The 57,671-nt window shown below is 72.4% G+C and carries 45 protein-coding genes and 2 pseudogenes (2 of these 47 running past the window's edge); 24 read left to right on the plus strand and 23 right to left on the minus strand.

The window, feature by feature from the left end; genetic code table 11:
* Positions 1-1,175, minus strand: partial view of an enoyl-CoA hydratase-related protein gene (locus ACZ6KO_RS21655; protein ID WP_469305725.1) — the 5' portion only. It extends 652 nt beyond the left edge of the window; the window shows 1,175 of its 1,827 coding nt (coding positions 1-1,175); its start codon is at positions 1,173-1,175; its stop codon lies beyond the left edge, outside the window.
* Positions 1,176-1,379: 204 nt separating this feature from the next.
* A complete protein-coding gene (locus tag ACZ6KO_RS21660) occupies positions 1,380-1,844 on the minus strand; it encodes an Lrp/AsnC family transcriptional regulator (RefSeq protein WP_401455039.1) in 465 nt (154 codons plus the stop codon).
* A gap of 127 nt (positions 1,845-1,971) precedes the next feature.
* Between ACZ6KO_RS21660 and ACZ6KO_RS21665 the strand changes: the two genes are divergently transcribed.
* From ACZ6KO_RS21665 to ACZ6KO_RS21680, 4 genes and pseudogenes are all read left to right on the plus strand, one after another.
* On the plus strand, positions 1,972-2,922 hold the full coding sequence (locus tag ACZ6KO_RS21665; RefSeq protein ID WP_469305617.1) for an EamA family transporter: 951 nt from the start codon (positions 1,972-1,974) through the stop codon (positions 2,920-2,922).
* A gap of 57 nt (positions 2,923-2,979) precedes the next feature.
* Entirely contained in the window at positions 2,980-4,149 is a 1,170-nt protein-coding gene (locus ACZ6KO_RS21670) for an amino acid aminotransferase (RefSeq protein ID WP_469305618.1), read from the plus strand.
* A 66-nt stretch (positions 4,150-4,215) separates the two neighbouring features.
* Positions 4,216-4,620 (plus strand): annotated as a pseudogene (locus ACZ6KO_RS21675) (transposase); the annotation flags it as partial.
* 331 nt (positions 4,621-4,951) lie between these two features.
* Positions 4,952-5,526 (plus strand): annotated as a pseudogene (locus tag ACZ6KO_RS21680) (transposase); the annotation flags it as partial.
* A 1,202-nt stretch (positions 5,527-6,728) separates the two neighbouring features.
* On the opposite strand, the gene ACZ6KO_RS21685 reads toward ACZ6KO_RS21680, so the two are convergent.
* Positions 6,729-12,938: an RHS repeat-associated core domain-containing protein gene (locus tag ACZ6KO_RS21685; protein WP_469305619.1), complete on the minus strand. Its 6,210-nt coding sequence runs from the start codon at positions 12,936-12,938 to the stop codon at positions 6,729-6,731.
* A 606-nt stretch (positions 12,939-13,544) separates the two neighbouring features.
* On the opposite strand from ACZ6KO_RS21685, the gene ACZ6KO_RS21690 reads away from it, so the two are divergent.
* Positions 13,545-17,453 (plus strand): FG-GAP-like repeat-containing protein, encoded by a 3,909-nt coding sequence (locus tag ACZ6KO_RS21690; RefSeq protein WP_469305620.1) that lies wholly within the window; start codon positions 13,545-13,547, stop codon positions 17,451-17,453.
* A 261-nt stretch (positions 17,454-17,714) separates the two neighbouring features.
* Complete coding sequence (locus tag ACZ6KO_RS21695) at positions 17,715-20,555, plus strand: CHAT domain-containing protein (RefSeq protein ID WP_469305621.1); 2,841 nt, start codon at positions 17,715-17,717, stop codon at positions 20,553-20,555.
* Between the two features lie 41 nt (positions 20,556-20,596).
* Here ACZ6KO_RS21695 and ACZ6KO_RS21700 read toward each other — a convergent pair whose 3' ends face one another.
* From ACZ6KO_RS21700 to ACZ6KO_RS21730, 7 genes are all read right to left on the minus strand, one after another.
* Complete coding sequence (locus ACZ6KO_RS21700) at positions 20,597-22,114, minus strand: hypothetical protein (protein WP_469305726.1); 1,518 nt, start codon at positions 22,112-22,114, stop codon at positions 20,597-20,599.
* Positions 22,115-22,315: 201 nt separating this feature from the next.
* Positions 22,316-22,510, minus strand: coding sequence for a hypothetical protein (locus ACZ6KO_RS21705; protein ID WP_469305622.1), 195 nt, complete (start codon positions 22,508-22,510; stop codon positions 22,316-22,318).
* Positions 22,511-22,619: 109 nt separating this feature from the next.
* A complete protein-coding gene (locus ACZ6KO_RS21710) occupies positions 22,620-23,279 on the minus strand; it encodes an ABC transporter ATP-binding protein (protein ID WP_469305623.1) in 660 nt (219 codons plus the stop codon).
* Entirely contained in the window at positions 23,272-24,177 is a 906-nt protein-coding gene (locus tag ACZ6KO_RS21715) for an oligopeptide/dipeptide ABC transporter ATP-binding protein (RefSeq protein ID WP_469305727.1), read from the minus strand. The genes ACZ6KO_RS21710 and ACZ6KO_RS21715 overlap by 8 nt, the downstream gene beginning before the upstream one ends.
* A 44-nt stretch (positions 24,178-24,221) precedes the next feature.
* Positions 24,222-25,190 (minus strand): ABC transporter permease, encoded by a 969-nt coding sequence (locus ACZ6KO_RS21720; protein ID WP_469305624.1) that lies wholly within the window; start codon positions 25,188-25,190, stop codon positions 24,222-24,224.
* Positions 25,183-26,148, minus strand: coding sequence for an ABC transporter permease (locus tag ACZ6KO_RS21725; protein WP_469305625.1), 966 nt, complete (start codon positions 26,146-26,148; stop codon positions 25,183-25,185). The genes ACZ6KO_RS21720 and ACZ6KO_RS21725 overlap by 8 nt, the downstream gene beginning before the upstream one ends.
* Before the next feature lie 53 nt (positions 26,149-26,201).
* Positions 26,202-27,803, minus strand: a complete 1,602-nt coding sequence (locus ACZ6KO_RS21730) for an ABC transporter substrate-binding protein (protein ID WP_469305626.1) — start codon at positions 27,801-27,803, stop codon at positions 26,202-26,204.
* Between the two features lie 213 nt (positions 27,804-28,016).
* Here ACZ6KO_RS21730 and ACZ6KO_RS21735 point away from each other — a divergent pair, with 213 nt between their 5' ends.
* On the plus strand, positions 28,017-29,027 hold the full coding sequence (locus tag ACZ6KO_RS21735; RefSeq protein ID WP_469305627.1) for a fibronectin type III domain-containing protein: 1,011 nt from the start codon (positions 28,017-28,019) through the stop codon (positions 29,025-29,027).
* A gap of 159 nt (positions 29,028-29,186) precedes the next feature.
* Positions 29,187-31,208: an ATP-binding protein gene (locus ACZ6KO_RS21740; protein ID WP_469305628.1), complete on the plus strand. Its 2,022-nt coding sequence runs from the start codon at positions 29,187-29,189 to the stop codon at positions 31,206-31,208.
* A 284-nt stretch (positions 31,209-31,492) separates the two neighbouring features.
* On the opposite strand, the gene ACZ6KO_RS21745 is transcribed toward ACZ6KO_RS21740, so the two are convergent.
* A complete protein-coding gene (locus tag ACZ6KO_RS21745) occupies positions 31,493-31,684 on the minus strand; it encodes a DUF5999 family protein (RefSeq protein WP_401455596.1) in 192 nt (63 codons plus the stop codon).
* 156 nt (positions 31,685-31,840) lie between these two features.
* Here ACZ6KO_RS21745 and ACZ6KO_RS21750 point away from each other — a divergent pair, with 156 nt between their 5' ends.
* Positions 31,841-32,275, plus strand: coding sequence for an SRPBCC family protein (locus ACZ6KO_RS21750; protein ID WP_469305629.1), 435 nt, complete (start codon positions 31,841-31,843; stop codon positions 32,273-32,275).
* 4 nt (positions 32,276-32,279) lie between these two features.
* On the opposite strand, the gene ACZ6KO_RS21755 is transcribed toward ACZ6KO_RS21750, so the two are convergent.
* Positions 32,280-33,512: an acyl-CoA dehydrogenase family protein gene (locus tag ACZ6KO_RS21755; protein WP_469305630.1), complete on the minus strand. Its 1,233-nt coding sequence runs from the start codon at positions 33,510-33,512 to the stop codon at positions 32,280-32,282.
* A 189-nt stretch (positions 33,513-33,701) separates the two neighbouring features.
* Between ACZ6KO_RS21755 and ACZ6KO_RS21760 the strand changes: the two genes are divergently transcribed.
* Complete coding sequence (locus tag ACZ6KO_RS21760) at positions 33,702-34,346, plus strand: TetR/AcrR family transcriptional regulator (RefSeq protein WP_469305728.1); 645 nt, start codon at positions 33,702-33,704, stop codon at positions 34,344-34,346.
* 46 nt (positions 34,347-34,392) lie between these two features.
* Here the strand turns inward: ACZ6KO_RS21760 and def are convergent, their stop codons facing one another.
* Complete coding sequence (def, locus tag ACZ6KO_RS21765; RefSeq protein WP_469305631.1) at positions 34,393-34,935, minus strand: peptide deformylase; 543 nt, start codon at positions 34,933-34,935, stop codon at positions 34,393-34,395.
* Between the two features lie 114 nt (positions 34,936-35,049).
* On the opposite strand from def, the gene ACZ6KO_RS21770 reads away from it, so the two are divergent.
* The 6 genes from ACZ6KO_RS21770 (at position 35,050) to ACZ6KO_RS21795 (ending at position 40,330) form a co-directional block, all read left to right on the plus strand.
* Positions 35,050-36,291, plus strand: a complete 1,242-nt coding sequence (locus ACZ6KO_RS21770) for a MurT ligase domain-containing protein (protein ID WP_469305632.1) — start codon at positions 35,050-35,052, stop codon at positions 36,289-36,291.
* A gap of 17 nt (positions 36,292-36,308) precedes the next feature.
* Positions 36,309-37,037, plus strand: coding sequence for a type 1 glutamine amidotransferase (locus ACZ6KO_RS21775; RefSeq protein ID WP_469305633.1), 729 nt, complete (start codon positions 36,309-36,311; stop codon positions 37,035-37,037).
* A 205-nt stretch (positions 37,038-37,242) separates the two neighbouring features.
* A complete protein-coding gene (locus ACZ6KO_RS21780) occupies positions 37,243-38,268 on the plus strand; it encodes a 6-phosphofructokinase (protein WP_469305634.1) in 1,026 nt (341 codons plus the stop codon).
* 91 nt (positions 38,269-38,359) lie between these two features.
* A complete protein-coding gene (locus ACZ6KO_RS21785) occupies positions 38,360-39,316 on the plus strand; it encodes a cytochrome c oxidase assembly protein (protein WP_469305635.1) in 957 nt (318 codons plus the stop codon).
* Between the two features lie 32 nt (positions 39,317-39,348).
* Positions 39,349-39,507 carry a hypothetical protein gene (locus ACZ6KO_RS21790; protein WP_469305636.1) on the plus strand — a complete coding sequence of 53 codons (159 nt, stop codon included), beginning with the start codon at positions 39,349-39,351 and terminating at the stop codon, positions 39,505-39,507.
* Between the two features lie 112 nt (positions 39,508-39,619).
* Positions 39,620-40,330, plus strand: coding sequence for a lysophospholipid acyltransferase family protein (locus ACZ6KO_RS21795; RefSeq protein ID WP_469305637.1), 711 nt, complete (start codon positions 39,620-39,622; stop codon positions 40,328-40,330).
* A 70-nt stretch (positions 40,331-40,400) separates the two neighbouring features.
* On the opposite strand, the gene ACZ6KO_RS21800 is transcribed toward ACZ6KO_RS21795, so the two are convergent.
* From ACZ6KO_RS21800 to ACZ6KO_RS21835, 8 genes are all read right to left on the minus strand, one after another.
* A complete protein-coding gene (locus ACZ6KO_RS21800; RefSeq protein ID WP_469305638.1) occupies positions 40,401-42,074 on the minus strand; it encodes an alpha/beta hydrolase in 1,674 nt (557 codons plus the stop codon).
* Between the two features lie 238 nt (positions 42,075-42,312).
* Positions 42,313-43,101 (minus strand): urease accessory protein UreD, encoded by a 789-nt coding sequence (locus ACZ6KO_RS21805; RefSeq protein WP_469305639.1) that lies wholly within the window; start codon positions 43,099-43,101, stop codon positions 42,313-42,315.
* A complete protein-coding gene (gene ureG, locus ACZ6KO_RS21810) occupies positions 43,098-43,793 on the minus strand; it encodes an urease accessory protein UreG (RefSeq protein ID WP_469305640.1) in 696 nt (231 codons plus the stop codon). Before ureG ends, ACZ6KO_RS21805 begins: the two co-directional genes overlap by 4 nt.
* A gap of 85 nt (positions 43,794-43,878) precedes the next feature.
* Entirely contained in the window at positions 43,879-44,553 is a 675-nt protein-coding gene (locus tag ACZ6KO_RS21815) for an urease accessory protein UreF (protein ID WP_469305641.1), read from the minus strand.
* Between the two features lie 37 nt (positions 44,554-44,590).
* Positions 44,591-46,312: an urease subunit alpha gene (locus ACZ6KO_RS21820; protein ID WP_469305642.1), complete on the minus strand. Its 1,722-nt coding sequence runs from the start codon at positions 46,310-46,312 to the stop codon at positions 44,591-44,593.
* Positions 46,305-46,616 carry an urease subunit beta gene (locus ACZ6KO_RS21825; RefSeq protein ID WP_469305643.1) on the minus strand — a complete coding sequence of 104 codons (312 nt, stop codon included), beginning with the start codon at positions 46,614-46,616 and terminating at the stop codon, positions 46,305-46,307. Before ACZ6KO_RS21825 ends, ACZ6KO_RS21820 begins: the two co-directional genes overlap by 8 nt.
* 12 nt (positions 46,617-46,628) lie before the next feature.
* Positions 46,629-46,931 (minus strand): urease subunit gamma, encoded by a 303-nt coding sequence (locus ACZ6KO_RS21830; protein WP_401455566.1) that lies wholly within the window; start codon positions 46,929-46,931, stop codon positions 46,629-46,631.
* Positions 46,932-47,231: 300 nt separating this feature from the next.
* Positions 47,232-47,672 carry an ATP-binding protein gene (locus ACZ6KO_RS21835; RefSeq protein ID WP_469305644.1) on the minus strand — a complete coding sequence of 147 codons (441 nt, stop codon included), beginning with the start codon at positions 47,670-47,672 and terminating at the stop codon, positions 47,232-47,234.
* 197 nt (positions 47,673-47,869) lie between these two features.
* Here ACZ6KO_RS21835 and ACZ6KO_RS21840 point away from each other — a divergent pair, with 197 nt between their 5' ends.
* Both ACZ6KO_RS21840 and ACZ6KO_RS21845 read left to right on the plus strand, forming a co-directional pair.
* Positions 47,870-48,745: a helix-turn-helix domain-containing protein gene (locus tag ACZ6KO_RS21840; protein WP_469305645.1), complete on the plus strand. Its 876-nt coding sequence runs from the start codon at positions 47,870-47,872 to the stop codon at positions 48,743-48,745.
* 12 nt (positions 48,746-48,757) lie between these two features.
* Positions 48,758-48,991 carry a DUF397 domain-containing protein gene (locus ACZ6KO_RS21845; protein ID WP_469305646.1) on the plus strand — a complete coding sequence of 78 codons (234 nt, stop codon included), beginning with the start codon at positions 48,758-48,760 and terminating at the stop codon, positions 48,989-48,991.
* Between the two features lie 8 nt (positions 48,992-48,999).
* On the opposite strand, the gene ACZ6KO_RS21850 is transcribed toward ACZ6KO_RS21845, so the two are convergent.
* Positions 49,000-50,166, minus strand: coding sequence for an 8-amino-7-oxononanoate synthase (locus ACZ6KO_RS21850; RefSeq protein WP_469305647.1), 1,167 nt, complete (start codon positions 50,164-50,166; stop codon positions 49,000-49,002).
* A 157-nt stretch (positions 50,167-50,323) separates the two neighbouring features.
* Between ACZ6KO_RS21850 and bioB the strand changes: the two genes are divergently transcribed.
* From bioB to ACZ6KO_RS21875, 5 genes are all read left to right on the plus strand, one after another.
* Positions 50,324-51,604: a biotin synthase BioB gene (gene bioB / locus ACZ6KO_RS21855; RefSeq protein WP_469305648.1), complete on the plus strand. Its 1,281-nt coding sequence runs from the start codon at positions 50,324-50,326 to the stop codon at positions 51,602-51,604.
* A complete protein-coding gene (locus ACZ6KO_RS21860; RefSeq protein ID WP_469305649.1) occupies positions 51,597-52,973 on the plus strand; it encodes an adenosylmethionine--8-amino-7-oxononanoate transaminase in 1,377 nt (458 codons plus the stop codon). Before bioB ends, ACZ6KO_RS21860 begins: the two co-directional genes overlap by 8 nt.
* A 1-nt stretch (position 52,974) precedes the next feature.
* Complete coding sequence (bioD, locus tag ACZ6KO_RS21865) at positions 52,975-53,691, plus strand: dethiobiotin synthase (protein WP_469305650.1); 717 nt, start codon at positions 52,975-52,977, stop codon at positions 53,689-53,691.
* A gap of 87 nt (positions 53,692-53,778) precedes the next feature.
* Positions 53,779-54,795 (plus strand): SUKH-4 family immunity protein, encoded by a 1,017-nt coding sequence (locus tag ACZ6KO_RS21870; RefSeq protein ID WP_469305651.1) that lies wholly within the window; start codon positions 53,779-53,781, stop codon positions 54,793-54,795.
* A 56-nt stretch (positions 54,796-54,851) separates the two neighbouring features.
* Positions 54,852-55,526, plus strand: a complete 675-nt coding sequence (locus tag ACZ6KO_RS21875; RefSeq protein WP_469305652.1) for a class I SAM-dependent methyltransferase — start codon at positions 54,852-54,854, stop codon at positions 55,524-55,526.
* Between the two features lie 188 nt (positions 55,527-55,714).
* On the opposite strand, the gene ACZ6KO_RS21880 is transcribed toward ACZ6KO_RS21875, so the two are convergent.
* Complete coding sequence (locus tag ACZ6KO_RS21880; RefSeq protein WP_469305653.1) at positions 55,715-56,158, minus strand: GNAT family N-acetyltransferase; 444 nt, start codon at positions 56,156-56,158, stop codon at positions 55,715-55,717.
* A gap of 238 nt (positions 56,159-56,396) precedes the next feature.
* Between ACZ6KO_RS21880 and ACZ6KO_RS21885 the strand changes: the two genes are divergently transcribed.
* Positions 56,397-57,671, plus strand: partial view of a hemolysin family protein gene (locus ACZ6KO_RS21885; RefSeq protein WP_469305654.1) — the 5' portion only. 66 nt of this gene lie beyond the right edge of the window; only the first 1,275 of its 1,341 coding nucleotides appear in the window; the start codon lies at positions 56,397-56,399; the stop codon falls past the right edge of the window.

A 57,671-nucleotide genomic window follows, 5' to 3' on the forward strand; every position in this document is an offset into this window, starting at 1 on the left:
TCGATGGCCTCGATGTTGGCCCAGGACTCGGCGGCGGGGTCGGCGGCGGCCTCGATGACGCCCAGGTGGATGCCGTTGGAGAAGAAGTCCCGCTGCCCGCCCAGCACCAGCACCGAGGTGGGGCGGGTGCAGGCGTACCGGTAGGCGTCCAGCAGGCGCCGGCACTGCGTGGTGCTCATCGCGCCGCCGGGGAAGGAGAACGTGAGGAAGCCGCAGCTCGCCTCCTCCCGGTAGCGGATGTCGGACCAGGCGGCGTCGGGCCGGCAGGGGTGGTACGGCTGGTCCGGCTCGTCCGGGAACAGCGGCGCGGGGACCTCCACAAGGGGCGGGAGCCGGTCGCCGAGGGCCTGGACGGCGGGCAGTTTGAAGGTGCGCGGCTGCCCGGGCAGGCGCCGGGGGCGCAGCTCGGGGATCCAGACGGCGCCGTCCGCCGTGGCCCGGCACACCGCCCCGGCGCGGGTGGCCAGCAGTTCCCCCGGGCGTCCGCGCAGGGTGTGTTCGGGGTGCCCGCCGTGCAGGTAGTACTCACGACCGAGGAGGACGTCCAGCACTCCGGGCTGCGAGTCGGCGGCGCGCAGCGCCCGTACCACCGCGGCGGTGGGGTCGGCGGTCCAGTCGATCCGCCGGACGCTCTGGTCGAGGTAGGGGCGGGTGCGGGGCGGCACCCCGCCGACGGGTGCGGCGGCGGCCGGGCCGTCCTGGGGGCGCGGCCGGTAGCTGCCCGTGGCGAAGCGCTCCACGGCGAGCAGGAGGGCGGCGAGGGCGGCGTCGGCGATCTCGTTGCGGTAGAGGTCGCTCTTGGAGACGGGCGGCAGGGGGCACGGGACGGTCGCCCACACGTCGCCGGCGTCCATCTCCTCGTCGGCCTGCAGGACGGTCACGCCCCACCGGTCGGCGCCTTGGTGGATCGCCCAGTCGAGCGAGGAGGGGCCGCGGTCGCCGACGGGGCCGGGGTGGACGATGAGGCAGGTGTGCGCCGACCACACCTCGCGGGGGATCGCCGTCTTCAGCATCGGCGCCACGATCAGCTGCGGGGCGTGGCGGTCCACGGCCTCGGGCAGGGACCGGCCCGGCAGCGCGAGTTCCACGGCCACGGTGTGGCCGCGGTCGCGCAGTTCGGCGTGGACGCGCTGGGTGAGGCTGTTGAACGCACCGGCCACGAGCAGGATGTGCACGGCGGCGGCCTCCCGGCGGACGACACAGCGGCCCGGACGGCGCCGCGGGCCGGACGGCCCGGCCGCTGCGATCGTCGGGTGCGGCGGGCCGGAGGGCCGGGAGACAGGCTGCGAGGTCACCCGAAGGGCGGTCGGCTACCCTCCACCCGGCCGCCGCGCGCCGCCGCGTACCGGTCCGCCGCGCGCGCCCCGCGGACGGGCGCGTCAGCCGGTGGCGGGCCGCGGGTAGACGCGGGACTGCTTGACGCTGCCGAAGGCGAAGCTCGACTCGATCGAGGCGATACCGGGGATGGCGTGGATCCGGTGGCGCACCAGGGCCTCGTACGCCTCCAGGCTCTCGATGACGACGCGCAGGAGGTAGTCGCTGCTGCCGGCCATCAGGTAGCAGTCCTGGATGTGCTCGATGACCTGGACCTGCTCCTCGAAGACGCGGACCGCCTCCGCGGTGTGGCGTTCCAGCCGTATCCGGACGAAGACGGTGATCGGCAGCCCGAAGGCCACCTGGTCGACCGTGGCCGTGTAGCCGCGGATCAGACCGGACTCCTCCAGCCGCCGGACCCGGCGCAGACAGGGCGACGGGGACAGCCGGACCCGGTCGGCGAGGTCCTGGTTGGACAGCCGTCCGTCGGCCTGCAATTCCCGGACGATCTGCAGATCGACTGCGTCCACTGGCTCTCCTTGGCAGATTCTGCCCCCAAGCTATGCCGGAGAGGCAGAACTGGCAATCGGCTGCCCCGGCAAAAGCCCTACGGTTGCCTTCTGGCCGAATCCGGCCCCTGAGGCTGGAGGAGCCCCCTTGCCCCGCTCGGCGACCACGCCCGCGCCCATACCGGCGCCCACCCGCGCCCCGGCCGCGCCCCGCTCCGGCCTCTCCCCCCAGACCCGGGGCATGGCGGCCCTCCTCGTCACCGTCACCATCTGGGCCGCCTTCGCGCTCAGCGCCCGCGCCCTGAGCGCCTCCTCCCTCCTGCCCGCCGACGCGGCCCTGCTGCGCTTCGGCGTCCCGCTCCTGGTCCTGGCGCCCGCGCTGTGGCGGCGCCGACGGCGGATCGCCGCGGTCCGCCCGGCCGCCGCACTCAAGATCGCCTGCGGTGCGGGGGTGCCGTTCTTCCTGGCCGCGATGTACGGCGGCTCCCTGACCTCGGCGGCGTTCGTCGGCTCGATCGTCCCCGGGATGGTGCCGCTGTTCGTCTCCGCGCTGATGGTGGCGGCCGGCCGCGGGCTGCCGAAGGGGACGCAGGCCGCCGGCCTGGCGCTGATCACGGCCGGTGTGGCCGCCCTGGTCTGGCGCTATGTCGTTCCGGTGGACACGGACGTCCTGGCCGGCGCGGGGCTGCTGCTCCTCGCCAGCGGGCTCTGGGCCCTGTACACGGTGGGCCTCAAGGAGGTGGACCTCGATCCCGTCGGGTCGATCGGCCTGCTGTGCCTGCCCTCGTTCGCGGCCATCGCCCTCCTGGTCCTGACGGGAGTACTCCCCACCGGCCTGGCATCCGCCGCGCCCACCGACATCGCCCTGTTCCTGGTGGTGCAGGGCCTCGGCGTGGGCCTGTGCGCGGGCCTGCTGTACGCCTACGCCATCCGCCGGCTGGGCGCGGAGCGCAGCTCCGTCGTCGGCAGCCTCAGTCCCGTCCTGGTCGTCGTCCTCGCCGTCCCGCTGCTGAACGAGTCACCGACGCTGGCCGTACTCGTCGGCGTCCCCCTCATCACGGCGGGCGTGGTCCTGGCCAACCGCCGCCCCCGAACCTGACCCCGCACCCTCGCCTTCACCGCACCCGAGCCCGAACCCGACCCGAGGTCCCCGCAGATGCTTGAGCTCCTCCTCCCGCCGCCCGTCGACCCGCTGTGGGACCTGGCCGAGGCGTACGGCGCCGACGCCCGCCCCGAGCGGCTGAACCTGGTCCTCGGCGTGTACCGCGACGACCGGGGCGGCACTCCGGTGATGGCGGCCGTGCGCGAGGCCGAGATACGCCTGGCGGAACGTTCCGCCTCGAAGGAGTACCGCGGACTGTCCGGGAACGCCGCCTTCAACCGCGCGATGCTGTCGATGGTCCTGGACTCCGGCCCCGCCGCCGAGCGGGCGGTGGCGGTCCAGACGGTCGCGGGCAGCGGAGCCCTGCGCCTGCTGGCCGACCTGATCTGCCGGACCCGCCCGGGCACCACCGTGTGGATCAGCGATCCGGCGTACGTCAACCACCGGCCGATCCTGGAGGCCGCGGGCCTGACCGTGCGGACGTACGCCTGTACGGACGGCCCGGCCATGCTCCGTGACCTGACCCGGGCCGACCGCGACGACGTCGTCCTGCTCCAGGGCTGCTGCCACAACCCCACCGGCGTGGACCCCTCCGCGGACGACTGGGAGGCCCTGGCCGACCTCGCCGCCCGGACGGGCTGGGTGCCCTTCGTGGACCTCGCCTACCACGGGCTCGGCGACGGCCTGGCGGCCGACCTGGCGCCCACCCGGATGCTCGCGGAGCGCGTACCCGAGATGCTGATCGCGATCAGCTGCTCGAAGAACTTCGGCCTCTACAGCGACCGCACGGGCTGCGCGATCGTGGTCGGCACGTCCCGCCAGGCCCTGCGCCACGCCGAGACGGCCCTCCAGAACGCCGCCCGCACCCTCTACTCGATGCCCCCGGAACACGGCGCGGCGGTCGTCACGACCATCCTGGAGGACGAGGCCCTGCGCACCCTGTGGCAGGCGGAGCTGGACACCATGCGAGCCCGCATCGCATCCAACCGCACCACCCTGGCCACGCACCTGACCGCCCTGGGCCACGAGGCCGAGGCGCGGACCCTCGCCCGCCAGAAGGGCATGTTCTCGATGCTCCCCCTGACCCCGGAACAGATGCTCCGCCTGCGCGCCGAGTGCGCCATCTACGGCACCACGGCCGGCCGCATCAACATCGCGGGCCTCCCGACGGACCGCGTCGAATGCGTCGCGCGGGGCATGGCGCATGTCCTGAACACCCCGTAGCGCGGGTCACACCAGGGCCTCGTGCACGAAGCACCACCGCCAGTGATCCCCCCGTTACTGGAACTCCTGAAGGCCCACCCTCTTTCGAAGGTCCTGACGTCGATGCCGGGAGTCGGCGTCAGGACCGGAGCCCGCATCTTGATCGAGGTCCGTGACGGCAGCACCTTCCCGACCGCCGCCCACCTCGCGGCCTACGCCGGACTCGCGCCCTCGACCCGCAATTCCGGGTCCTCGATCCGCGGCGAACAACCCTCCCGCAGGGGAAATAGACGGCTCCAACGGGCTCTCTTCCTCTCCGCGTTCGCCGCCCTGAGCGACCCGGCATCGCGGACCTACTAGGACAAGAAAATCGCCCAAGGGAAGCATCACACGCAAGCCCTGCTCTGCCTCGCCCGACGACGAGCCGACGTCCTCTTCGCCATGCTCCGCGACGGGACTTTCCACGAACCTCAGACATCCGGAGCGAGGTGAAGGCAACCAATCCCGTCTGCGGGCAGAACCCGCTACATCTTGTGGACCTCCACGGAGAACCCGTCTGCCAGGACGGAGTTCAGGTGGTCCGCATGCGCACCCAGCCATTGGCGAGCGCCAGAGAACTGTGCTGTCAGTTCGACGAGCACGTAATCCTCGGAACCATCCGTCGACCCACCACAGACACAACAACGCAGGCGCTGACTCACCACGCCCGTCCACTCCGGTCCATCCCCGCCCGCTGGTATCGCCTCATCAACATCCACGGGACACATCGTTCCAGACGCCCTGAAACAGCACCCATCCACCTTGACCCAAGGGATAGGGCCCCCGCGGCCGGCGGACGCTGATCCGCACCGATTCCGGCGGCGGCACCCACGAGTTCGTCGCCTGGCTGGCCCAGCGCGGCCGGTGGCTGTCGTACTCGGCCGGCATGACCATCACCGACGCCGTCCACCAGGCCGTACTCAAGGTCCCGGCCTCGGCCTGGACGCCGGCCGTCGAGCCCGGCGGCGGCATCCGAGACGGCGCCTGGGTGGCAGAGATCGACGGCGACTGCCTGAAGGGCTGACCGGAAGGGATGCGGCTGATCGTGCGGAAGGAACAGCCGTACCCCGGCGCCCAGTTGCGGATCACCGACGCCGACGGGCTGCGACTCACCTGCTTTGCCACCAACACAGCAGGCGCTGCGATCGCCGCCGTCGAACTGCGGCACCGCCAGCGGGCACGGGCCGAGGACCGCATCCGGACCGCCCGCGCCACCGGCCTGCGCAACCTGCCCCTGCACGACACCGCCCAGAACCAGATCTGGCTGGAGATCGTCCAGATCGCCCTCGACCTACTGGCCTGGATGCCGATGCTCGCCTGACCGGCCCCGCCCGCCGCTGGGAACCCCGCCGGAACCGTGGAACCCGGCGCCCACCCGACGCGACAGCCGGGGCTTCAAGATGCCCGCAAAAAGTCCAACGAACCGAAGCGGACCGCCGGAGAATCTGACAACCCATCACGAAAGATCGAAGTTGGGGGGCAGGGGCGGGCCTGGGCATGCCCCTGCGCGCCTATAGCGCGACAGGGGAAAGCAGGGCGCAACGGGCCCAATGAGGGGTCACCACTGTCGAGGCATGCGTCAGCAGTCCGCCATCGCGGACAAATGGAAAGAGCGCCGCAGAACGAGCGGTTAATTGACCCTGGGAGATACGTCTTCACCTCGGAACGCAGCGCCGGGCCCCGGAACGGGCACCGACGGAACTACACGAGACCAAGAGGCACCGGCCACCACTGCAACGGAATAACTCATTGCGCTCCGCACCACGCTCGCCTCCCCACCTCAAACATTTTCACAGGATGTGCAGAACGAACATCGCGGAGCTGGCGCCCGAGATCGGTGAGCACTCACGACATCGCGAGTTCAATCTCAATAACACAGTCTCACTGGCTTCACCACCGTTGCCGTCGACGAGCTCGAGAACTTGGTCTGCAACCGGCTCAAACAACTGAGATGCCGACCCGACGCCCTCGACAAATTCTCGCCGGAGCCGGTCTCATCCTCCCACCACCCGCGCCTTTGAGAGGCCGAAATCAGTAACGTCAGCGTAGAAAGCGAGAGGTCTCGACAGAGTTGACTCCGCCGAGACCTCTCAGAATCGAATCAGCCCGCAAAAATAACTTGCGACGCGACTCGACGTCCTCGAATTACACTTTCTCGACCTCTACGTCAATGCCAGATTCTTCGAGCATTTTAGAGAGGGATGAAATTTCAACCACGGTACCTCGCTTACCGGGGTCGCGAAGCTCGGAAGCGCATTTTTTCGCCGAAGGGATATCGAGACCATAAAAGTCTCTGACGAACTTAAGCAAATTCACATTGGAGGAAGATGGGCGGGCTCGGATTGCCCATTCTCCGTGCTGCTCAAGGATAAGCCCCCTAATCCACTCGGGAGTCACATCATCACCTCGCTCGGACTGCGCAAACCCGCAGACTGCACAGGTGTAGTCAGCACCCCACTCCAGCCTACCTGTCACGATTGACTGCCCACCAGTGCAGCGCATCGATGAGCCGCACTTAGGGCACGGGCGCCAAAACTCTACGTCCACGCCGCGTACGATCATCAGTTCCTCCAGCCGCGCATCGTTTCGTACCGTTCGAGAGTGTAGTAGAACTTTTGGGAGAGGCCGGATCCGTCTCGAGGGTGATGGTCCTCAAAAATACCGCGGCTCCACCAGCGTTGATGTATCTCTTCGTGAACTATCGTGTTCCGCAGCTCTGCTCGGTTACGGAACGATTTCGGGCCCACCTGCATCCCGGTTCTGTATTGAGATACACCGTATGTGGTAAATGGGCTCCACTGGCGCGTCCCGGTCAGTCGAAGGTCTGGGAAATCCTCCTTTACTATAGCGTCAAGTGCACGGTTGCGATTCTGTGCGGTCGATCCGGTGATATGACTTAGGTCGGCCGTCCAGGACGAGGTACCATCTGACCGCTTTCCGGCCGTCGGACTGGCATTTGCGCCTCCCTTGCCTCCTCCGCTGACCGGGCCTGTCGCCCCGTTGCTTCTTCCGTGACCCCAGAGTTCGGCTGCGAGACCTGGGATTTTGAAGGCAGCGGTATCGGTGTTAATGCCGTGTTCCAGGAGCCAGTCGTCGAAGTCGCCGCCGTAGTCGCATCCGGGGGCTCCGGCGCCGCCGTTCCAGCAGTCGTCGTCGCCGAACACTGCTCCGAAGAGTGATGCGGTGTGGACGCCGCTGCTTATTGCTCCGTAGAACGCTTCTGCGACCCATGTGGAGTTGCTTGTGTCCGGCTTTGGCTTCGGCTTTGGCTTCGGTGTCGGCTTGCCCGGGTATTTGACGCCTCCGCCGCTGGCGCCTTCGCTGTGGCAGAAAAGTCGGCAGCCGCTGCTGAGCGTGCCTCGTTTGGCGCTGTACCGGGTTGCGGTGTCTACGACCTTTTCGGGGGCGGATTCGAAGCCGGGGTCGTCGTTGCCGCCTTCGAAATACCTGAGACCGTCGGGGTCGGAGTACGTGAGGGGGTTGTTGGCTGAGTAGGTGTAGCCGTGGAGTTGCTGGGAGTCGTTGAGGTCCATGATCGGGTCGACTGAGATGAATCGGCCGATCAGGGGGTCGTATTCGCGGGCTCCGATGTGGGTGAGGCCGCTGTCGTTGTCCTTGGTGCCTCCGACAAAGGTCTTCTCGCCGGTCCACGTGATTGGTTGGGTGCCGCGGGCTTCGCCGAACAGGCCCGTCTTGCGGCGGGTGACGGTCTGGGCGGTGTCGGCGGTGATCTGGGTGGTGCCGGTGCTGTGGTGGTCGGCGAGGGTGAAGGTGAGCTTGCCGTTCGTGCGGACCGCGACGTCGCCGTAGTAGCGGGTGCCGGTGACCCTGCCCGTCTTGTCGAGCTTGAGTTCGTTCCCGCCCGGCAGGTAGAGGGTGGTGCTGTCCTTCTCCTTACGCAGGAGCCGGCTACCCGATGTGTCGTAGACGAACGTGTTCGTCGTCGTGCCCTGGATCAGGGACTTCAGACGGCCCTCCACGTCCCAGTCGAGGTATTGGGTTTCGCCGGTGCCGCTCTTGCGGGTCTTGGTGTTGCCCGCCGCGTCGTAGGTGAACGTTTCCTCGTGCGGGTCGATGCCCGTCTGGGTGACCTTGGGCAGGTCGTGCTTGCCCGGGGTCGGGGGCGCGTAGGTGCGGACGATGTCCGCGGTCGGGCCGGAGGCGGACTGGTGCTTGGTTTCGGTCTTGCGGTTCCCGATGGCGTCGTAGGTGTACGTGGTCCAGTACGGGTCCTCACCACCGATGACGGACGCTGACGGCGTGGCCGCGCACGTCTCGCCCTTGTTGGTCCAGGCCTCCGTGATCCGGCGCAGGGCGTCGAGGTTGACGCACTGGGTGTCGGTCGTGCGGGCCGCGTCCTGGCCGTACGCGGTGGCGATCGCGGTCAGGTTGCCGACCGGGTCGTTGGTGTACTTGGTGTCCTCGAGCCGCTGCGGGGCGACATCGCGGTCGGTGACGGCACGGGTGAGGGTACCGGTGTGCTCGTCGTACTCCATCGTCCGGTACAGGCGCTGGCCGGACGCGCCGAGTTCCTGACGGACGGTACGGCCGTAGTGGTCGTAGGCCATCGCCGAGACGAGTCGGCTGTTGCCGGCGCCCATGCTGTTGAGCAGACCGGAGACCTGCTTGTAGGTGCTGCCGACCGTTTCGGCGGGGAGACCACCCATGGCCGGCTGCTTGGTCGTCAGGGGCTGGCCGGCGATGTTGTAGGTGTTCGTCCACTTGTAGGTGCCGGCCAGGGCGCCGGTGTCCGGGGTGGACGGGATGGTGACCTGGGTGTCGAGCGGCTGGTAGAGGTCGTTGTAGGCAAGGACCTCCGTGGTGTACGCCGCGCCGTCGACGTAGCGCGTCGACTTGGCCGGCTGGCCCTTGGCCACGGTGTCGTAGACGGTCGCGGTCAGGGTCGTGGCGCCCTGCTTGGTGGCGACAGGGCGACCAAGGTCGTCGTAGTCCGTGTGCAGGGTGATGCCGCGCACGTCGGTGACGTCCGTGACGCGGTCGCCCGCGTCGTAGGTGGTCTTGAGTACGCCCTTGTCCGGGTCGTTCGCCTCGGTCTTGCGGCCGCGGACGTCGTAGGCGTACGTCCACTTGGCGTTGACCGGGTCGGTGACCTGAGACAGTCGGCCGAGCCTGTCGTAGGTGTAGAAGGTCGACTGTGAGGCGGTGCGGGCCGGGTCGGTGTACTGCCTGGCCTCGACCGTGCGCCCGAGGGCGTCGACGACCGTGGTCGTCACGGTGCCGCCCTGGGGCGGGACGACCGTGGTGGTGTCACCGGTGTAGCTGGTCGTGGTGCGCTTGGTCTCGACGCCCTTGTTCTTGGCGATCACCGCGGTGGGCCGGCCCGCGCCGTCGAAGAGGGTGTCGGTGGAGGCCGGGTAGTTGAGCTCCTGCCCCATGACCAGGTCGGGCGAGGGCGCGCCGTCGGCGTAGTAGGTGCCCGACGAGCGCCAGGCCAGGCCGCGGCTGTCGTAGAAGGTCTCCGTGATCAGACGGCCGGCCAGGTCGGGCGACTGGGTCTGCGTCTGGCGCTGGCGCAGCAGTCCGTCCTGGATGGAGTGGACGACCGCGTACTTGCGGTCGTGGGTCAGCGTCTTGGACGTGACGACGTTGGGGCCGCTGTTGCGGACGGTGTACTCGAAGGCGCGGCTGGGGAGCTCCGGGTAGGTCTCGGCCGCCCAGTTCGGGACCCAGACCTTCGTGGTCCGGCCCAGCGCGTCGTACGCCGTGGTGGTGACCTTGCCGTTGGGGTCGGTGACCTTGGTGGCCTGGCCGCGCAGCGGGTCGATCTGGCTGGTGACGGTGTGGCCCATCGGGTTCTTCGCCGTCATCGCCGTCGCGGCTTCGCCGGTGGCCGGCGTGTACGCGGTGGTGGTCACCTTTCCGTAGGCGTCGGCGGCCACCAGGGCCCGGCCGTACATGTCGTAGCAGAGCTGGTTGCCCGCCGCGCCGCAGGTGGACGGGATGCTGGAGGCGGTGTCGTAGCCGTCGCCCTTGCCGTTGATCTTCTCGGTCTTCGTCACCAACCCCGTGCCGGATACGGTGCCGAGCGCGCCGTTGTCGAAGTAGGTACGGGTGTCGTCGATGACCTCGGCCGGACCGCTGCCGGGGGTTTCGCACGGCAGGGCGAGGGTCTCGACGCGGCTGGTCCGGTTCAGGATCCACGTGGCGGTGTTGCGCGCGTAGGTGGTCCTGGTGCAGGACTCGTCGCCGGTCTTCGCGGTGTCGCCGGTGGCCGACTGCCAGTCGACCATGCCGTAGTCGTCGAAGTGACGGCTGGCCTCGGTCGTGCGGGTGCCACCGGTGACGGTGGTACGGGTCGACTCCTTCTCGACGTTCGTCTTGTAGGAGACGAGGTCGGGCAGACCGGGACGCACCCGCTTGGCCACCAGACCCGAACGCCACGGGGTGCTGGACGTCGCGCTCACGAGCTTGTTCGTGTCGTCGCCGTCGTAGGTGGCCTTCTCGCGGACCATGCCGGCGAACTCGGGCCGGTCGGTGACCGCGGCTCCCGTGCCGTCCTTGACCTCCTTGCCGTCGAGGCCGCGGAAGTAGCGGGTCTCGGACAGCGTGCGGGGGTCGCCTGCGTCGCCGGTGCGGGTCTGGACGAGTCCGTAGCCGCGGGAGACGGAGTGGACGCGGTCCTCGGCCTTGGTGAACTCGCTGGTGTCCTTGTCCCAGGCCGCTCCGCCAAGGTAGGTGTACGAGGTCACCTCGTCGGGGGTCGAGGCGAGGTTGTCGCCCTCGAGGATCTGCGTGACGACGTACGTGTTGAACCAGTCGACCTTCGCCGTCTCACCCTCCCACGCCCACTTGACCGGGTAGCAGCGGGTGGTGTTCGTCGCGTCCGCGGCCGGGAGGCCGGTGGGGGTGCAGTCCTGCGGCGAGTAGATGACTCCGATCGTGCCGCCGGTCTCGGTGGTGACACCGGACATCCGCAGGCGGACGTAGGGGGCCAGGCCGTCGCCGGTCTTGTCCACGCGGTTGGGCTTCTGCTCACCCGTGAAGGTGACGGGATCGAGGGTGACGTCCGCCGCCGGGCCCGCCTTGGCGGTGCGGGTGATGGACTTCAGCCACATCGGGGTGGAGACGCCGTCGCCCGAGGGCGGGAAGTTCTGGTCCAGGGACCACGAGTCGACGTCCTGGTAGGCGCCGCCGGTGAGGAGCTTGGTGTGGATGGCGGTGAGGCGCATCCGTGACCAGAACGTCGGGGAGTACTGGCCCTTGCACTCGGTGGAGCCGTCCTTGCAGAACAGGTCGTACGGGGAGTCCGGCCAGTTCTTGGCGTTGGCCTCGTCGAAGGTGCCGCAGTTCGTGAGGCAGCGCTCGCTGACGTCGAGCTTGACCTGGGCCATGGGCTTGCCGGTGTAGACGGCGTCCGAGCGCAGGCCGTAGTCGATGCGGTCGAGCCAGCCGCCGCGGATGTACTGGGTGACCGTGGCCTTGCCGGTGGTCTCCGAGACGTTGCGGCCGTAGTTGTTGGTCTCGGTCTTCCAGTAGTACGCCATCGCGTCGCCGCTCGGGGTGACGACGTAGTCGAGCTGCCAGCGCCAGGCCTGCTGGCACCAGGCGGCGGCGAAGGAGGCGTTGTAGCAGGGCTCGCCCGCCTGGTTGCCGAAGACCGGTGCGGTCCAGGCCGAGTTCGTCGTCGGCGTGGACGCGTCCTTCCAGCCCGGCAGCCGGTTCAGACCGAAGAAGTACTGCGTACCGTCGGTCGTCGTGATCTTCCAGTGCTCGCCGTCGTTGTCGCCGTTGACGGCGCCGGTGAGCTTCTCGACCTTCTCGCCCGAGTCCGAGGCCGGGTGCCAGCCCTTGCCCTGCTCGTAGACGAGCTCGGTGGACTTGCCGCCCAGCGACAGCGTGGCGTTGTCGTTGAACCAGCACTGGTCGCCGACCTTGGTGGTGTTGGTGCCACCGGTCTTGTCCTCGTTGCAGCGCTTGTACCGGCGCTCGATGAAGCCGGGCTCCCAGGACCAGCCGTCGCCGATCCACGAGCCCTGGCTGTTGGACTGGCCCGTGCGGCCGTCGACGGACTGGGAGCTGTAGCCGAGGGAAATCTGCGGGGCGAGCCCACCGGGCACCGACGGCGCCGAGACCGGGTACGACCAGGAGAAGCCCCCAGTCGAACCGCCCGCACTCCACGAACCCGAGGACTGCAGCGAGGTCGCCTTGTAGTCACCCGTGGGACCCGCGTCGCCGGCCGTGGCGGCCAGGACGGTCGCGCCGGACGAAGGCGCGGCTGCCGCCTTCGCCGCCGGTGCGCCAGCGGACTTGGCCGCAGGAGCGGATGCCGTACCCGACGCCGTCACCTGGGCCGAGAGCTTGCCCGTACGCGTGTCGTTGTGCGTCTGCAGAGGCTTCTGCGCACGGCACTCCGCGCGATCGGGGGTCGTCAGCGCGCACGCCGGAAGCTCCACCAGGCGCAGCCGGGAGGCGTAGTCACCGCCGTAGGCGCCCCGGAAGGAGTTGTAGTCCACCTCGACTGTCGCCGATGCGGACTGTATGCCGCCGTCCGAGCGGCCCACCGACAGCACCACGCCATCGACGCCGGCCTTGCGCGCCGCGTCCTTGCCGGCGACGGAGACCTTGACCTTCGACGGCGCTTCGGCCGCCTTGCCCGGGGCGGCGTAGACCGCGACCGGGAGCTTGCCGGCCTGCTGCGAGCGCGAGCCGACGACGGGCCCCTGCGCGGGACCCGACAGGAAGGACTTGGAGACCGGCCCCGAGCCCGCCGTCAGGTCCACATCCGCCGAGCCGACCGTCGGCCAGGCCACGCTCGGCGCCTTCCACGCGGTCGCACTCGCGTCGTCGCTCTTCTGCGCTCCGCCCGCGCGGACGGGCTGAACCGGTACCGCCCTCGGTTGCTTGAGCTCCGGCAGCGAAGGCTTGGATTTGCTGTCTGCTACGGCAACCGCGCTCGGGAGCATTCCTGAGAGGACCGCCGCGGCCAATGCCACGGAAAGCCCTCTCATTCGAAATGTTCTCACACCCCACCCCATGCTTCTAGAAGATTTACCGGCGCAGGCTAACAGCCTCAATTCCTCAGACACGACACCTGTCGACGCTTCTAATTCATCACCGCTCAGCTCTAATTGACGCGAAGCGGATTCTTCGGGGTCAATCAGACACCCGGACGACATGGCCAAAAATCGCAGGTGGGGTGGGCTACCCGGCACACGGAACACAGGTAGAGTCGCCGCGAATATCAGACAGATGGAGTGTGCGTGAGAAGAAAAGGGGCCCTGCCCGGCATGCCGGGCGGGCGGGTGATTTCACGAATAGTCACGCTGGCTGTGGCAAGCGGAATTACTGCTACCGGATTGGCTGTAATTCATCCGTCCGCGACTGCGGCTGCCGCCGACCCTGTAGCCGACGGTTCGATGAGTGCAGAAGACTTCGCGCTCGCCAAGGCGAAAGAAACCGGCCAGCCTTACGAGCTGACGTCCGCGCGGACCGAGACCTCGGACACCTGGGCGCTGCCGACGGGCAAGTGGTCGGTCAAGCGGCACGGGACGACCGTGCGCGTCCGGCGCGCCGGGGGCTGGGTGGCCACCGACCCGTCGCTGCAGTTCGCGGCCGACGGGAAGGTGCAGCCGAAGGCGTCGGCCGTCGCGATCACCTTCTCGGGCGGGGGCACCGGTCCGCTGCTGACCGGGGTGAAGAACGGCCGAACCCTGTCGCTGACCTGGCCGAAGGCACTGCCGAAGCCGACACTCGCCGCGAACGTGGCGACCTACGCCGATGTGCTGCCGGACGTCGACCTGCAACTGAAGGCCGAGGTCGAGGGGTTCTCCCAGCTGCTGGTGGTCAAGACCGCTGCCGCTGCCAAGCATCCCGACCTCACGACACTGAAGTTCAAGCTCGACACGGTGGGCCTGGACGTCACCAAGAACGCGACAACGGGGCTGCTGACCGCGGTCAACCCGGCCGGTGAGGTGGTCTTCACCTCACCGAACCCCGTGATGTGGGACTCCACCACCACCAGGGCAGCGCCCCACACCCTCGCACGTTCGGCAGTGGCCGCCTCGGGCTCGGCGGCCAAGACCACCCCCGCCGAAGTCTTCGTGCCGCCAGCAGGGGCCCAGAACGCCCAGATGCCCACCACCCTCACGGGCGGCACCCTGGAGATCAAGCCCGACCAGGCACTCCTGACCAGGCCCACCACGACGTACCCCGTCTACATCGACCCGTCCGTGGCATGGGGCGAGCGGCAGAACTGGGCGTGGGCCTATCGCACGTGGCCGAACAACTCCTACTGGAACACCAAGGAGGACGTGCGGGTCGGCTACGAAGACGACACGAACGGACTCTCCCGCACCTTCTTCCAGCTCGACACCTCCGCCGTCAGGGGCGCCCAGATCTCGAAGGCGACGTTCCGCCTCAAGGAGACCTGGTCCTGGTCCTGCGAGCCCAAGCCCGTGGAGCTGTGGACCACCAACCCCATCTCCCCGCAGACCACCTGGAACCAGCAGCCCAACCGGCGCACGTGGCTCGACACCGTCACCGCCGCCAAGGGGCGGCCCGGCTGTGAAGCCGGAAACCTGGAGTTCAACGCCACCGCCGCCGTCCGCGAAGCGGCCTCCAACGGCCGGTCCAACGTGACCATGGGGCTGTACGCGTCCAACGAGAGCGACAAGTACCACTGGAAGCGCTTCGACCCCAAGACCGTCACGCTGGAGATCGAGTACAACAACCCGCCCCACACCCCGGCCGACCCGGGTACGTCGCCCTGGGTCCCCTGCGAGCAGGGCGGCTCGATCGGCAACACCAACGTCGGCCTCTACGCCAGGATCTCCGACCGTGACGCGGGGAACCTGAACACCGAGTTCCAGATCTTCAAGTCCGGCCAGAGCACACCCTCCGTGAGCCAGACCGTCCCTGCCACCAACGGCACGATCGCCACGTGGAGCGTCCCGAACGCATCCCTCCCCGACGGGAGCTACACCTGGCGGGCACGGACGACCGACCAGGAAGGCGCCCAGTCGGGCTGGTCCCCGACGTGCAAGTTCACCGTGGACCGGGCGCGGCCGGCGAACCCGCCGAAGATCGCCTCGACCGTCTTCCCCGACGGCACGAACGGCTGGCCGCAGGTGACCGGCAAAGCCCGCCAGGAAGGCGACTTCACCCTCTCCGCGGGCGGTGACAACGGCGTCGTCTGGTACGGCTACTACACCGACTGGGACCCGGAGGTGAAGAGCACCTCGGTCGCCCCGGGGGCTCCGTTCACCGCGAAGATCACCCCGCCCAGCGCCGGCCCGCACTTCGTCTACGCCTTCACCCAGGACGCCGCCGGCAACCGGTCCGACATCGGCGTGTACCGCTTCTACGCGGCCCGCGCTGCGGCGAAGGACCTTCCCCACGACCTCAACGGGGACGGCCACCGCGACATCTGGAGCAACGACCTCTTCGGCAGCCTCCTGACCTACGCGGGCCAGGGCAACGGCAAACTCTCCGCCATGGTCGCCTCCCCGGAGTCCTTCGCCGGCTCCCAGGTCGCCGACCTCGGTGACTGGAACGACGACGGATACAACGACATGGTCTCCCTGCAGCGGCAGCCCGGCGAGCCGGAGAAGACGCTACGGGTCTGGGAGAACAACGGCCACGGGGCCGTCACCAACCCCGTCGAGAAGACGGTCTCGCAGCCCGCGGAGAACCACTGGTCCAACGCGGAGCAGATCATCACCCCCGGCGACCTCAATGGCGACCAGGTCCCGGACCTCCTCGTCAAGCAGGGCGACAAGCTCTGGGCGTACTACAACACCGTGTACGGCAACCTCGACGACGTCGCGCCCGTACTCGTCGGCGGCACCGACTGGAACAAGTACACCGTCATCGCTCCCGGCGACCTCAACGGCGACAAGGTCCCCGACCTGTGGCTGCGGGACAACGCCACCGGCGACATCCTGAGCACCCACGGGCAGAAGAGCCTGGAGGAAGGCCAGGCGGTCGACCTGGGCACCTGGGGCACCCTGGCCCGCACCAAGATCGGCTCCGGCCTGCCCCAGGCCGGCTATCCGCAGGTCGGCTCGTCCGGCGACCTCAACGGCGACAACGTCACCGACCTGTGGGCCCGTCAGGCCGACAACACCATGGTCGGCTGGCCGGGGAAGGCCAGCACCGACGGCACCACTGTCGGCTCGTTCGCCCCGCGCTTCGAGATCGACGGAGTCCCGGGCGCACGTATCACCGCCGGCACCACCCTGGCCTCCGGTCAGGAGCTCTCCAGCGGCAGCTCCAAGCTGCTGATGAAGTCCGACGGCAACCTCGTGCTGCTCAGCAAGGACGGCAAGCAGCTCTGGGCCACCGGAACCTCCGGGAAACCCGGAGCCACGGCCCGCATGCGGAATGACGGCAGCTTCACCGTCCTGGCGGCCGACGCGAAGACCGTCCTGTGGAGCAGCAAGACCGCTGTTCCAGGTTCCTACGCGGTGCTCCAGCCCCGCGGCGTGCTCGTCCTCTACACACCCTCCGGGCAGAGCCTGTGGACCAGCGGCACCCAGAACCGGCCGGACTTCAACGGCGACGGCTACACCGACATGACGCTGCGCGACTCCAGCGGTGACCTGTGGGTCTATCCCGGCACCGGCGGCAGCGGCAGCGGCAGCGGCAGCGGCACCAGCACGTTCGGCAGCCGGTACTTCGCGGGCAGCGGCTGGTGGCGCGATTCCTGGACGAACCTCTACGTCGCCGACTTCACCAACGACGGGTACACCGACATCGTCGGACGCACCCGTGAGGGCGACCTGTACGTGTACCCGGGCACCGGCCGGACCGGAACCGAAACCACCGGCAATCGCGTTCTGATCGGTACGGGCTGGAACTCCTTCGTTGAGCTCGGCTTCGCCGACGTCGACGGCGACGGCCGTACCGACGTCGTCGGCCGTGACGGCGGCGGCAACATGTGGGCCTACCCCCATAGCGGAGGCACGGGCACGCAGGCCCTGGGCGGCCGTGTCCTCTTGGGCACCGGCTGGTGGCCGGCCGACTGGCCCGCGTTCCGGCTGGCCGACTTCAGCAACGACGGCAAAACCGACATCGTGGGCCACAACGCCAATGGCAAGCTCCTCCTCTACCCGAACACGAGCAGTGGCGGTTCGATGACGTTCGGCGCCCCCAGCGTCTTCGGCGAGGGCTGGTGGCCCGGCGAGTGGAGCTTCCTCGCCACGGACATGAACAACGACGGCACGCCGGAACAAGCCGGCGTCACCCGCACCGGGGACCTCTACAACTTCACCCCCGGCCGCAACCTGATCGGTATCGGCATGAACGGCTACGACGTCATCTTCTGACGTGAGCCGAACACTGAGAGGGGGGTGGGGTCCGTACGGGCCCCACCCCCTTCCGTGGTTCCTCCTTCGTCCGCGCCCGGCTCGCGCACGGCGTGCGGTGCGGGGTGTGTGCCCGGGGTGTGCGACCGAGCGCCCCCTGCGGGTCGTGACGGGCACCGTGCCGTCTGCTGTTCTGGTGTCGGGGGTGGGGCCGGTGGACCGGGTCGATCGGGTGCGCGGGGTGTCGCGGGTCGTGGTGGTCGGTGGCCTCGGCGGCGCGCCGTGAGCCGGCGGGAGGACGCGGACGTCGCCGCCGAGCTGCGGGTCCTGGGCCACCTGCTGGTGGAGGCCGCCCGGCCGGACGGCCGGGCCGCCGCGCAGCGGGTGGTCAAGCGGGCCACGCACGTGCTGGAGCGGCTCGCCCCCGGTGATCCGGCGGTCGTGGACGTGCTGGTCCGGCGTTCGGCGGCGTACCTGCTGGTCTTCCGGTCCGGCGGTGGCGAGGCCGACCTGCACGACGCCGTACGGTCGGCGCGCAACGCACTGCGGGTCGCCGGCCAGGGCGATCCGCGCCGGGCGGAGCTGGTCCTGGGCCTGGCAGGGGTCCTCCGGCAGTGCTACGAGGTGTTCGGTGACCTCGGGGCGCTGGACGAGGCCGTCGTGCTGTGCCGTTCGGTCGAACACCCCGGAGCCCTGCGCCACCTGCTGGCCGAGTGCCTGCGGCTGCGGTACGAACGGACCGGCGCGCCCCGCGACATCGAGGCGGCGCTGCGGGAGCTCAAGGGGCCCGGTGACCCGGTCGCGCAGGCCGATCCGCGGCCGCTGTCGGGCCGTTCCCTCGCCCACCTCGCCCGCTACCGGCGCACCGGCGACGAGCGGGACCTGGCCCGGGCCGTCACCTGGTCCCGGCGGGCGCTGGACGTCTCCTCCCCCGCCCACCCGGACCACGGCGAGACGCTGGCCCGGCTGTCGCTGGCCCTCGAGGCCCGCTACGAGCGCACCCTGGACCCGCGGGACCTCGACGAGGCGGTCGAGCGGGCGGCCGAGGCGGTGGCCGCCGTCCGGGCCGACGACCCGTGGCACGCGCGGTACCTGTACGGCCTGGGGCTGGCGCTGCGCACCCGGTACGACCTCGGCGGCGACCCCGAGGACCTGGACCGCGCGATCGCGGTCGCCCGGCGCGGGCTGGCCCTGCGGATGCGCGGCCCGGCCCGGGTGTCCCTGCTGCACCACCTCAGCGGCTGCCTGCGGCTACGGGCCGCGCACGGCCAGGACGCGCGCGACCTCGCCGAGGCCCAGCGACTGGCGGACCGTGCCGTGGACGCGGCGGGCGACGACACCGACGTCCGGGCGGCGATGCTGGCCGCGGCCGCCGGGACCCTGCTGGCCCGCCGCGCCGACCGTGCCGAGCCCCACCTGCTGCGCGAGGCCGTCGCCCGCTACGAGGAGGCGCGGCGGCTCATCGGCCCGCGCCACCCGGCCCGGGCCGGGATCCTGCTGGACCTCGGAGCGGCCCTGGAACGCGGCCACACGCCCGCGACGGCCGTCTACCGGGAGGCCGCGCGCCTCGCCGACGCCGCGACCTCCGTACGGCTGTGCGCCGCCCGGGCGTGGGGCGAGAGCGCGGTGCGCCAGCGGGACTGGCCGGAGGCGCTGCGGGCGTTCACCACCGCCGTCGAGCTCCTCCCCCGGCTCGCGGGGATCGCCCTGCCGCGCCCGGACCAGCGGGCGCAGCTGGCGGCCCAGTCCGGGCTCGCGGCCACCGCCGCCGCGGTGGCGCTGCACGCCGGCCAGCCGGGCACGGCGGCCGTGCTGCTGGAACAGGGCCGCGCGGTCCTGTTCCAGCAGTACGGCCTGGACGCGTGCGGCGACGTCGCCGAGCTCCGTGAGCGGGACGAGGAGCTGGCCGCGCGGTTCGAGCGGCTGTGCCGGGCGCTGGACCCGGGGCCGCGGCCACCGGCCGGCGATCCGGGCCCGCAGGCCGTCGACGAGGGCCGCCGCCGGTCGGCGGAGTGGGAGGAACTGCTGACCTCGATCAGGGGCCTGCCGGGACTGGCGTCGTTCCTGCGGCCGCTGAGCGTGCCGGAGCTCCAGGCAGCCGCCGTCGACGGGCCCCTCGTCCTGGTCAACGTGAGCCCGCTGCGCAGCGACGCGCTGCTCGTGCGGCGGCCGGGCACGGACATCGAGGTGGTGCCGCTGCCCGACTCCCTCGCCGACGCGGTGGAGCACCACGTGGCGGCGCTGACGGACGAGGCGTCCGCCGCGGTGCGCGGCGAGCGGATCGGGGCCGCGCTCGCCTTCCTCCGGGAGGCCGTGGTGGAGCGGGTCCTGGCCCGGCTGGCCCCCGAGCGGGCGCGGGACGGGGAGCTGCCGGGAAGCAGGGAACTGCCGCGGGTGTGGTGGGTGCCGGGCGGGCCGGCCGCGCTGCTGCCGTTCCACGCGTGCGCCCTGGACCGGGTGGTGTCCTCGTACACGGCGACCGTCCGCGCGCTGCTGCGGGGCCGGGAGGCGGACGGGCCGGTGTCCGGGCGGGCCCTGGCCGTGGGGGTGCCCGTTCCCGAGGAGGAACTGGCGCACGTCGCACGGGAGATCGAACTGGTCCGCGACGGGCTCGGGGGCGGCGTACGGACACTGTGCGGGCCCGTGTACGGACCGGCGGCGACCGCCGAGCGGGTCCGCGCCGAGCTGCCGGGCACCACGCTCGCGCACTTCGCCTGCCCCGCCGAGGGGCGGCTGGCCGATCCGGCGGCGGGCCGGCTACGGCTGCTGGAGGGCGACCTCCCGGTCGGGGAGATCGCCTCGATGCGGCTGCGCGGGGCCCACCTGGCGTACCTGTCGGCCACCGCCACCGCGTATGGCGGCACGCGGCCGGCCGACGAGGGAGTCTCCCTCTGCGCGGCGTTCCAGCTGGCGGGCTTCCGGCACGTCGTCGGCACCCTGTGGCCGGCCGGTGACGAGGCCGCCCCGTGCGCCGCCCCCTGCGCCGCGGCGTCGGTCTACGCCGAGCTGCGCGCCGATCCGCACCGGGTGGCCCGCGCCGTGCACCGGGCGTCGGTGCGGGCGCGGGCCGAGCGTCCCGGCGAGCCGCTGCGGTGGGCGGCGCTGGTCCACACCGGCCCGTGACACACCGGCCCGCACACAGCGCCCCGGAAGCGGGCCCGGCGTCAGTCCCCGTCGCGGACCGCGACGATGCCGTTGAAGACGCCGACGTACGCGGTGCCGTCCGGGCCGAGGGTGATGGGGGCCCAGTTGTTGTCGTACAGCGGGCCGGTGCCGGTCAGCCGGCGCCAGCGGCGCTCGCCGGTGCGGAAGTCGACGGCGGTGAGGTACCAGGCGTCGATACCGAGGGCGTTGGGCTCCTTCTCGTAGAAGTAGAGCAGCCCGTTGCCGGTGGAGAGCTTGGGCACGGTCGACGGGGAGCGGACCGCGCTCTCCCAGACCGTGTCGCAGCCGCTGCCGTCCGGGCGGACGTCGATGCGGGTGGCACCGCCGACGACGCTCCTGCCCAGCAGCAGGGTGGTGGGGTTCTCGTACCCGTAGTTGTTCTCGACCACGAGGCTGTTGCCCCAGCTGATCAGGGAGTTGTCGGTGGTCGAGGCGCCGGGTCGGAACACCGGCACCCTGCACACCAGCCGCCGGTCCTCCGGGATGCCGGCGCCGCGGCGGAAGACCAGGACGTTCATCCGGTCGTCGGCGTTGTCGGTGATCGCCACGTAGCCGTCGCCGAAGAGGTCGGGGGTGGTGCCCGAACCCTGGTTCACGGAGCCGGGTTTGGTGCCGGTGCCCCGGTCGTACGGCTGGCGCCACTGCACCTCGGGGGTGCCGTCGGCGGCGGCGCGGAAGCTGTAGAGGGCGTGGTCGGAGACGATCGAGACACCGTCCTGGGCGACGGAGAAGGAGTTCTGGATCTCCTCGCCCCGCAGCTGGACGGAGCGGATCGCCCCGGTCGCCGGGTCCACGGTGCCGACCCGGCCCTGCCGGGTGACCCACCAGATCCGGCCGTCCCAGTCGGGCATGACGGAGGTGACGGGGTCGCAGGTGCCGCTGGGCCGGAGGTTGGTCCAGCTGACGCAGTCGTGCGGGACCTGCCCCGTCAGGTCCCAGTCGTTCTCGATGGTGAACGTCCAGCTGCCGTCGGGGTTCTGGCTGTGCGCCAGGCGCAGGATGTGCTGGCGGGAGTCGGCGAGGACGGCCCGGTCCTGGTGGTCCAGGTAGAAGTAGGCGCCGCCCGAGGTGTCCTTGAAGATCTTCGAGAAGTCGAGCGAGGTGATCGCCTCGACGGTCGAGGAGCGCTGCGGGAGCTGGTGTTCCGCGAGCGTGTCGAGGGTGCGCGGGTCGAGCAGTTTGACCTTGAAGCCGGAGAAGGTGCCGCAGACGGTGACCAGGCGGCCGCCCGCGTCGAAGGTGGCGGTGGCGCACTCGCCGCCGAGCGCGGCGATCTTCTGGCTGGTGACCTGCGGGTTGCGGCCGAGCGGCCCGGACCAGGGGGTGGTGGCGCTGCCCGCCGCGTCGGCGTGCATGCCGCTGCGGCCGTTGGGCGCGAGGAAGGGGTGCTGCGGCGGCGCCTGTCCGGGCAGCGGGGCGGCGGCCGCCGGACTGCCGTCGTAGTGGGCGACCAGGCGGTGGCCGGGCGCCTTGGGTATCTCCTCGGCTTGCGCCGGGGAGCTCCCGGTCAGCACCATGAGGGCGACGAGGGCCGGGACCACGGCGCAGTTCAGCGTTCTTCGGAACATCCGGACGTCCTCCGTTCCAACTCTTCTGTTGACACTGCGTATGACAGTCGCGCCGCCGCCCGACGCTAGATCGCCGTGCGGGAGGAGTCCATGGCGGCGCCCCATGATTCATGAACGCGCAACAGATCCGGGGAGGAGACGAGGGAAGGATCAGGGCTTGAGGCTGCCGACCACGGTGGCCGTGGCGGTCAGGCCGTCGTGGATCGTCGCGGCCATGCTGCTGCTCGCGAGGTAGAAGCCGAGCAGGACGCACACGAGCGCGTGGGAGAACTTCAGACCGCCGTTGCGCACGAAGATCCACGCGAGGACGAAGAGCAGGACGATCGCGGAGAGGGAAATCACCATCGGAACCTCCTTCTGCCGCGCCATGGTGGCGCAGCGGGAGGGCCGGGCGGGCGTATGACGTGTCCGCCGTACGGGTGTTGACGGTCCGTGACGGGCACCGGCACCGGTGTCAGTCCTCGGCGATCTCGCTCCAGCGCGTCGTACGGTCGCACCAGCGGGCCAGCAGGACCGGGTCGTGCCCGACCGCGAGGAGTCCGGCGCCGGTCTCGGCGCGGTAGGCCTCGACGACGCCGACCAGGGCGGCCGTGGTCGAGGCGTCGAGCATCGCGGTCATCTCGTCGCAGACCAGCCAGCGCGGCCGCAGGACCAACGCACGGGCGAGGCAGGCGCGTTGCAGCTGGCCGTCGCTGACCTCGTGGGGGCGGCGCTCCAGCAGGCCGGCGCCGAGCCCGACCCGCTCGGCCAGCTCCCCCACGGCGGCGGTGGCCTCGCCGCGCCGCCCGGTGGCCCGCAGGGGTTCGGCGATCAGGTCGCGCAGCCGCAGCCGGGGGTCCGCGGAGAGCCGGGGCTGCTGGAAGACGACGCCGACGGCCGTGCGCAGCGCGCGCGGTGCGCGGTGGCGGTAGCCGGTGACGGGGGTGCCGTCGAGGGTGAGGGTGCCCCGGTCGGGGCGGTGCAGCAGGGCGGCGACCTTGGCGAGGGTGGACTTGCCGCAGCCGCTGGGACCGAGCAGGCCGACGGCCTCGCCGGGGCGCAGGGTGAGGTTCGCGCCCCGTACGACGGGGGGCGTGCCGTCGTAACCGGCGGTGATGTCGGTCAGCTCAAGCATGGTGGCAGGCCACTCCCTCGGTGAGTGCGGGCCGCCGCGCGGTGCAGGTGGCGTCCGCGCGGGCGCAGCGGGCGGCGAAGGCGCAGCCGGGTGGGAGGGCGCCGAGTTCGGGCGGGACCCCGGGTACGGGGCGGAACGCCCGCTCGGGCAGGGCGTCGAGGAGGCCGCGGGCGTAGGGGTGGCGGGGGCCGGGGTCGCCGAAGAAGGCGTCGGCCGGGGCGAGCTCGACCAGGCGGCCGGCGTACATGACGGCGACGGTGTCGGCGATGCGCTCGGCCGCCGTGAGGTCGTGCGTGATGAGCAGCAGGGCCCGGCCACCGTCGCGGGTGTGGGCGCGCAGTTCGTCGACGGTGCGTTCGACGAGGTCGCGGTCCAGACCCGTGGTGGGTTCGTCGGCGAGCAGGAGCGGGGCGTCGCCGATGAGCGCGAGGGCGGTGGCGGCGCGCTGGGCGAGGCCGCCGGAGAGCTGGTGGGGGTAGTGGTCGAGGTGGGTGCGGGGGAACGCGGCCCGCTCGGCCGCCGCCTCGGCGGCGGCGCGCAGCCGGTCCCCGCGCCCGCGGCGGGTGCCGGCCTCGCCCAGGGCGCGGACGGTCTCCTCCAGGTGGGCGCGGACGGTGCGGACCGGGGTGAGGTGGGCGGCCGGGCTCTGCGGGACGAGGCCGATCCGGCGGCCGCGGACGGTCCGGGCGAGCGTGCGCTCGCCGGCGGTCACCAGGTCCAGGCCGTGGGCGAGCCGGGCGTGGCCGGCGGTCTCGGCGTTCGCGGGCAGCAGCCCGAGCAGCGCGGAGGCCAGCACGGACTTGCCGCACCCGCTCTCGCCGACGAGGGCCAGGCACTCCCCGGCGCCGAGCCGGAAGCTGACGTCGCTGACGGCGGCGACGTACGCCCCGCGGCCCATCCGGAACCGCACGTGCAACCGCTCGACGTCGAGCACGGGAGGGTTCACAGCGTCAGCTCCGAGCGGCGGCGGGGGTCGAGGCGGTCGCGCCACGCGGAGGCGAGGGCGGCGATCGCGAGGGTGGGCAGGACCAGCAGGAGCCCGGGGAAGAGGGCCGGCCACCAGTCGCCCGCGAGCAGGGAGCCGCGGGCGGACTGCACCAGGGTGCCCAGGCTCGCCTGGTGGGCGGGCAGGCCCAGGCCCAGGAAGGACAGCGCCGACTCGTGCCACATCGCGTGCGGGATCATCAGCACCGCGGCCAGCGCGGCCTGCGGGAGCACCCCCGGCACCAGGTGCCGGACGGCGATCCGCCACCGCGAGGCGCCGCCCGAGACGGCCGCGTCGAGATACGGCCGGGACCGCAGCGAGAGCACCTCGGCGCGCACGATACGGGCGGTCGACAGCCAGTGGGTCAGCGCCACCGACACCACCACCGGCCATACCCCCGGCCGGAACAGCGCGACGACGAAGATGCCCAGCAGCAGGTGGGGTACGGACGAGAAGGCGTCGACCACCCTCATCAGCAGCCGGTCCGTCCAGCCGCCGAGCGCCGCCGCGGCCGCGCCCACCGCCGTGCCGACGACGGTGGCGACCACCGCGGCCACCACGCCCACGAGCAGCGAGACCCGCAGGCCGTAGACGCACCTCAGGAGCAGGTCCCGGCCCATGTCGTCGGTCCCGAAGGGGTGCGCCCACGACGGCGGCCGCAGCCGGGCCGCCAGGTCCACTGCCTGCTGGTCCAGCTGGACCAGGGGCGGCACCAGCGCCACGGCCAGCACCAGGCACGCCATCAGGCCGGCCGAGGCCGCGATGCGCAGCCGGCGCGGCGAACGGCCCGGCCGGCCGTACGTCCGCCAGGCGATCCCCGGCCCGGCGGCAGCCGCGGACCCGGTCGTCGCCGTGGTCCCGTCCGCCGTGGTCCCGGTCGTCGCCGTTGTCCCGGTCGTCGCCGTGGTCCCGGTGGGCTCAGCCATCGAAGCCCACCCTCGGGTCCGCCAGCCCGTACAGCAGGTCGGAGAGGAGGTTGCCCACCAGCACCGCCGCCGTGGCCAGCACGGTGAGCGCGGCCAGCAGCGGGAAGTCCACGGCGGTCGCGGCCTGCACGGTGGCGGCGGCGATGCCGGGCCAGCTGAAGACGGTCTCGACCAGCAGCGCGCCCGTGATGAGCTCCGGGACCCGCGAGCCGATCAGCGTCAGCATGGGCAGCATGCCCGCGCGCAGCCCGTGGCCCAGCAGGACCGTGCGTTCGGCGAGGCCGCGGGCGCGCGCGCCGCGCACCGGGTCCTCGGCCAGCGCGTCGGCCACGCCCTGGCGTACGTAGAGGTAGAACCAGGGGAGCTGGGACAGGCCCAGTACCGCCGCCGGCAGGACCAGGTGCGTGAGCACCTGGCCGGCGGTGACGGTGTCGCCGGCGGCGTCGGTGAGTCCGCCCGAGGGCAGTACGCCCAGGCGTACCGAGAACAGCCAGATCGCCAGCAGTCCCAGCCAGAACGCCGGCGCGGCCTCCAGGGTGTACGCCAGGCCCGAGACCGCGCGGTCCAGGCCGCCGCCCGGCCGGCGGGCGGCGAGCACCCCGAGCGCCGTGCCCAGCAGCACGGCGGCGGCGAACGCGGTCGCGGCGAGCAGGACCGACCATCCCAGCCGCCCCGTGATCACGTCGGCGACCGGCTGGCGCATCACGGCGGAGGTGCCGAGGTCGCCGGTGAGGGCCGAGGTCAGCCAGTCCCACCAGCGTTCGGCCAGCGGCCGGTCCACGCCGAGGTTGGCGCGCAGCTGGTCGAGGTCGCGCCCGGAGGCGGTGAGTCCGGCCGTGCCGGCGTACGCCTTGACCGGGTCGAAGGGGGACAGCGCGGCGACCGCGAAGACCCCGAAGGTGACGGCGAGCAGGACGGGGCCGGCGAACAGGGCGCGCCGCCCTGCCATCCGGGCCATCGGCCCCCAGGGCAGGGCGGCACCACGGCGTCCGGACGCCTCGGGGCGAAACGTCACTGCTTCGGCTTCCAGTTCTCCACGTTCCACCACGGGCCGGCGCCGAGACCGTGGTCGTGCGGCTCGACCTGCGTGGTCAGGGGGCCGCCGTCGGGGCCGGTCCACCGGTCGCCGACGACGTACAGGTGGTCGATGTGGGTGAGGAAGACGTAGCCGGGGTTCTTGACCAGCTCGCGCTGGACGGTGTCGTACGCCGTCTTGCGCGCCGCCGGGTCGGCGCTGCGGCGGGCGTCCTCCAGGGCCGCGTCCACGACCGGATTGTCGTACCGGGCCATGTTGTTGAAGCCGTCGCCGCCGAGGGCGGCCTTGAGCAGCAGGTACTGGTCGAAGTCGGGGTCGGCCGGGGAGCCGCCGCCCGCGAGGACGGCGTCGGTCCTCATCCGCGGCTCGATGACCTCCCAGGTGCCGGCCTCGACCTTGACCTCGACGCCGGCCTTCTTGGCGTCGGAGGCGAAGGCGAGGGCGTGGTCCTGGCGGATCTTGTCGCCGGAGGTGTACCAGAGGGGGAAGGAGGCGCGGACGCCGTCCTTCTCCCGGATGCCGTCGGCGCCGGGCCGCCAGCCCGCCTCCTCCAGGATCCGCTGCGCCTGCGGCAGGTCGTGGGCGCGCTCGGTGCCGGCGGTGAACCAGGGACTGTCGGTGGGGACGGGCCCGTACGCCGGCCTGCCCGCGCCCTCCAGCAGCCGGTCGACCATGGCCCCGCGGTCCACGGCGAGGTCCAGCGCCCGGCGCACCGCGACGTCACCGGTGACGTTGTTGTGCGTCGGCAGGGTCACGTTGCGGTAGTCGAAGGACTTCGCGGCGTACGTCGTGCGGCCCTTGTCCTTCTCGAACCCCTTGGCCAGGTTCGGCGGCAGGATCGCGGCGTCGAGCTCGCCGGAGCGCAGCCGGGTCGCGCGGACGTCGTCGTCCTTGACGACGGCCATGGTGAACTTCTTCACCGCCGGCGCGCCGCCCCAGTAGGCGGGGTTGGCGGCGAAGCTGAGCTTCTCCCCCTTGGACCAGCCGGTCAGGACGTACGGCCCGGTGCCGACCGGCCGGGTGGTGAAGTCGCCGCTGTTGACGTCCTGCCGGCCCGCGACGTGTTCGGGGGCGATCGGCAGCACGGTCCGCTCGGCGAACGGCGCGTAGGGGTACTTCAGTGTGAAGACGACCGTGTCCGGGCCCTGTTCCCGCACGTCCGCGATCGCGTCGAGCTCGGTCTTGGAGGCGTTGTTCGTCTTCGCGTCGAGGATGGTGCGGTAGGTGAAGACCACGTCCTTGGCGCCGAAGGGCCGGCCGTCGCTGAAGGTCACGCCCTGGCGCAGCCGGTAGGTGTAGGTCAGCCCGTCCGCGGAGACCTCGGGGAGGGCGACCGCCAGCGCGGGCCGCAGCCGCATCTGCGCGTCGTGCGTCAGCAGCCCGTCGAAGATCTTGGAGTTGCCGTCCTTGCCGTAGCCCAGCAGCGGGCTGAGGGTCTCCGGCTCGTTGGCGATCCCGACGACGGCGGTGTCCGCGGCGGCGGACCCGCCGGCGGGGTTCGAGCAGGCCGCCGTGCTCGCGATGAGTGCGGCGGCCAGTGTCGTCGCGGCCACTGCTCGTACGGTCCGGGCCGTCATGCTGTGCACATCCCTGTATGGCTGGTCTTCGCTGTACTTATGGTCATCCGCTGTTGCGAACGACTCGCAATAATGTCAGACCGGGTCAGAGAGCGACGAACCCGGTCACACGCCACCCCTTCTCCCCCGGGTCCCGCCCGGCTTCCCCCACGGGTCTTGTCCGGCACCCGCACCCCGTGCCATATATGTCTAGACCTTTACGAGGGAGGGCTGGTGGGACCCCTGCGCCCCGCGCCGTCCGCGGGGCCGTCGCGCCCCGCGCGACGCGCCGCCGTGATCGCGGCGGCCCTGGCCGCCCTGGCCGCGCCGCTCGCCCTGGCCGGGTGCGACGGCGCTCCCGCCGCCGACACCCTGCCGCCGCCCGCCCCCGCCGGGCTGACCGCCCAGGCGGGCAGCGCCACCAGCGTGCACGTGATGTGGCAGGCGGCCGGCCACGCCGACGGGGTCACCGGCTACCAGGTGTTCCAGGGCGGTGACCTGGTACGGGAACTGCCGGCCGCCACGACCATGGTGGACATCACGGGTCTCGCGCCACAGACCGCGTACGCCTTCTCGGTACGCGCCCGGGACGCCGCCGGAAACGTTTCCGCACCTGGCGCCCCGGTCAGTGCCACCACCCCGGCCGCCCGGCCCGAGGACGTCACGGCACCCACCGCCCCGGCCACCGCCGAGGGCCGGGCCGAGGGCCCCCGCAGCGCCCGGCTGGCGTGGGGCCCGGCCACCGACGACACGGCCGTCACGGCGTACGACGTCTACCAGGGCGGCGTACGGATCCACACGGCCGGCGGGAGCGAGACCGCCACCCTCCTGACCGGGCTGCAGCCCGACACCGTCTACACCTTCACCGTCCGGGCCCGGGACGGAGCGGACAACTCCTCGCCCGACGGCCCGCCGGTGGAGGTGACCACGGCTCCCGCCGGCGGCCGGGGCCCCGGCACGGCACCCGCCGGTTTCACGGCCACCGCCGCCCCCGGCTCGGTCACCCTCGCCTGGGACCCGCCCGAGGTGGGTCGGGCCACGAGCGAGTACGAGCTGCACGTCGACGGACGCCCCACCACGGTGATCCAGTTCGGCGCGGGCGCGGTGCCCGCCGGCCGGGCCGAGCACCGCCTCACGGTGACCGAACCCGCCGGTACCGTGTGGCGGGTGAAGCTGCGCGCACGCCTGCCCGACGGCAACTGGGGGGCGTTCTCCGCCGAGCGCACCGTCACACTCACCCCTTGAGGACCGCCGCACCCGTTGTCCACGCACGGCTACGGATCTGTCCGTTCGGGTCTCCCGGGCGCGAAGATCGCGCAGAATACCTCCGTGTGCGGTGAGTACTCGGTCAACTACGGTCGGAGCGGTGACATCGACGGTGAATCTGAGCCAGACTCGGGCGCCGTGCTGGGGAATCCGCCGCCGGAGATGGCGAGCTTCGTCGGCCGGGAGCGCGAACTCGGCCATCTCGACACGCTGTTGCGCGAGCAGCGGCTCATCACGCTCACCGGAGTGGGCGGCGTCGGCAAGAGCCGGCTCGCCCTGCGCGCCGTCCGCGACCGGCGCCAGGCCCGGCCCGACGGCGTGTGGTGGGTGGACCTCTCGCCGCTGCGCGACCCGGGCCTGCTCACCGCGACCGTCGCCCACGCCCTCGGCATGGCCGAGCACTCCCCCCGCTCCCCCGACGAGGAGCTGTGCGCCTGGCTGTCCGACAAGGAGCTGCTGGTCGTCCTCGACACCTGCGAGCACCTGGTCGCCGCCTGCCGGCACCTCGTGGGCGAACTGCTGCAGTCGGCCCCCGGGCTGACGGTCCTGATCACCTCCCGCGAACCGCTCGGCTGCCCCGGCGAGACCCTGCTCGACGTCCGCCCGCTGCCCACCGACGGAGCCGACAGCGACGCCCTCGCCCTCTTCCGCGACCGCGCGCTCACCGCCACCCCGCTCGCCGTCGCCACCTTCAGCGACCCGGCCCGCACCGCCGTCGCCGCCGAGCTGTGCCGGCGCCTCGACGGCATCCCGCTCGCCCTGGAACTGGCCGGCGCCCGGATGCGGCGGTGGCCGCTGGAGCAGCTGGCCGAGCGGGTCGACGCCCGCTTCGAGCTCCTGTGCGACACGCGCAGCGCGCTGCTGCCGCGCCACCGGACCCTGCGGACGGCGATCGGCTGGAGCCACGAACTGTGCGAGCCGCTGGAACGGCTGCTGTGGGCCCGGCTGTCGGTGTTCGCCGGGGACTTCGACCTGGCCGCGGCCCGTGCCGTCTGCTCGGGCGGCCCGCTGCCCGCGTCCCGGGTGGAGCGGGTCCTGGCGGGCCTGGTGGCCAAGTCCGTGGTCCGGTGCACCGAGGAGCGCGGGGCGGGACCGCGCTACCGGATGCTGGACACCATCTGCGAGTACGGCCACGGATGGCTGACCGAGCTGGACGAGGTCGGCACGGTCACCGACCGGCACGCCCACTGGTACGCGGCGCTGGCCCGTGCCGGCGCCCAGGGCTGGCTGGGCCCGCAGCAGCTGGACTGGTCCCGCCGGATGGCCGCCGACCACACGCAGCTGCGCACCGCGCTGGAACACCTGCTGGGCACCGACCCGGTGGCGGCCCTGGAGATGGCCGGCTCGCTGTGGTTCTTCTGGTTCGCCTGCGGGCACGGGCACGAGGGCAAGGCCTTCCTGGAGCGGGCGCTGCGGGTCGGCCCGCGGACGGGGGCCGCGTACACGCAGGCGCTGTGGGCGCTCGGCCTGACCTGCCTGCTGCGCGGGGAGCTGACGGAGGCCCTGGCGTGGGGGCGGTTGTGCACCCGGGCCGCGGAGCAGCTCGCGGACCCGGAGCGGGAGCTGAGGGCGGCCTACCTGACGTCGGTGGCGGTGCTGATGCCCGGCGATCCGGTGCGGGCGCTGGGGCTCGCGGGCCCCGCGGCGCGCGCGGGGTACGGGGGGCCGCCCACCGGTCCCGGGTGGCTGCTGTGCCGGCTGTCCACCGCGTACGCGCTGTGCGTCCTCGGCCGGTACGAGGAGGCGGCCGACGAGGCGCGGGGGCTGCGCGAGGCGTGCGCGGAGCTGGGCGAGCGCTGGCTGCGGGCGTACGCGGACTACGTGCTGGCGGTGGCCGCGCTGCGGCTCGGGCAGTACGGGGAGGCGGCCCGGCACGTACGGGCGATGCTCTCGGGCAAGCGGCTGCTGGGCGATCGGCTCGGGATCGCGCTGGGCCTGGACCTGCTGGCGGCCGCGACGGCGGCGCTCGGCGACGGCGAGCTCGCGGCGCGGCTGCTGGGCACCGGGCACGCCTGGTGGCGCACCGTCGGGCTGCCGCAGATGGGCTCCCCGTCCCTGGCGGACGTGCGGGACGAGGGCGAACGCCGGGCCCGGGCCATGATCGGGGACGAGGCGTACGAGAGCGCCTTCCGCGGCGGCGCGTCGGCGCCCACCGGCTGAGCGGGGACGGCGGCGCCCACCGGCTGAGCGGGGACGGCGGCGCCCACCGGCTGAGCGGCCGGGGCTGCGGTCACCGGCTGAGCGGCCGCAGCCGCCGCCATGGCACGGACCGCGCGGGACACGGCGGCCGGCCGGGTTGCCGGTACCGCTCCTGCCGCGGTCGGGTTCGGGGCTCCCGTCAGTACGGGAGGGGTCTGCCCGACGGGGTACGCAGGTCCAGATCCCTCGGGGCCGGCTTCGGCACGGGCTTGCGGATCATCTGCTGGCGCATCGGCCGCCCCCGATCAGACCAGGGCCGGGACGGGCCGGTGGGGGTCCACCGTACGGCCGTCGGGCAGCAGTTCGCCGGTGTCGTCGAAGACCACGGCCCCGTTGCAGAGCAGACTCCATCCCTGTTCGGGACGGGAGGCGACGATGACGGCCGCTTCACGGTCGGCACTGTCGGCGGACGGGCAGGGGGGCTGGTGGGAGCACATGGGGCGCACCTCCTCGCAGTGTGGGGCGGAGGGCCGGTGGTCATCCGGTCGGTACCGCGATCCACGATGGCTCGGAGTATTGCCGATCACGTCCCCCGGGCGGAACCCATATTCGAGGTCCAGTTCAGGGTGCGCACGCCCGGTTACGATCCGTTCATGACCGCCATCCGGATCGTGCGCCGCAGTGATCTTCCGCCGGACGAGGCCTGGCGGCGGCTCACGGACTGGGAACGCCATGGGGCATATGTCCCGTTCACCCGGACGGTGATCGAAACGGCGCCGCCCACGCACGCCGGGACGGTCTTCACGGCGCGGACGGGCGTGGGAAGGCTCACAGTCGACGACCGGATGGAGGTCACCCTCTGGCGGCCGCCGTCCGGGGACGCCGGCGGGCTGGTCCGGCTGGACAAGCGCGGGCGGGCGGTCCGGGGGTGGGCGGAGCTGGAGGTCCGCCCCGCCCCGGCCGGCGGATCGCGGCTGCTCTGGCGCGAGGAGCTGCGGCTGCGCGGCCTCCCCCGGATCCTCGACCCCGCCGTGGCGGCCGCGGGCCACCTGCTCTTCAGCAGGGTCCTGGACCGGCTGCTGCGCTGAACGGCTACCGGATGGGCATCCCGGACAGGGTGCGGGCGATCACCAGCCGCTGGATCTCGCTCGTCCCCTCGAAGATCGTGTAGATGGCGCTGTCGCGGTGCATGCGCTCCACCGGGTACTCGCGGGTGAAGCCGTTGCCGCCGAGGATCTGGACCGCCTGGGCGGTGACCTTCTTGGCGACCTCGCTCGCGTAGAGCTTGGACATCGAGCCCTCGGCGGAGGTGAAGGGCCGCCCGGCGCTCGCCATCCAGGAGGCCCGCCAGACCAGCAGCCGGGCCGCGTCGATCTGGGTCCGCATGTCGGCGAGCTGGAAGGCCACGCCCTGGTTGTCGATGATCGGGCGGCCGAACTGCGTCCGCGTCCTGGCGTAGTCGAGCGCGACCTCGTACGCGGCGCGCGCCGTGCCGACGGCCATGGCGCCGACCGCCGGGCGGGAGGCCTCGAAGGTGGCCATCGCGGCGTTCTTCACGCGCTCGCCGCCGCCACCGGCCTTCGCCCGCTCGCGGGCCCGCGCGAGCCGCTCGTCCAGCTTCTCCTTGCCGCCGAGGAGGCAGGAGCCGGGGACCCGGACGTCCTCCAGCACCACCTCGGCGGTGTGCGAGGCGCGGATGCCGTGCTTCTTGAACTTCTGCCCCTGGGAGAGGCCGGCGGTGCCCGGCGGCACGATGAAGGAGGCGTGGCCCTTGGTGCCGAGCTCGGGGTCGACGACGGCCACGACGATGTGGACGTTGGCGATGCCGCCGTTGGTGGCCCAGGTCTTGGTGCCGTTCAGGACCCACTCGTCCTTGGCCTCGTCGTAGACCGCGCGGGTGCGCATGGCGCCGACGTCGGAGCCGGCGTCCGGCTCGGAGGAGCAGAAGGCGGCGACCTTCACGTCGTCGGGGGTGCCGTACATCTGGGGGATCCAGGTGCCGATCTGCTCCTCGGTGCCGTTGGCGACGACGCCGATGGCGGCCAGGCCCGTGCCCACGATGGACAGCGCGATGCCCGCGTCACCCCAGAAGAGCTCCTCCATGGCCATCGGGATGCCGAGGCCGGAGGGGTCGAAGAACTGCTGGGCGTAGAAGTCCAGGGAGTAGATGCCGACCTTGGCGGCTTCCTGGATGACGGGCCACGGGGTCTCTTCGCGCTCGTCCCACTCGGCGGCCGCGGGGCGGATCACGTCGGCGGCGAAGCCGTGGATCCACTCCTTGACCTCCTTCTGTTCGTCGCTCAGCTCCATGGTGAATTCCGCCATGACCCCTCCACAATGTACGTTACCTACGGTAACCCTAGCAGCGGGGGCCAGTGTGTTACCGATGAGTAGGAACTGTCAATGCCCCTGATCGTCCCGATCGGCCGCCCGCCGGATTCGATCGTGATGGTGTGCGGGGTGTTACGTTGCGTGGGCGTCACGCACCACAGCAAGGGCGGGGAGATACACGTCATGGAGAGCACGCAGCAGACCGACCAGCAGGGAACGGCGGAACGCCGGCGGCGGGAGCTGCTCGAAGCGGCCGACCGGGTCGTCCTGCGCGACGGACCGAAGGCGTCCATGAACGCCATCGCGGCCGAGGCGGGCATCACCAAGCCCATCCTCTACCGACACTTCGGCGACAAGGCGGGCCTCTACCAGGCCCTGGCCGTCCGCCACACCGACGCGCTGCTGGACTCGCTGCGCGCGGCCCTGGACGCCCCCGCCGAGCGGCGGCGCCGGGTGGAGGCCACCCTCGACACCTACCTGGCCGCGATCGAGGCCCGTCCGCAGGTCTACCGGTTCCTGATGCACCCGGCCGAGGACAGCCACGCCGCCGAGCGCGGCTTCGACGTCGGCCTGCACTCGGCGCCGCTGCTGCGCCGGCTCGGCGAGGAGCTGGCCAAGGTGATCGCCGAGCGCGTCGACCTGGGTCCGGACGGCGAGGAGCTGGCCCGGGTGTGGGGCCACGGGATCGTCGGCATGATGCACGCCGCCGGGGACTGGTGGCTGGGCGAGCGGCCGTGCGGTCGGGCGGCGCTGGTGGGCGGACTCACCGACCTGCTGTGGGGGCGGCTGGCGACGGCGGGCAACCGGGCCGACGGCCCGGGCTTCTGACGGCGGCGGGCCCGCGGCGTTACGCGACGACGGCGGGCCCGCGGCGTTACGCCGGGGACCAGGGCGCCCGGCGGATCGCCCGCCGCAGCCGCTTCGCCCGGAACCCGGTGACGCGGTCGGCGTACACGGTGCCGTCGAGGTGGTCGCACTCGTGCTGGAGGCAGCGGGCGAAGAACCCGGTGCCCTCGATCCGTACGGGCGCGCCGTCCGAGGTGACCCCCTCGACCACGGCGCGGTCGAACCGGGCCGTGCCGGCCTCCAGGCCGGGCAGCGACAGGCAGCCCTCGGGGCCGAGGACCTCGATGCCGTCGGCCTCGACCAGGCGCGGGTTGACGATGTGCCCGAGGTGGCGCACGTCCTCGTCGTCGGGGCAGTCGTAGACGAACACCCGCTGGTCCACACCGACCTGGTTGGCGGCCAGCCCCACGCCCTCGGCGGCGTACATCGTGGCGAACATGTCCTCGATGAGCCGGTCGAGGGCCGGACCGAACTCGGTGACCTCCCGGCACGCCGAGTGGAGCACCGGATCGCCCAGCAGGCTCATGGTGCGGACGAGACCTGAGGTACCGGGGATCGGGCGCTGTCGCATGGCCGCAAGAGTACGTCGGGTGACTGTATGAGCTTTTCAAAGGGCGCCGCGGTCTGGCGGCCGACGGGTTCTGGATAGGCTGGGCCCGGGACCGACCCAAGGAGGAACAGGACGATGGCAGGCAACACGGAGCCGCTTTCGCCGCGCGCCAAGCTGGCCGTGACGGCGGGGAAGGCCGCGGCGGCGGTGTCGCGGGCCGCGGGACGCGGAAGCGGATCGGTGATCGGGGGCAAGGTCGCGCTCAAGCTCGACCCCGATCTTCTCGGCGCGCTGGCGCAGCATCTCGATGTCGTCCTCGTGTCGGCGACGAACGGCAAGACGACGACGACCCGCCTGATCGCGGAGGCACTGCGCGCGAGCGGCCCGGTCGTCTCCAACGCGCTGGGCGCGAACATGCCGGCCGGCATCACCTCCGCCCTCGCGGGCGGTACGGACGCCAAGTACGGCGTGATCGAGGTCGACGAGAAGTACCTGGCCGGGGTGGCCCGCGACGTGACGCCGAAGGCGATCGCGCTGCTGAACCTCTCCCGCGACCAGCTGGACCGCGCCGCCGAGACCCGCATGCTGGCGGAGAAGTGGCGCGAGGGCCTGTCGGGCTCCAAGGCCGTCATCATCGCCAACTGCGACGACCCGCTGATCGTATGGTCGGCGTCGTCCTCGCAGAACGTGGTGTGGGTGGCCGCCGGGCAGGAGTGGAAGGACGACGCCTGGTCGTGCCCCTCCTGCGGCGGTGTGATGCAGCGTCCGGGCGACGACTGGTTCTGCGGCGAGTGCGGCTTCCGCCGCCCGGCCCCGAGCTGGGTGCTCTCGGGCGACCACGTGCTCGACCCGCACGGCTCGGCCTGGCCGATCCACCTGCAGCTGCCCGGCCGCGCCAACAAGGCCAACGCCGCCACCTCGGCCGCGGTCGCCGCGGTCTTCGGGGTGCCGCCGCAGGTCGCGCTGGAGCGCATGTACCAGGTGCAGGCCGTGGCCGGCCGCTACGACGTGGTCAGCTTCCAGGGCCGCGAGCTGCGCCTGCTGCTCGCGAAGAACCCGGCGGGCTGGCTCGAAACGTTTTCGCTGATCGACCCGCCGCCGACGCCGGTGATCCTGTCGGTCAACGCGCGCGGCGCCGACGGCACGGACACCTCCTGGCTGTGGGACGTGGACTACCCGCGCCTGGCCGGCCACCCGATCTTCGTGATCGGCGACCGCAAGCTGGACCTGGCCGTCCGCCTGGACGTGGCGGGCCTGGACTTCCGCGTCTGCGAGACCCTCGACGAGGCCGTGCAGCTGGCGCCGCCCGGCCAGATCGAGCTGATCGCCAACTACACCGCCTTCCAGGACGTGCGTCGCCGCGTCGGCAACCAGTAACCCCTAAGGACATGAGCATGAGCGACAACAGCCTGCGTCTGGTGTGGGTCTACCCGGACCTGCTGAGCACGTACGGAGACCAGGGCAACGCCCTGGTGGTCGAGCGCCGGGCCCGCCAGCGCGGTCTGGACGTCCAGCGCGTGGACGTCCGCAGCGACCAGCCGATCCCCACCTCCGGGGACATCTACCTGATCGGCGGCGGCGAGGACCGGCCCCAGCGGCTGGCCGCCGAGCGCCTGCTGCGCGACGGCGGCCTGGAGCGCGCCGTCTCCAACGGGGCGATCGTCTTCTCCGTCTGCGCCGGCTACCAGATCCTCGGTAACGAATTCGTCAACGACATGGGCCAGCGCCAGCAGGGTCTCGGCCTGCTCGACGTGGTCACCGTGCGCGGCGAGGGCGAGCGGTGCGTCGGTGACGTCCTGGCCGACATCGACCCGCGCCTGGGCCTGCCCCAGCTGACCGGGTTCGAGAACCACCAGGGCGTCACGCACCTCGGCCCGACGGCCAAGCCCTTCGCCCGCACCCGGCTGGGCCGCGGCAACGGCACCGGCGACGGCACCGAAGGCGCGTACAACGACACGGTGTTCGGCACCTACATGCACGGCCCCGTGATGGCGCGCAACCCGCAGATCGCGGACCTGCTGCTGAAGCTGGCCCTCGACGTGAACGCGCTGCCGCCGACCGACGACCGGTGGTACGAGGCGCTGCGCGCCGAGCGGATCTCGGCGGCCACGCAGCCCGCGTAGCCCGCCCGCGGACCCGCGCGGTTCACCCGCCGTACGGCCCGGATTCCCCTGGGGGGATCCGGGCCGAGGTCATTTCGTACGACCGGTCCGCCCACTATGTGGAGGATGGTTCAGTCCAGCGCCGATCCGCTTGTAGGGTGGCGGGTAGTTCCAACCGGACGACGTGGTCCGGTCGTCGGCCCACGTTGCAAAGGTTCTTCCTGCCATGCGCATTGGTGTGCTCACTTCCGGCGGCGACTGCCCCGGCCTCAATGCCGTCATCCGTTCCGTCGTGCACCGCGCCGTCGTCGACCACGGTGACGAGGTCATCGGCTTCCACGACGGGTGGAAGGGCCTGCTGGAGTGCGACTACCGCAAGCTGGACCTGGACGCCGTGGCCGGCATCCTGGCCCGCGGCGGCACCATCCTCGGCTCCTCCCGGGTCCAGCCCGCGCACCTGCGCGACGGTGTCGAGCGGGCCCGCGGCCACGTCGCCGACCTCGGCCTGGACGCCATCATCCCGATCGGCGGCGAGGGCACCCTGAAGGCGGCGAACCTCCTCTCCCAGGGCGGCCTGCCGATCGTGGGCGTGCCCAAGACCATCGACAACGACATCGCGTCCACCGACGTCACCTTCGGGTTCGACACCGCCGTCGGCGTGGCCACCGAGGCCCTGGACCGCCTCAAGACCACTGCCGAGTCGCACCAGCGCGTGATGGTCGTCGAGGTCATGGGCCGGCACACCGGCTGGATCGCCCTGCACTCGGGCATGGCCGCCGGCGCCCACGCCATCGTCGTACCGGAGCGCCCGTTCGACATCGACGAGCTCACGTCGATCGTCGGCGAGCGGTTCTCCGCGGGCAAGCGCTTCGCCATCGTCGTGGTCGCCGAGGGCGCCAAGCCGCGCCCCGGGTCGATGGACCTGGAGGAGGGCGGCAAGGACATGTACGGCCACGAGCGCTTCGTCGGCATCGGCAACCGGCTCGCCGTCGAACTGGAGGCCCGCCTGGGCAAGGAGGCCCGCCCGGTCATCCTCGGCCACGTCCAGCGCGGCGGCACCCCGACCGCGTACGACCGGGTGCTCGCCACCCGCTTCGGCTGGCACGCGGTGGAGGCCGCGCACCGGGGCGAGTTCGGCATGCTGACCGCACTGCGCGGCACGGAGATCGAGATGGTGCCGCTCGCCGACGCCGTGCAGAGCCTGAAGACGGTCCCCGCCGAGCGGTACGCCGAGGCGCAGAACGTTCTGTGACCTTTACCCCTCTTCGGTACGGCCCCCGAGCGCGATCACGCTCGGGGGCCGCATTACTGTAGGGGGGCACCACGGTCAAGGGAGTGAACAGATGGATCACAGCGGGCACGGCATGGACATGGAGATGGACCTGCCGCCGTTCACTCTCGGACGCGGGCTGGAGTTCTCCTTCGACGCCTTCTTCCTGTTCGGCTCGCTGATCGGCCTCGCGCTCTACGCCTGGGGCGTGCTGCGGCTGCGCCGGCGCGGCGACTCCTGGCCGCTGGGCCGGACCGTCGCCTTCGTCTCCGGCGTCCTGACCATCGCCCTGGTGATGTGCACCAAGCTGAACGACTACGGCATGGTCATGTTCAGCGTGCACATGGTGCAGCACATGGTGATCAGCATGCTCTCGCCGATCCTGCTGCTGCTCGGCGCCCCGGTGACCCTGGCGCTGCGGGCGCTGCCGCCGGCCACGCGCGGCCACAAGGGTCCGCGGGAACTGCTGCTGATGCTGCTGCACAGCCGCTACATGCGGGTGATCACCCATCCGGTCTTCACGATCCCGATGTTCATCGCCAGCCTGTACGCCCTGTACTTCACGCCGCTGTTCGACACCCTGATGAGCAGCAAGCCCGGCCACATCGGCATGATGGTCCACTTCCTCGCCGTCGGCCTGATCTTCTTCTGGCCGATCATGGGCGTGGATCCCGGCCCGCACCGGCCCGGCTACATCATGCGGATGCTGGAGCTGTTCGCGGGCATGCCGTTCCACGCCTTCTTCGGCATCGCGCTGATGATGGGCAGCGAACCGATGATCTCCACGTACGCGAACCCGCCCGCGTCGCTCGGCATCGACGCCCTCCAGGACCAGCAGTGGGCGGGCGGCATCGCGTGGGCGTTCAGCGAGATCCCCTCGGTGCTGGTGCTGATCGCGCTGGTCTTCCAGTGGTACCACTCGGAGCAGCGGGCAGCGAAGCGCGCCGACCGGGCCGCCGACCGTGACGGGGACAAGGAGCTCGAGGCGTACAACGCGTATCTGGCCTCGCTCCAAGCGCGTGGCCAGTAGCGCGGCGGCATCCTCAGGCGCCACCATGGGGCATGACCGGATCTGTGAAGGTGATGGCGATCCTGACCTTCGCCGCCCTGGTGGTCGTCGCCGGGTATTCGGTGGTGCTCGGCAGTAACGGCTGGCTGTGGTTCGGCTGGATCGTGCTGGGCCTGCTGACCGCCGCCATGGCCGCTTCCAGCAAGTCCTGACCGCCGCTGCGGCCCCCGCGCGCGGTGGGTTCGTCCGGCCCTGCCCTGCCTCGACTGACGGTCCGTAGGATGGTGGCGAAGGCCAGGAACGAACGGCGACGGGAGCGACCGGTTGTTCTACCACCTGCTCAAGCATGTCCTGCTCGGCCCGCTGCTGCGGCTGCTGTTCCGGCCCCGCATCGAAGGGCTGGAGAACATTCCGCCGACCGGGGCCGCGATCGTCGCGGGCAACCACCTGTCGTTCTCCGACCACTTCCTGATGCCGGCCATCCTCAAGCGGCGCATCACCTTCCTGGCGAAGGCCGAGTACTTCACCGGGCCCGGTGTGAAGGGGCGGCTGACGGCCGCGTTCTTCCGCAGCGCCGGGCAGATCCCGGTGGACCGCTCCGGCAAGGAGGCCGGGCAGGCGGCGATCCGTGAGGGCCTGGGTGTCCTGTCCAAGGGCGAGCTGCTGGGGATCTACCCCGAGGGCACCCGCTCGCACGACGGCCGGCTCTACAAGGGCAAGGTGGGCGTGGCCGCGATGGCCCTGGGCGCCGGCGTACCCGTGATCCCCTGCGCGATGGTCGGTACGTTCGAGATCCAGCCGCCGGGCCAGGTGGTACCGAAGATCCGCCGGGTGACCATCCGCTTCGGCCGGCCGCTGGACTTCTCCCGGTACGCCGGGATGGAGGGCGAGAAGGCGGTCCTGCGGGCGATCACGGACGAGATCATGTACGCGATCCTCGGCCTGTCCGGGCAGGAGTACGTCGACCGGTACGCCGCCGAGGTCAAGGCCGAGGAGGAGGAAGAGCGGAAGAAGGCCCGGCGCCGCACGCGCTGAGCCCTTCCCCGCACCGGCCCCGTACCGGCCGCGCCGCCCCCGGTGCCGGGGGTGGCGCGGCCGGCGCGCGTCACCGCCGGGGCAGGACCGGGAGGTCCGCCTCGGGGGCGTCGGCCGGGGCCGGGGCCAGCGACCGGGCGGAAGCCGCGGCCGGCGGGACCGGGGTGGCGTGCGGGTCGCACGTCACATCACGGGCGTCGACCGCGCCGGTGAGCAGGTAGCTGTCCACCCGGTCGTTGACGCAACTGTTCTTCAGGCCCGTGACGCCGTGCGAGCCGGCGTTCCTCTCGGTGATCAGGCGCGAGCCGGCCAGCCGCCGGTGCAGCTCGACGGCGCCCTCGTACGGGGTGGCGGCGTCGCGCTCGGACTGGACGATCAGTACGGGCGGCAGCCCGCGCCGGGTCCCGACCTCCACCGGGGTGTGCTGCTCGCTGCGCCAGGTCGCGCACGGCAGGTTCAGCCAGGCGTTGGCCCAGGTCAGGAACGGGTAGTCGCGGTGCAGCCGGGTGTTGTCGCGGTCCCAGCGCGACCAGTTCGTCGGCCACTTCGCGTCGGCGCACTCCACGGCCGTGTAGACGGCGTTGCCGTTCTCCGCGGCCGCGTTCCCGGCGGTGTCGGACAGGTCCGGGGCGATCGCGTCGACCAGTGCCTGCGTGTCACCGGCCAGGTAGGCGCTCCAGGTCCGGGCCACCGGGACCCAGGAGGAGTCGTAGTAGGGGGCGCTCTGGAAGAATCCGGTGAGCTCCGCCGGGCCCACCACGCCGCCGATCGGAGCGGCCTTGGCGGCAGCCCGCAGCTCCTGCCACTTGGCCTCGACCTTCTCCGGGGTGTCGCCGATGCGGAAGACGGCGTCGTGCCGGGCGACCCAGGCCTTCCAGTCGTTCCAGTCGTTCCAGCGCATCTGGAAGGCGACGTCCTGGTCGAGGTTGGCCTGGTACCAGATCTTCTCCTTCGACGGGTTGACCACGCTGTCGACGACCATGCGGCGCACGTGGGTCGGGAAGAGCGTGGCGTAGACCCCGCCGATGTACGTGCCGTACGAGACGCCGAGGAAGTTGAGCTTCTTCTCGCCCAGGGCGGCGCGGATGACATCGAGGTCGCGCGCGGTGTTCGGGGTGGTCATGTGCGGCAGCATCCAGCCGCTGCGCTCGGCGCAGCCGTCCGCGTACTCGGCGGCCAGCTTGCGCTGGGCCCGCTTGTCCGCCTCGCCGTCCGGCACCGGGTCGGCCTTGGGCACCTTGACGAACTCCTGCGGGTCGACGCAGGAGATGGGCGTGGAGCGGCCGACACCGCGCGGGTCGAAGCCCACGAAGTCGTAGGCCTTGGAGGTGTTGGTCCACAGCGGGTTCTTGGTGGTGACCCGGCGCGGGAAGCGCAGGCCGGAACCGCCCGGTCCGCCCGGGTTGTAGACGAGCGCGCCCTGCCGCTCGGCCGGCGTCCCGGTGTTGCCGATCCGGTCGACGGCGAGCTCGATGGTCCGCCCGAACGGCTTGGCGTAGTCGAGCGGCACCGTGACGAAGCCGCACTGGATGGGCTTCTCCAGGCCCCAGTCCGCCGGGCAGTCCTTCCAGTCGATGCCGGTGCGGGCCGCGCGGGCGGCGGCGATCTGCACGCCCACCGCCTCCGGGACGCCGCGGTCGCCGCGCGTCTGCGCGGCGCCGGCGGGCGGCGCGAGGAGCAGGCCGGCGGCGAGCGTCGCGGTGATCAGAGTGGCAGCGCTGCCCAGCGCCGCGGTACGTATCACGTGATGGATCCCCCTGCGTCGGATGTGGCCGTGGACGGCCGGCCGGTTGGTCAGTTGGCCGGTTGGCCGGTTGGCCGGTTGGCCGGTTGGCCGGCAGCAGGGGGATCCTTGCGTCTGGGCCGCCGCGGGCGACAGTGCGCCACCGGGTTCTTTGCCAACCCGATATTCGGGGGCGGCGGTACCGCTCAGCGGTGCCGGGCCGGCACCCCGGCTTGCGGCGGACGGGCCGTCAGCGGCCTTACGGGGCCGGATCCGTGTCCAGGACGGTGCTCAGGGCGCTGTCCAGAACGGCGCGCAGCGCCAGCGCGTCCGGGGCCAGGGCCGTGACCAGGACGGCGGGACCGGCCAGCGGGGTGAGCGCGGCGCACTCGCCGAGCAGCGCGGCCACCGGCGGGTGCTCCTCGAACGCCGGGTCCACGACCAGGAGCTGACCGAGCGCCCGGTGCCCCGCGAGGCCCGCCGGGCCGTCCCAGCCGCCGGGGGCGCCCGGTCCGCAGGCCACCTCCTGGTCCAGCAGCGGCCGGCCGTCCCGCGTCACGGTCAGCCGGCTGCGCAGCAGGCCCGGCGCCTCACCGGTACGGCCGAGCACCTGCTCCTCGCGCAGCACCAGCCGGGCGGTGGGCGCCAGCCGTACCGCGGTGCGGACCCGCAGGTCGCTGCCGCGGACCGAGACCAGGGGCTCCGGCAGCCAGCTCAGGGTGGCGTCCGCGGCCACGTCGAGCCGGGTCTCGTAGTGGGCCGGTGCCCCGTCCCGGCCGGGCAGGGCCAGGGTGGCGGCGGCCGAGCGGAGCGTGAGGCGGGCGCCGGGGCCCACGGTGGCCTCGACGCCGAGCCGGTCCCCGCCCAGGGGTGCGCTCATCGCCCCGACCAGGGTGACCGCGGCCCCGGGGCCGCTCGCCCGGGTGCGCCGCAGGGCCAGGGGGCCCTCACCGGCGAGCAGGGGCAGCGCGGTGCCGCCGCGGCCGTCGGCCACCGCGCCGATCCGGGCGGTGGCGCGCACCCCGCCGAGCGGGGGCGCCGCGGTCACCGTGCGGCCCAGACGGCGATCCGCTCGCGCACCCAGGCCGCGACCGGCGCGACCCCCTCCGGGCCGCGCAGGGACTGGAAGGTGACGGGGAGTCCGCCGCGCTGGTCGGCGGCGTCGCGGGCCATCCGGTCCAGGTCGGAGCCGACGTACGGGGCGAGGTCGGTCTTGTTGACGATGAGCAGGTCGGCGGTGGTGACGCCAGGTCCGCCCTTGCGCGGGATGTCGTCGCCGCCGGCCACGTCGATGACGAAGATCTGGGCGTCGACCAGGCCCCGGGAGAAGGTGGCGGTGAGGTTGTCGCCGCCGGACTCGACGAGGACGAGGTCCAGCGGGGCGCTCTCCCGGAAGGCCTCCTCCAGTTCCTCGACGGCCTCCAGGTTGGCGGAGATGTCGTCGCGGATGGCGGTGTGCGGGCAGGCGCCGGTCTCGACGGCGGTGATCCGCTCGGGCGGCAGCACCGCCTCGCGCAGCAGGAACTCGGCGTCCTCGCGGGTGTAGATGTCGTTGGTGACCACGGCCATGGACAGTTCCGTGCGCAGGGCGCGGCACAGGGCGGCGACGGTGGCGGTCTTGCCGGAGCCGACGGGTCCGCCCAGCCCGATGCGCAGGGCGCGGCGGCTGCCGTCGGGCCGCGTGGGCGCGGCGCTGTGGGTGTGGCGGCGCGGGAAGGCCACGGCGTGGTCGAGATGCACGGCGACTCCTTGAGAAGCATCCGGGGGTGGCGGGGGTGGCGGGGGTGATGGAGGTGGCGGGGGTGGTACCGGCGGTGCGGGGCGGTCAGGAGGCGAAGAGGCGTACCGGCCAGTCGGCATGGGCTTGCGCCATGATGTCCAGCAGCGGCGCCGAGGCGGCCGGCAGCGCCCCCGGCCCCTCCCGCCGGGCCACGAGCGCGGCGGCCGCCGCCTCCTCGGCGACCGCGTCGAGTGCCGGGGCCAGCCGGGCCAGCACCCCGCTCGCTTCGAAGGGGTCCAGCCCCAGCAGCCGTACGGTCGCGGTCGCCGGTCCCCCGACGCTCTCGTACGCCGCCACGTGCGCGGCGTCCAGGGCGCCGAGACCGGCGGCGCGGGCGGTGACGCCGAGCACGACCGGCTGGTGGGCGCCGCGCGGGAAGGCGGCGGCCAGCTCCTCCAGTGCGGGCGCGGGCCAGGTGGCGCGGGCGGCGCGCAACAGCTGCCGCCCCAGCCTCCGGGCCGCCGCGCGCAGGGCGGGGGACGGCGTGCGGGCGTCGGCGGCGGCGTCCAGGCCGGCCGGATCCATGCCGAGGGCGGCGGCCGCGGCGAGGGCGGCCGCGACCAGTCCGGCGGTGTGCAGCCGGCCCCGGCAGAACTCCTCCAGGGTGTCCGCGTCGTGGATCCGGCCGGCCCTGACGGCGGCCTCGGCCCCGCCGGAGTGGGCGTGGCCCCCGGCGGGGAAGCGCCCGTCGGCGAGGACGAGCAGGGCGGCGCGGCTCATGGCCGGCCGCCTCTCGGGAAGGGTGTCGCCGTGGCCATCAGAAGAGGAAGTAACGCTGGGCCATCGGGAGTTCGGCGGCGGGTGCGGGTTCCACGACCTCCCCGTCGATGGTCACGGTGAAGGTGTCGGCGTCGACGTCCACCCGGGGCCGGGCGTCGTTCTCCCGCATGTCGGCCTTGGTGACCTTGCGGGTGCTCTCGATCGCCGCGAACGCCTTGCCGAGCCCGAGCCGCTCCGGCAGCCCGTCGTCGAGGGCGGCCTGCGCGGTGAAGTTGAGGGAGCCCAGCGCCGCGGCGCGCCCGTGCGCTCCGAACATCGGCCGCGGCAGCACCGGCTGCGGGGTGGGGATGGAGGCGTTGGCGTCGCCCATCTGCGCGTACGCGATCTGCCCGCCCTTGATCACCAGCTGCGGTTTGACCCCGAAGAAGGCGGGCTCCCACAGCACGAGGTCGGCGAGCTTGCCCCGTTCCACCGAGCCGATCTCCCGGGCCAGGCCCTGGGCCACGGCCGGGTTGATCGTGTACTTGGCGACGTAGCGGCGGGCCCGGTGGTTGTCGGCCGGTCCGTCGCCGGGGAGGAAGCCGCGCCGCTTCTTCATCACGTGGGCGGTCTGCCAGGTGCGCAGCACCACCTCGCCGATCCGGCCCATGGCCTGGGAGTCGGAGGAGATGATCGAGATGGCGCCGAGGTCGTGCAGGACGTCCTCGGCGGCGATGGTCGAGGGCCGGATCCGGGACTCGGCGAAGGCGAGGTCCTCGGGGACGGCCGGGTTGAGGTGGTGGCAGACCATCAGCATGTCGAGGTGTTCCTCGACGGTGTTGAGGGTGTGCGGACGGGTCGGATTGGTGGAGCTGGGCAGCACGTTGGGCTCGGAGACCACGGTGATGATGTCGGGCGCGTGCCCGCCGCCCGCGCCCTCGGTGTGGTAGGCGTGGATGGTGCGTCCGGCGATCGCGCCGAGGGTGTCGCCGACGAATCCGGCCTCGTTGAGGGTGTCGGTGTGCACGGCGAGCTGGGCGCCGGTCTCCTCGCACACGCCGAGACAGGCGTCGATGACGGCGGGGGTGGCTCCCCAGTCCTCATGGATCTTGAAGCCGAGGGCGCCGCCGCGCAGCTGGGAGTGCATGGCCTCCCGGGACATGGTGTTGCCCTTGCCGAGCAGGCCGATGTTGACCGGGTGGCCGTCCAGCGCCGCGAACATCCGGGCCAGGTGCCAGGGCCCGGGGGTGATGGTGGTCGCCTTGGTGCCCTCGGCGGGGCCGGTGCCGCCGCCGACCAGGGTGGTGACGCCGCTGGCGAGGGCCGCGTCGAGGAGGGTCGGGGAGATGAAGTGGATGTGGGCGTCGACGGCGCCCGCGGTCACGATCTTCCCGTTGCCGGAGATGATCTCGGTCTCCGGGCCGATGACGAGGGCGGGGTCGACGCCGTCCATGGTGTCGGGATTGCCGGCCTTGCCGATGCCGCAGATCCGGCCGTCGCGGATGCCGAGGTCGGCCTTGACGACGCCCCAGTGGTCGAGCACGACCACGCCGGTGATCACCGTGTCGGGGGCGCCCTCGGCGCGGGTGGTGCGGGCCTGGCCCATGGACTCGCGGATCACCTTGCCACCGCCGAACACCGCCTCGTCGCCGGCCCGTCCGGGGCCGCCGCTCAAGTCGTCCTCGATCTCCACGAAGAGGTCGGTGTCGGCGAGCCGGATGCGGTCGCCCGTCGTGGGCCCGAAGAGGTCGGCGTACGCCTGCCGGGAGAGCTCAGCCATCGAGCGGCCCCCCGGTCTCGCCGCGCAGGCCCGGTACGGTGCGCAGGCCGCCCAGCGGTACGAGTTCCACCTCGACCGGGATGCCCGGCTCGAACCGGACGGCGGTGCCGGCCGCGATGTTGAGGCGCAGCCCGCGGGCGGCCGGGCGATCGAAGTCGAGGCCGGGGTTGGCCTCGGCGAAGTGGTAGTGCGAGCCGACCTGGACGGGCCGGTCGGCGGCGTTGAGGACGGTCAGGCAGGTGACGGTACGGCCCTGGTTGAGGGGCACCGGCGCGTCCGCGAACCGGATCTCTCCGGGGATCATGGGCGGGGCCCTTCAGACGATGGGGTCGTGGACGGTGACGAGCTTGGTGCCGTCCGGGAAGGTGGCCTCGACCTGGACGTCGTGGATCATCTCGGGGATGCCGTCCATGACCTCGGAGCGGCTGAGGACCGTACGGCCGGAGGCCATCAGCTCGGACACGGTCCGGCCGTCCCGGGCGCCCTCGAGGATGTGCGAGGTGATCAGGGCGATCGCCTCGGGGTGGTTCAGGCGTACGCCGCGCGCCCGGCGCCGTTCGGCTACGTCGGCGGCGACGTGGATGAGCAGTCTCTCCTGCTCGTGCGGTGTGAGTTGCACACGAATCACCCAGCTTCCGGGACATGATCAGTTGCGCGCCGTCGGAGACCTTAGCCTCCGTCAACGCTCTGTTGACCAGCGCATTTCCATGCAAGGCAGGTCCTTGCCCAACGAGGAGCAAGGCTTTCCGTCCCCCCTACGGACGCTTTGCCGCCGCATGAGTGATCATTGACGGAAGGCCGCGTCGGCCACGTTAGGGTGGGCACTTTTCCGTCGAGTTAACTCACGTTTCGAAAGGGCACCCGGTTCAGCGGCCCGGCCGCCCTCGGAGCCCGGATCGTCGACGATCGGTGCGTCGCGTCAGGCGACCGGGGAGCCGGCTCCGACGGTCCAGGGCAGCGCGATCCACACCGTCTTGCCGCCCTCCGCGGTGGGGCTCACCGACAGCCGACCGCCCGATTCCGCCGCGAGCCAGCGGATGATCACCATGCCGCGGCCGTTGTCCTGCTGGACGGCGGCCGGGAGCCGCCTGGGCCAGCGCGGGTGGCTGTCGGTGACGCCGATGCGCAGGGTCTCCTCGCGCTCCAGGCGCATGTCGACTGTGAACGTGGGCGACTGGCCGAAGGTGTGCTGCACGGCGTTGGTGGTGAGTTCGGAGACGATCAGCCGGATGCTCTCGCCGATCTCGGCGCCGTCCGGCAGTCCCCATTCGGCGAGGACGTCCGCGACGAAGCGGCGGGATGCGGAGACCGAGGCGGGATCGCTCGGCAGAGTGACGGAGGCTTCCTGGTGATCTGCCATGGCGCGGTCCCTTTCCCACCAGGGCGAATCGCCCCGGATCTGTGCTGACCGCCAGAGTGCCACTCCTCGCCCCACCACGTCGGCCGTTCCCCCAAGATATGCATATATCTGTCGCTCGATGCGGTGAACTCTGCTACGGAAGACCGTATTTGGACGGCAGACTGGTGCGACCTGTGCCGGTGGGAAGGAGGGCGGGCATGCAGCACGGTCCCGCGGTGCGCCGGCGCAAGCTCGGCGAGGAATTGCGCGCGCTGCGCGACCGGTCCGGACTCACGAGCGGCGAGGCCGCCCGGATCGTGGGCTGGCACCAGTCGAAAATCAGTCGCATCGAGACGGGCCGCAGTGGCGTGAAACCGGAGGACGTCCGGCTGCTGCTCGACGCCTACGGGGGTGTGGGCGAACAGCACCGCGCACTGCTGGAGGCGCTGTCCGCCTCCGCGGCCGGACCGGGCGGCGACACCGGGCGCGGACGCCAGTGGTGGCACGACTACCGAGGTCTGCTGCCCCAGGAGTACCGGGACTTCATCAGCCTGGAGGCGGGGGCCCGTTCGGCCCGCACCGTGGAGCTGTCGGTGGTGCCCGGGCTGCTCCAGACGGCCGCGTACGCGCGGGCGGTGACCCGGGCGGCGCTGGGCGGGCTGCCGGAGCCGAAGGTGGACGCGTTGGTCGACGTACGGCTGGCCCGCCAGTCGGTGCTGCGGGCGGATCCGCCGCTGGAGCTGAGCGCGGTGCTCGACGAGGCGGTGCTGCGCCGTCAGATCGGCGGACCGGGGGTGATGGCGCAGCAGCTGCGGCACCTGGTGGCGGTGGCCGAGCTGCCGCAAGTCCGGCTGCAGGTCCTGCCGTTCAGCGTGGGGGGCCATCTCGGCCTGACCGGACCGTTCGTTATTTTCTCATTTCCGAACATCGCCGATCTGGATGTGGTGGTACTCGACCATTTGACGAGTAGCCTCTATCTGGAGCGGAAGGAAGACCTCGAGGCGTACAGCGCCGCGTTCCGCACCATCCAGGCGCACGCCCTCCCGCCCCATGACTCGTCGGAACTCATCAGCGCGATAGCTGACGACGCGTAAGGAGGCACCCCCGTGTCCGCATCACCCCCTCTCTCCAGCGGACTTCTGAACAGCGCGACCCGGTGGCGGCGCAGCAGCCGCAGCACCGGTATGAACAACTGCGTGGAGGCGGCCGCCCTGTCCGGCGGCCTGCTCGCCGTCCGCGACTCCAAGCGGACGGACGGCCCGGCCGTGCTGTTCACCAGCCCGGCCTGGGACGGCTTCCTCGCGTACGTACGGACGGACTCCCCGCAGGATTCCGCTTAGGTTCCGCTTCAGCGGTCCGTGGCCCCCGCCGGGGCGGTGGCGAGGATGGTCCGGGCCGCCCGCCCGATCTCGTCCCCCGTGAGATCGGCCCGCGCGGTCAGCCGCAGCCGGGAGATGCCGTCCGGCACGGACGGCGGCCGGAAGCACCCCACGGACAGCCCCGCCTCACGGCAGTCGGCGGCCCAGCGCAGTGCCGCCGACGGTGACGGGGCCCGTACCGACACCACGGCCGCGTCCGGCCTGGCCGCGGTCAGGCCGGCCGCGGTCAGCCGCCCGTACAGTTCGCCGGCCACCTCGCGCGCCCGGCCCGCGCGCTGCGGTTCCCGGGCCAGCAGGCGCAGGGCCGCCAGGGCCGCCCCCGCGGCCGCCGGGGCCAGTCCGGTGTCGAAGATGAAGGTCCGCGCGGTGTTGACCAGGTGCCGGATCACCTTGGCCGGGCCGAGCACCGCACCGCCCTGGCTGCCCAGGGACTTCGAGAGGGTCAGCGTGGCGACCACGTCCGGCGCGCCCGCGAGCCCGGCGGCGTGCAGCGCACCCCGGCCGCCCTCGCCGAGCACGCCGAGGCCGTGCGCGTCGTCCACGACCAGCGCCGCGCCGTGGGCGCGGCAGGCGTCGGCGTACGCGGCGAGCGGGGCGGCGTCCCCATCGACGGAGAAGACCGAGTCGGTGACCAGCAGGGCCCGGCCGTCGTGCGCGGCGAGCGTCTTGCGGGCGGTGTCGGGGTCGGAGTGCGGGACCACGGCCGTCTCGGCGCGCGCGAGCCGGCAGCCGTCGACGATCGAGGCGTGGTTGCCGGCGTCGGAGACGACCAGGGTGCCGCGGCCGCCGAGCGCGGTGACGGCGGCGAGGTTGGCGGCGTACCCGGAGGCGAGGACCAGCGCGGCCTCGAAGCCGCAGAAGGCGGCGAGCTCGCGCTCCAGCTCCGCGTGCAACTCGGTGGTGCCGGTGACCAGGCGCGATCCGGTGGCTCCGGCGCCCCAGCGCTCGGCGGCCTCGCGGGCGCCCCGGACGGTCTCGGGGTGGCGGGACAGCCCCAGGTAGTCGTTGCTGGCGAGGTCCAGCAGCGGGGACCCGGCCGGGCGCGGGCGCAGGGTGCGGACGAGTCCGGCCGCCTCGCGGGCCCGGGCCTCCTCGTCGATCCAGGCGAACACATCGGCCGGTTCGGGCTGGGGCATCGGGCGTCCTCGCGATTTTGTCGGCTGTCCACAGACGTTCTCCGACCCTAGCGGCAGGGACCCGCGTGATAGGTGTGGTGATACACACACTCCGTTCCGGCCATGTTGTGCGATCTCTCCTTGGCCGGGAGTGGGGGTGTGGGACAGGATCGCCTCCATGGACCTGCTGAACACCCTGGTGGACAAGGGGCTGCGGCGTGAGCTGCCGACCCGCGAAGAGGCGCTCGCCGTACTGGCGACCTCCGACGACGAACTGCTCGACGTGGTGGCCGCGGCCGGCAAGGTGCGCCGCCAGTGGTTCGGGCGCCGGGTCAAGCTGAACTACCTGGTCAACCTGAAGTCGGGGCTGTGCCCGGAGGACTGCGGGTACTGCTCCCAGCGGCTGGGGTCGAAGGCGGAGATCCTCAAGTACACGTGGCTGAAGCCCGACGAGGCCTCCCAGGCCGCCGCGGCCGGTGTCGCGGGTGGCGCGAAGCGGGTGTGCCTGGTGGCCAGCGGCCGCGGGCCGACGGACCGGGACGTGGAGCGCGTCGGCAGGACCATCGAGGCGATCAAGGAGCAGAACGAGGGCATCGAGGTCTGCGCCTGCCTGGGCCTGCTCTCGGACGGCCAGGCGGAGCGGCTGAAGGACGCCGGCGCCGACGCCTACAACCACAACCTCAACACCTCCGAGGCGACGTACGGGCAGATCACCAAGACCCACACGTACGCGGACCGCGTCGACACCGTGCAGAAGGCGCACGCGGCGGGCCTGTCGGCCTGCTCGGGCCTGATCGCGGGCATGGGCGAGAGCGACGAGAACCTCGTCGACGTCGTCTACGCGCTGCGCGAGCTGGACTCGGACTCGGTGCCGGTCAACTTCCTGATCCCCTTCGAGGGCACCCCGCTGGCCAAGGAGTGGCACCTCACCCCGCAGCGCTGCCTGCGGATCCTGGCGATGGTCCGGTTCGTCTGCCCCGACGTCGAGGTCCGGATCGCCGGCGGGCGCGAGGTGCACCTGCGCTCGATGCAGCCGCTCGCGCTGCACATCGCCAACTCCATCTTCCTCGGCGACTACCTCACCAGTGAGGGCCAGGCCGGCCAGGCCGACCTGGACATGATCGCGGACGCCGGTTTCGAGGTGGAGGGCGCCGGGACGACGACGCTGCCGGCGCACCGCTCCGAGGTGGCGGCGGGCGGCGGCTGCGGCTCGCACGGCGGCGGTGCCTCGCTGTGCGGTTCCGGCGCGGGTGCGGCCGCTGACGCGGGCGCCGGGGCGGGCTGCGGTTCCGGGTGCGGCGGCTGTGGCGGTCACGCGGAGGCCGCGGCGCAGCCGGCGGCCGTGCCGGCAGCGGCGGCGGCGCCGGCGGGTGGCCAGGCCGAGCCGGGCGACGTACGGCCGGAGCTGGTGGCCGTACGGCGCCGGGGCGCGGGCACGGATCTGGCGCCCAATGCCTGATCCGGTGTCCGACGCGGACGCGGCACCGGGCACGGGCGTTCCGCTCGGTACGGTCCCGCTCGGTACGGGCGTCCCGCTGGACGCGGACGCGCTGCTGGAGCTGGACCGGCGGCACGTGTGGCACCCGTACGGCCCGATGCCCGGGCGGCAGGAGCCACTGATCGTCGCCTCCGCCTCCGGGGTACGGCTGAAGCTGGCGCGGCCGGCGCACGGGCAGGACGAACTGGTCGACGGCATGTCCTCCTGGTGGTCGGCCATCCACGGCTACAACCATCCGGTGCTCAACGAGGCCGTGCAGGACCAGCTGGGCAGGATGTCGCACGTGATGTTCGGCGGGCTCACCCATGAGCCCGCCGTCCGGCTCGCCGCCAGGCTGGTGGAGATCACCCCGGCCGGTCTGGAGCACGTGTTCCTGTGCGACTCCGGCTCGGTCGCGGTCGAGGTCGCCATCAAGATGTGCCTCCAGCACTGGCGTTCGGTGGGCCGGGAGGGCAAGACCCGGCTGCTGACCTGGCGCGGCGGCTACCACGGCGACACCTGGCAGCCGATGGCCGTGTGCGACCCCGAGGGCGGGATGCACGAGCTGTGGTCGGGCGCGCTGCCGCGGCAGGTGTTCGCGGCCGCCCCGCCCGGCGGCTTCGACGCGCCCGTCGACCCGGCGTACGTGTCCCATCTGCGCGAGCTGATCGCGGCGCACGCGGACGAGCTCGCCGCGGTGATCGTCGAGCCGGTGGTGCAGGGCGCCGGCGGCATGCGCTTCCACTCCCCCGGCTACCTGCGGGTGCTGCGGGAGCTGTGCGACGAGTACGACGTGCTGCTGGTGCTCGACGAGATCGCGACCGGGTTCGGGCGCACGGGCGCGCTGTTCGCCGCCGACCACGCGGGGATCACCCCGGACGTGATGTGCGTCGGCAAGGCGCTGACCGGCGGCTACCTGTCGATGGCGGCCACCGTGTGCACGGCGCGGGTGGCGGACGGGATCAGCCGGGGCACGGTGCCGGTGCTCGCGCACGGGCCGACGTTCATGGGCAATCCGCTGGCGTCCTCGGTCGCGCTGGCCTCGCTGGACCTGCTGCTGGGCCAGGACTGGGCGCGGGAGGTCAAGCGGATCGAGGCGGGGCTGCGGGAGGGGCTGGCCCCGGCGGCCGACCTGCCGGGGGTCCGGGAGGTCCGGGTGCTGGGCGCGATCGGAGTGGTGCAGCTGGACCACCCGGTCGACATGGCGGCGGCGACCCGGGCGGCGGTGACGGAGGGCGTGTGGGTGCGCCCGTTCCGGGACTTGATCTACACGATGCCGCCGTACGTGACGTCGGACGGTGACCTGTCACGTATCTGCCGAGCGGTGGTCGCGGCGGCGCGGGAGGGCTGAGATGGGTGTCGTGGTCGTGTCCGGTACGGGCACGGAAATCGGGAAGACCGTCGTCACGTCGGCGATCGCGGCGGCCGCGCTGGCCGCCGGCCGGTCGGTGGCGGTGCTCAAGCCCGCCCAGACCGGGGTCGGGCCGGACGAGGCCGGGGACGCGGCGGAGGTGGTCCGGCTCGCGGGCCCGGGCGTGACCGCCGCGGAACTGGTGCGCTATCCGGAGCCGTTGGCCCCGGACACGGCGGCGCGCCGGGCCGGGCTGGCGACGCTCGCGCCGGCCGAGATCGCCACGGCGGCGGAGAAGCTCGCCGCCGAGCACGACCTGGTCCTGGTCGAGGGCGCGGGCGGGCTGCTCGTCCGCTTCGACGCGGCGGGTCACACGCTCGCCGACGCCGCACGGCTGCTGGCCGCGCCGGTGCTGGTCGTGGCCCCGGCGGGGCTGGGCACGCTCAACTCCGCGGCCCTGACCGCCGAGGCCCTGCGGGCCCGCCGGCTGGACCTGCTGGGCCTGGTCGTCGGGAGCTGGCCGGCGGAGCCCGACCTGGCCTCCCGCTGCAACCTCGCCGACCTGCCGTCGGTGTCCGGCGCCCGGCTGCTCGGTGCGGTGCCGCAGGGCTCGGGCGCCCTGGACCCGGCCGCGTTCCGCGCGGCCGCGCCCGGCTGGCTGGCCCCGGAGCTCCACGGCACCTGGTCCGCGGGGGAGTTCATGACCCGCTGGGCGTGACGAGGCGGTCCTGGCGGACGAGGTGTCGGAGCCCTCTCGTATGGTTGGTGATCAGAGCGACACCAACCGCTGGAGGGGGCAACGGACATGGTGCAGATGGCAGACCTGGTCGAGTGGGGCAGTCTCGATCCCGCGGACGAGGACGCGCCGCGCGTCGTCCACGACCCGGCCACCGGCCGGGTCTTCGGACTCTCCGTCTACGAGGACAGTCCGGAGCCCGCCGACCTGTTCCCGCTCGCGCCCTCGGCGCGGACCTTCGAGCGCCTGGTGGCCGCCCGCGAGGAACTCACCTCGTTGCGGGGCCGGTTCGCCGACGTCGCCGCACTCCCCGGCACCCCGGCGGTCGCGGAGGCGTCGGAGCGTTTCCGCGCGCTGCTCGCCGCGGAGAACTGGGGCGACGCCTCCGCTGCCGGTGCCGGTGGCGGTAGCGGTGCCAGTGGCGGCTCCGGTGCCGACGGCGGGACGGCGGTGCCGGCGTACTGGCGGATCACCTCGGTGATCCGGCCGCTGGCCCTGGTCGCCGGCCCGGGCCGGGGCCTGCTGCTCGACCTGCCCGCGGGCCTGCTGGAGGAGGCGTTCGGCGCCGACGAGGTCGTGCGGCTCGACGGGTCGGAGCTGCCGGACGGGCTGCGGCACGAGCCGACCCGCCGGTTCCTGACCGAGGTGGGCCTGCCCGAGGACGCGCTGATGTTCGGGCTGGACGGGCCGGAGGACCTGTTCACCGCCCTCGCCGAGGAGGACGGGGTGGAGGGGGCCGGCGTCGACCCCGCGCGGCTGTTCTCGCTGGGCTCGCTGGTCGACGACATCGCGGTGTACGTGGACGGCGGCACCGGCGAGATCTACGCCTGGTACTACGCGGAGGAACGGCTGCGGCCGCTCAACGCCGACATATCCACGCTGGCGTTCACCCTGTGGCTCCACGACCGCGAGCGCGCGCTCGACGAGGAGCACGCCTTCTCCGAGGAACTGCACGAGGAGCTGGCGGGCGCCATGGTGGCGGTGCTGGCGTCCGTGGACCCGGTCGCGTGCCGGGACACGGGCGAGGAGGACGACTGGCGCTACTGGCCCGAGACGTTCCACGACGAGGCGGACGGGGTTCTCTAGGCGGCCCCGCGGGGGAAGACTGGGGGTGTGGTACGTCCGCTTTGAGGAGGTCCGTCATGCCCCTGCGCTCCCCACGGCCGTTGCACCAGGACGCCGTGCACCACCCCGTCTTCGCCCGCTTCTACGCCCGGATGAGTGTGCAGGCAGACCTGCGGGGCGGAGTGGCCGGGCTACGGCGGGAGCTGCTGGACGGGCTGTCGGGCCGCGTCATCGAGATCGGCGCGGGCAACGGGCTGAACTTCAGCCACTACCCCCGCGCCGTCTCGGAAGTGGTCGCCGTGGAGCCGGAGCGCACCCTGCGCCGGCTCGCGGCCGACGCGGCGCTGCGCGCCGAGGTCCCGGTGGACGTCGTACCGGGGGCGGCCGAGGCCCTGCCGGTCAAGAGCGAGGCGTTCGACGCGGCCGTGGCCTCCCTGGTGCTGTGCACCGTGCGGGATCTGCCGCGGTCCCTCGCGGAGCTGCACCGGGTGCTGCGGCCCGGCGGTGAACTGCGCTTCTTCGAGCACGGGCTGGCGCCGGGGCCCGGGATGGCCGCCGTGCAGCGGGGGCTGGACCGGACGGTGTGGCCGCGGCTGTTCGGCGGCTGCCACGTCTCGCGGGACGCGCTCGCCGCGATCGAGGCGGCCGGCTTCCGGATCGTGGCGCAGCGCGGCGTCCGGGTACCCGAGCGCGGCCCGGCGCTGCCCACCTCGTACTGCGTGCTCGGCACGGCCCGGCGCTCGTACGACTAGGGCCTGTCCGGCGGTGTCAGGCGGCGCCCTCCGGTAGGGGCCGCGCGCGACCCGTGTCGCTCCACAGGAACCGGTCGCCTTCGGCCGAGTCCCCCCGTACAGGAGGCTGCCCCGCGGCAGCTCCGGCGGGCGCAGGCCGGTGGCCTCGTCGGAGTCCCCGTGCCACCGGCCTCCGTGCCAGGGGCTCCTCAGCCGGGCGTGGTCCCGGCGGCGGGGAAGGGCTTGACCCAGCGGCGCCAGCGGTCCTCGCGGTGGTATCCGGCCGCGGTCCAGGCGTGGTGGGCCCGTTCGTTGGCCTCCAGCACCATCGCGTCGCCGCGTCGGCCGCCGGCCGCCACGAAGCGGCGTTCGGCGGCGTCGAGCAGGGCGGTGGCGATCCCGCGGCGCCGGTGGGAGGGGAGCACCGCCAGACGGTAGAGGGAGCAGCGCCAGCCGTCGTAGCCGGCGATGACGGAGCCGACCAGCAGCCCGTCGGCCTCGGCGAGGATCAGGGCCTCGGGGTCGCGCTCGACAAGTCCGGTCACCCCGGCGGCGTCGTCCGTGATGGACGTGCCCTCGGCCGCCTCCTTCCAGAAGGCGAGGACGCCCGCGGCGTCGGACGGCACGGCGGTCCTGATGGTGAGGTCAGTCATGATCGGCAGCCAAGCACGCCGGGGCGCGCCGCCACCACCGTGTTTCGCCAGGCGGGACGGTGTCCGGCGAGGGCCCCGGAGCGCCCCCGCCCCCGGCGCGCTTTGCCCATCCTTTACCATGTGGACAACAGATCTCCTCGAACGGAAGGTGTGAGCGTCCGCCCATGGGCGAGCCTCCCAGTACCCGACATCGCGCGACACCCCTCCTCCTGGCTGATCATGGGACGGAGGTGAACCGATGACCGAAGTGCTTCTGCTGCTCGTGGCGCTGCTGCTCTGCCTTGTCTGCGGAGTCTTCGTCGCGGCCGAGTTCTCGCTGACCACGGTCGAGCGCAGCGAACTCGAACGGGCCGTCGAACGGGGCGAGCGGGGCGCCGAGAGCGCCCTGGCCGCCGTGCGGACCCTGACGTTCCAGCTCTCCGGCGCCCAGCTCGGCATCACGGTGACCGGCCTCGTCATCGGCATGATCTCCAAGCCCTCGATCGCCGCCCTGCTCCAGGGGCCGTTCCAGGCGATGGGGCTGTCGCAGGCCGCGGCCTCCTCCACCGCGCTGGTCCTCGGCACGGCCCTGTCGACCGTCGTCCTGATGGTCGTGGGCGAGCTCGTGCCCAAGAACTGGGCGATCTCCTCGCCGCTGGCGATCGCCAAGCGCGTCGCCACCATGCAGCGGGTCTTCAGCCGTGCCTTCGGGCCGCTGATCTCGCACCTCAACACCACCGCGAACCACATGGTCCGCCGGCTCGGGCTGGAGCCGGCCGAGGAGCTGGCGTCCGCCCGGACGCCGCAGGAGCTGGTGGCGCTGGCCCGGCACTCCGCCCGGGAGGGCGCGCTGGAGAAGGACACCGCGGAGCTGTTCGTGCGGACCCTGAACCTGGCGGACCTGACCGCGGAGAACGTGATGACCCCGCGCGTCCAGGTCACCGCCCTGGAGGTGAACACGACCGCCGAGGACGTCGCGAACGCGACCATGGCCACCGGCCTGTCCCGCTTCCCGGTCTACCGGGGCACCCTGGACAACGTCGTCGGCATCGTCCACATCAAGGACGTGCTGGCGCTGCCCGCCGGGGAGCGCCACCGCCACCCGGTCGCGCGGCTGCTGCGCGAGCCGCTGCTGGCGCCCGAGTCGCTGACCGTGGACCGGCTGCTGGACCGTCTCTCGGGCCGCCGCACGATGGCCGTGATCGTCGACGAGTACGGCGGCACGGCGGGCGTGGTCACCCTGGAGGACATCGTCGAGGAGGTCGTCGGCGAGGTCCGCGACGAGCACGACCCGCACGAGACCCCCGACCTGGCCCAGGCCGGTACGGACGCCCACGGCCGGCTGCTCTACTCGGCCGACGGCGCGGCCCGTACCGACCAGCTGGAGCGGATCGGGCTGCGGGTACCCGACGGCCCGTACGAGACCCTGGCCGGCCTGATAGCCACCCGGCTCGGCCGGATCCCGGCCGTCGGCGACCGGCTGGAGCTGGACGGCTGGCGCCTGGACGTGGTGGATTCCAGCGGCCGCCGGGCG

This window comes from Streptomyces sp. NPDC042102 (assembly GCF_055582305.1).

Bases quoted from the DNA above. Each gene is read 5' to 3' on its own strand.
- def (WP_469305631.1), bottom strand. From the start codon at position 34,935: ATGCGACAGCGCCCGATCCCCGGTACCTCAGGTCTCGTCCGCACCATG.
- ACZ6KO_RS21835 (WP_469305644.1), bottom strand. From the start codon at position 47,672: ATGGCAGATCACCAGGAAGCCTCCGTCACTCTGCCGAGCGATCCCGCC.
- ACZ6KO_RS21815 (WP_469305641.1), bottom strand. From the start codon at position 44,553: ATGAGCCGCGCCGCCCTGCTCGTCCTCGCCGACGGGCGCTTCCCCGCC.
- ACZ6KO_RS21755 (WP_469305630.1), bottom strand. From the start codon at position 33,512: ATGGCGGAATTCACCATGGAGCTGAGCGACGAACAGAAGGAGGTCAAG.
- ACZ6KO_RS21715 (WP_469305727.1), bottom strand. From the start codon at position 24,177: ATGGGCCGCGGGGCGTACGTCGCCGCCGTCAGCGACGTCAGCTTCCGG.
- ACZ6KO_RS21705 (WP_469305622.1), bottom strand. From the start codon at position 22,510: ATGGTGATTTCCCTCTCCGCGATCGTCCTGCTCTTCGTCCTCGCGTGG.
- ACZ6KO_RS21860 (WP_469305649.1), top strand. From the start codon at position 51,597: ATGCCTGATCCGGTGTCCGACGCGGACGCGGCACCGGGCACGGGCGTT.
- ACZ6KO_RS21840 (WP_469305645.1), top strand. From the start codon at position 47,870: ATGCAGCACGGTCCCGCGGTGCGCCGGCGCAAGCTCGGCGAGGAATTG.
- ACZ6KO_RS21870 (WP_469305651.1), top strand. From the start codon at position 53,779: ATGGTGCAGATGGCAGACCTGGTCGAGTGGGGCAGTCTCGATCCCGCG.
- ACZ6KO_RS21780 (WP_469305634.1), top strand. From the start codon at position 37,243: ATGCGCATTGGTGTGCTCACTTCCGGCGGCGACTGCCCCGGCCTCAAT.
- ACZ6KO_RS21690 (WP_469305620.1), top strand. From the start codon at position 13,545: ATGAGTGCAGAAGACTTCGCGCTCGCCAAGGCGAAAGAAACCGGCCAG.
- ACZ6KO_RS21670 (WP_469305618.1), top strand. From the start codon at position 2,980: ATGCTTGAGCTCCTCCTCCCGCCGCCCGTCGACCCGCTGTGGGACCTG.
- bioB (WP_469305648.1), top strand. From the start codon at position 50,324: ATGGACCTGCTGAACACCCTGGTGGACAAGGGGCTGCGGCGTGAGCTG.
- ACZ6KO_RS21710 (WP_469305623.1), bottom strand. From the start codon at position 23,279: ATGCTTGAGCTGACCGACATCACCGCCGGTTACGACGGCACGCCCCCC.
- ACZ6KO_RS21785 (WP_469305635.1), top strand. From the start codon at position 38,360: ATGGATCACAGCGGGCACGGCATGGACATGGAGATGGACCTGCCGCCG.
- ACZ6KO_RS21880 (WP_469305653.1), bottom strand. From the start codon at position 56,158: ATGACTGACCTCACCATCAGGACCGCCGTGCCGTCCGACGCCGCGGGC.
- ACZ6KO_RS21725 (WP_469305625.1), bottom strand. From the start codon at position 26,148: ATGGCCCGGATGGCAGGGCGGCGCGCCCTGTTCGCCGGCCCCGTCCTG.
- ACZ6KO_RS21700 (WP_469305726.1), bottom strand. From the start codon at position 22,114: ATGGTGCTGACCGGGAGCTCCCCGGCGCAAGCCGAGGAGATACCCAAG.
- ACZ6KO_RS21750 (WP_469305629.1), top strand. From the start codon at position 31,841: ATGACCGCCATCCGGATCGTGCGCCGCAGTGATCTTCCGCCGGACGAG.
- ACZ6KO_RS21820 (WP_469305642.1), bottom strand. From the start codon at position 46,312: ATGGCTGAGCTCTCCCGGCAGGCGTACGCCGACCTCTTCGGGCCCACG.
- ACZ6KO_RS21770 (WP_469305632.1), top strand. From the start codon at position 35,050: ATGGCAGGCAACACGGAGCCGCTTTCGCCGCGCGCCAAGCTGGCCGTG.
- ACZ6KO_RS21775 (WP_469305633.1), top strand. From the start codon at position 36,309: ATGAGCGACAACAGCCTGCGTCTGGTGTGGGTCTACCCGGACCTGCTG.
- ACZ6KO_RS21825 (WP_469305643.1), bottom strand. From the start codon at position 46,616: ATGATCCCCGGAGAGATCCGGTTCGCGGACGCGCCGGTGCCCCTCAAC.
- ACZ6KO_RS21790 (WP_469305636.1), top strand. From the start codon at position 39,349: ATGACCGGATCTGTGAAGGTGATGGCGATCCTGACCTTCGCCGCCCTG.
- ACZ6KO_RS21720 (WP_469305624.1), bottom strand. From the start codon at position 25,190: ATGGCTGAGCCCACCGGGACCACGGCGACGACCGGGACAACGGCGACG.
- ACZ6KO_RS21875 (WP_469305652.1), top strand. From the start codon at position 54,852: ATGCCCCTGCGCTCCCCACGGCCGTTGCACCAGGACGCCGTGCACCAC.
- ACZ6KO_RS21850 (WP_469305647.1), bottom strand. From the start codon at position 50,166: ATGCCCCAGCCCGAACCGGCCGATGTGTTCGCCTGGATCGACGAGGAG.
- bioD (WP_469305650.1), top strand. From the start codon at position 52,975: ATGGGTGTCGTGGTCGTGTCCGGTACGGGCACGGAAATCGGGAAGACC.
- ACZ6KO_RS21730 (WP_469305626.1), bottom strand. From the start codon at position 27,803: ATGACGGCCCGGACCGTACGAGCAGTGGCCGCGACGACACTGGCCGCC.
- ACZ6KO_RS21760 (WP_469305728.1), top strand. From the start codon at position 33,702: ATGGAGAGCACGCAGCAGACCGACCAGCAGGGAACGGCGGAACGCCGG.
- ACZ6KO_RS21745 (WP_401455596.1), bottom strand. From the start codon at position 31,684: ATGTGCTCCCACCAGCCCCCCTGCCCGTCCGCCGACAGTGCCGACCGT.